General features: G+C 70.1%; 46 protein-coding genes and 1 tRNA gene. 29 read left to right on the top strand and 18 right to left on the bottom strand.

The features are described 5' to 3' along the window. Nucleotides 1–126 precede the first annotated feature (126 nt). The 5 genes from ABZ444_RS42090 (at nucleotide 127) to ABZ444_RS42110 (ending at nucleotide 2,453) form a co-directional block, all read left to right on the top strand. Nucleotides 127–393, top strand: coding sequence for a hypothetical protein (locus ABZ444_RS42090; protein ID WP_357966093.1), 267 nt, complete (start codon nucleotides 127–129; stop codon nucleotides 391–393). 80 nt (nucleotides 394–473) lie between these two features. After that, nucleotides 474–752 (top strand): hypothetical protein, encoded by a 279-nt coding sequence (locus tag ABZ444_RS42095; RefSeq protein ID WP_358009589.1) that lies wholly within the window; start codon nucleotides 474–476, stop codon nucleotides 750–752. Between the two features lie 108 nt (nucleotides 753–860). Continuing rightward, a complete protein-coding gene (locus ABZ444_RS42100) occupies nucleotides 861–1,223 on the top strand; it encodes a nuclear transport factor 2 family protein (protein WP_358009591.1) in 363 nt (120 codons plus the stop codon). Between the two features lie 439 nt (nucleotides 1,224–1,662). Then, nucleotides 1,663–2,082 (top strand): hypothetical protein, encoded by a 420-nt coding sequence (locus ABZ444_RS42105; RefSeq protein WP_358009593.1) that lies wholly within the window; start codon nucleotides 1,663–1,665, stop codon nucleotides 2,080–2,082. Nucleotides 2,083–2,099: 17 nt separating this feature from the next. After that, nucleotides 2,100–2,453 carry a YbaB/EbfC family nucleoid-associated protein gene (locus ABZ444_RS42110; protein ID WP_358009595.1) on the top strand — a complete coding sequence of 118 codons (354 nt, stop codon included), beginning with the start codon at nucleotides 2,100–2,102 and terminating at the stop codon, nucleotides 2,451–2,453. 15 nt (nucleotides 2,454–2,468) lie between these two features. On the opposite strand, the gene ABZ444_RS42115 is transcribed toward ABZ444_RS42110, so the two are convergent. Next, nucleotides 2,469–3,377, bottom strand: coding sequence for a hypothetical protein (locus tag ABZ444_RS42115; RefSeq protein WP_358009597.1), 909 nt, complete (start codon nucleotides 3,375–3,377; stop codon nucleotides 2,469–2,471). A gap of 610 nt (nucleotides 3,378–3,987) precedes the next feature. Here ABZ444_RS42115 and ABZ444_RS42120 point away from each other — a divergent pair. After that, complete coding sequence (locus ABZ444_RS42120) at nucleotides 3,988–5,133, top strand: ring-hydroxylating oxygenase subunit alpha (RefSeq protein WP_358009599.1); 1,146 nt, start codon at nucleotides 3,988–3,990, stop codon at nucleotides 5,131–5,133. Between the two features lie 235 nt (nucleotides 5,134–5,368). On the opposite strand, the gene ABZ444_RS42125 is transcribed toward ABZ444_RS42120, so the two are convergent. Continuing rightward, nucleotides 5,369–5,539: a hypothetical protein gene (locus ABZ444_RS42125; protein ID WP_358009601.1), complete on the bottom strand. Its 171-nt coding sequence runs from the start codon at nucleotides 5,537–5,539 to the stop codon at nucleotides 5,369–5,371. 27 nt (nucleotides 5,540–5,566) lie between these two features. Here ABZ444_RS42125 and ABZ444_RS42130 point away from each other — a divergent pair, with 27 nt between their 5' ends. Both ABZ444_RS42130 and ABZ444_RS42135 read left to right on the top strand, forming a co-directional pair. After that, on the top strand, nucleotides 5,567–5,689 hold the full coding sequence (locus tag ABZ444_RS42130) for a hypothetical protein (protein ID WP_358009603.1): 123 nt from the start codon (nucleotides 5,567–5,569) through the stop codon (nucleotides 5,687–5,689). Beyond that, the gene (locus ABZ444_RS42135; RefSeq protein ID WP_358009605.1) at nucleotides 5,686–6,630 is read left to right on the top strand and encodes a hypothetical protein; all 945 of its coding nucleotides are present in this window, start codon (nucleotides 5,686–5,688) and stop codon (nucleotides 6,628–6,630) included. The genes ABZ444_RS42130 and ABZ444_RS42135 overlap by 4 nt, the downstream gene beginning before the upstream one ends. Here the strand turns inward: ABZ444_RS42135 and ABZ444_RS42140 are convergent. The 3 genes from ABZ444_RS42140 to ABZ444_RS42150 form a co-directional block, all read right to left on the bottom strand. Continuing rightward, the gene (locus ABZ444_RS42140) at nucleotides 6,584–7,204 is read right to left on the bottom strand and encodes a TMEM175 family protein (protein WP_358009607.1); all 621 of its coding nucleotides are present in this window, start codon (nucleotides 7,202–7,204) and stop codon (nucleotides 6,584–6,586) included. The genes ABZ444_RS42135 and ABZ444_RS42140 overlap by 47 nt on opposite strands. 446 nt (nucleotides 7,205–7,650) lie before the next feature. Beyond that, nucleotides 7,651–7,724 (bottom strand) — tRNA-Pro (locus ABZ444_RS42145). Between the two features lie 64 nt (nucleotides 7,725–7,788). Then, nucleotides 7,789–8,652: a metallophosphoesterase gene (locus ABZ444_RS42150; protein WP_358009685.1), complete on the bottom strand. Its 864-nt coding sequence runs from the start codon at nucleotides 8,650–8,652 to the stop codon at nucleotides 7,789–7,791. An 89-nt stretch (nucleotides 8,653–8,741) separates the two neighbouring features. Here ABZ444_RS42150 and ABZ444_RS42155 point away from each other — a divergent pair, with 89 nt between their 5' ends. Further along, the gene (locus ABZ444_RS42155; RefSeq protein WP_358009609.1) at nucleotides 8,742–9,197 is read left to right on the top strand and encodes a GatB/YqeY domain-containing protein; all 456 of its coding nucleotides are present in this window, start codon (nucleotides 8,742–8,744) and stop codon (nucleotides 9,195–9,197) included. Between the two features lie 297 nt (nucleotides 9,198–9,494). Here ABZ444_RS42155 and ABZ444_RS42160 read toward each other — a convergent pair whose 3' ends face one another. Then, nucleotides 9,495–11,813 carry a transglycosylase domain-containing protein gene (locus tag ABZ444_RS42160; protein WP_358009611.1) on the bottom strand — a complete coding sequence of 773 codons (2,319 nt, stop codon included), beginning with the start codon at nucleotides 11,811–11,813 and terminating at the stop codon, nucleotides 9,495–9,497. A gap of 244 nt (nucleotides 11,814–12,057) precedes the next feature. Here ABZ444_RS42160 and ABZ444_RS42165 point away from each other — a divergent pair, with 244 nt between their 5' ends. After that, entirely contained in the window at nucleotides 12,058–12,354 is a 297-nt protein-coding gene (locus ABZ444_RS42165; protein WP_090771382.1) for a WhiB family transcriptional regulator, read from the top strand. 53 nt (nucleotides 12,355–12,407) lie between these two features. Here the strand turns inward: ABZ444_RS42165 and ABZ444_RS42170 are convergent, their stop codons facing one another. After that, a complete protein-coding gene (locus ABZ444_RS42170) occupies nucleotides 12,408–13,535 on the bottom strand; it encodes an ArsA family ATPase (RefSeq protein WP_358009613.1) in 1,128 nt (375 codons plus the stop codon). Beyond that, nucleotides 13,532–14,536 carry an ArsA-related P-loop ATPase gene (locus ABZ444_RS42175; RefSeq protein WP_358009615.1) on the bottom strand — a complete coding sequence of 335 codons (1,005 nt, stop codon included), beginning with the start codon at nucleotides 14,534–14,536 and terminating at the stop codon, nucleotides 13,532–13,534. Before ABZ444_RS42175 ends, ABZ444_RS42170 begins: the two co-directional genes overlap by 4 nt. Nucleotides 14,537–14,667: 131 nt before the next feature. On the opposite strand from ABZ444_RS42175, the gene ABZ444_RS42180 reads away from it, so the two are divergent. Genes ABZ444_RS42180 through ABZ444_RS42195 form a run of 4 tightly spaced genes read left to right on the top strand, consistent with a single transcriptional unit; the run spans nucleotide 14,668 to nucleotide 16,931 of the window. Beyond that, on the top strand, nucleotides 14,668–14,823 hold the full coding sequence (locus ABZ444_RS42180) for a hypothetical protein (protein WP_352321370.1): 156 nt from the start codon (nucleotides 14,668–14,670) through the stop codon (nucleotides 14,821–14,823). After that, nucleotides 14,820–15,278, top strand: coding sequence for a RidA family protein (locus ABZ444_RS42185; RefSeq protein ID WP_358009617.1), 459 nt, complete (start codon nucleotides 14,820–14,822; stop codon nucleotides 15,276–15,278). The genes ABZ444_RS42180 and ABZ444_RS42185 overlap by 4 nt, the downstream gene beginning before the upstream one ends. A 49-nt stretch (nucleotides 15,279–15,327) precedes the next feature. Next, complete coding sequence (locus ABZ444_RS42190) at nucleotides 15,328–16,146, top strand: NUDIX hydrolase (protein ID WP_358009619.1); 819 nt, start codon at nucleotides 15,328–15,330, stop codon at nucleotides 16,144–16,146. Beyond that, nucleotides 16,143–16,931, top strand: coding sequence for an MBL fold metallo-hydrolase (locus tag ABZ444_RS42195; protein ID WP_357966135.1), 789 nt, complete (start codon nucleotides 16,143–16,145; stop codon nucleotides 16,929–16,931). The genes ABZ444_RS42190 and ABZ444_RS42195 overlap by 4 nt, the downstream gene beginning before the upstream one ends. Here ABZ444_RS42195 and ABZ444_RS42200 read toward each other — a convergent pair. Beyond that, nucleotides 16,913–17,593, bottom strand: coding sequence for a Crp/Fnr family transcriptional regulator (locus ABZ444_RS42200; RefSeq protein ID WP_358009621.1), 681 nt, complete (start codon nucleotides 17,591–17,593; stop codon nucleotides 16,913–16,915). The two genes, ABZ444_RS42195 and ABZ444_RS42200, sit on opposite strands and share 19 nt — an antisense overlap. Before the next feature lie 133 nt (nucleotides 17,594–17,726). Next, nucleotides 17,727–18,158: a hypothetical protein gene (locus ABZ444_RS42205; protein ID WP_358009623.1), complete on the bottom strand. Its 432-nt coding sequence runs from the start codon at nucleotides 18,156–18,158 to the stop codon at nucleotides 17,727–17,729. A gap of 76 nt (nucleotides 18,159–18,234) precedes the next feature. Between ABZ444_RS42205 and nth the strand changes: the two genes are divergently transcribed. Next, nucleotides 18,235–18,957: an endonuclease III gene (gene nth, locus ABZ444_RS42210; protein ID WP_358009625.1), complete on the top strand. Its 723-nt coding sequence runs from the start codon at nucleotides 18,235–18,237 to the stop codon at nucleotides 18,955–18,957. Nucleotides 18,958–19,006: 49 nt separating this feature from the next. Beyond that, nucleotides 19,007–19,672: a CoA pyrophosphatase gene (locus ABZ444_RS42215; RefSeq protein ID WP_358009627.1), complete on the top strand. Its 666-nt coding sequence runs from the start codon at nucleotides 19,007–19,009 to the stop codon at nucleotides 19,670–19,672. A 20-nt stretch (nucleotides 19,673–19,692) separates the two neighbouring features. Here the strand turns inward: ABZ444_RS42215 and ABZ444_RS42220 are convergent, their stop codons facing one another. After that, on the bottom strand, nucleotides 19,693–20,205 hold the full coding sequence (locus ABZ444_RS42220; protein WP_358009629.1) for a HEAT repeat domain-containing protein: 513 nt from the start codon (nucleotides 20,203–20,205) through the stop codon (nucleotides 19,693–19,695). Nucleotides 20,206–20,287: 82 nt separating this feature from the next. Here ABZ444_RS42220 and ABZ444_RS42225 point away from each other — a divergent pair, with 82 nt between their 5' ends. Beyond that, nucleotides 20,288–21,478 carry a MarP family serine protease gene (locus ABZ444_RS42225; protein WP_357966149.1) on the top strand — a complete coding sequence of 397 codons (1,191 nt, stop codon included), beginning with the start codon at nucleotides 20,288–20,290 and terminating at the stop codon, nucleotides 21,476–21,478. On the opposite strand, the gene ABZ444_RS42230 is transcribed toward ABZ444_RS42225, so the two are convergent. From ABZ444_RS42230 to acs, 4 genes are all read right to left on the bottom strand, one after another. Further along, nucleotides 21,475–21,918 carry a DUF309 domain-containing protein gene (locus ABZ444_RS42230; RefSeq protein ID WP_358009631.1) on the bottom strand — a complete coding sequence of 148 codons (444 nt, stop codon included), beginning with the start codon at nucleotides 21,916–21,918 and terminating at the stop codon, nucleotides 21,475–21,477. The genes ABZ444_RS42225 and ABZ444_RS42230 overlap by 4 nt on opposite strands. Nucleotides 21,919–21,934: 16 nt before the next feature. Next, a complete protein-coding gene (locus ABZ444_RS42235) occupies nucleotides 21,935–22,852 on the bottom strand; it encodes an alpha/beta hydrolase (protein ID WP_358009633.1) in 918 nt (305 codons plus the stop codon). Then, a complete protein-coding gene (locus tag ABZ444_RS42240; RefSeq protein ID WP_357692590.1) occupies nucleotides 22,842–23,282 on the bottom strand; it encodes a phage holin family protein in 441 nt (146 codons plus the stop codon). Before ABZ444_RS42240 ends, ABZ444_RS42235 begins: the two co-directional genes overlap by 11 nt. Before the next feature lie 186 nt (nucleotides 23,283–23,468). Next, the gene (gene acs, locus ABZ444_RS42245) at nucleotides 23,469–25,442 is read right to left on the bottom strand and encodes an acetate--CoA ligase (protein ID WP_358009635.1); all 1,974 of its coding nucleotides are present in this window, start codon (nucleotides 25,440–25,442) and stop codon (nucleotides 23,469–23,471) included. A gap of 428 nt (nucleotides 25,443–25,870) precedes the next feature. On the opposite strand from acs, the gene ABZ444_RS42250 reads away from it, so the two are divergent. The 8 genes from ABZ444_RS42250 to ABZ444_RS42285 all read left to right on the top strand — a co-directional run bounded on the left by ABZ444_RS42250 (nucleotide 25,871) and on the right by ABZ444_RS42285 (nucleotide 32,773). After that, nucleotides 25,871–26,650 (top strand): oxidoreductase, encoded by a 780-nt coding sequence (locus ABZ444_RS42250; protein ID WP_358009637.1) that lies wholly within the window; start codon nucleotides 25,871–25,873, stop codon nucleotides 26,648–26,650. A gap of 735 nt (nucleotides 26,651–27,385) precedes the next feature. Then, complete coding sequence (gene ssd, locus ABZ444_RS42255) at nucleotides 27,386–28,426, top strand: septum site-determining protein Ssd (RefSeq protein WP_358009639.1); 1,041 nt, start codon at nucleotides 27,386–27,388, stop codon at nucleotides 28,424–28,426. Next, nucleotides 28,423–29,586, top strand: a complete 1,164-nt coding sequence (locus tag ABZ444_RS42260; protein ID WP_358009641.1) for a TadA family conjugal transfer-associated ATPase — start codon at nucleotides 28,423–28,425, stop codon at nucleotides 29,584–29,586. Before ssd ends, ABZ444_RS42260 begins: the two co-directional genes overlap by 4 nt. A gap of 13 nt (nucleotides 29,587–29,599) precedes the next feature. After that, a complete protein-coding gene (locus ABZ444_RS42265; RefSeq protein WP_358009643.1) occupies nucleotides 29,600–30,313 on the top strand; it encodes a type II secretion system F family protein in 714 nt (237 codons plus the stop codon). 172 nt (nucleotides 30,314–30,485) lie between these two features. Next, nucleotides 30,486–31,274 carry a type II secretion system F family protein gene (locus tag ABZ444_RS42270; RefSeq protein ID WP_358009645.1) on the top strand — a complete coding sequence of 263 codons (789 nt, stop codon included), beginning with the start codon at nucleotides 30,486–30,488 and terminating at the stop codon, nucleotides 31,272–31,274. Nucleotides 31,275–31,434: 160 nt separating this feature from the next. Beyond that, on the top strand, nucleotides 31,435–31,803 hold the full coding sequence (locus ABZ444_RS42275; RefSeq protein WP_358009687.1) for a DUF4244 domain-containing protein: 369 nt from the start codon (nucleotides 31,435–31,437) through the stop codon (nucleotides 31,801–31,803). Next, nucleotides 31,800–32,180 (top strand): TadE family type IV pilus minor pilin, encoded by a 381-nt coding sequence (locus ABZ444_RS42280; protein WP_358009647.1) that lies wholly within the window; start codon nucleotides 31,800–31,802, stop codon nucleotides 32,178–32,180. The genes ABZ444_RS42275 and ABZ444_RS42280 overlap by 4 nt, the downstream gene beginning before the upstream one ends. Nucleotides 32,181–32,410: 230 nt before the next feature. Beyond that, entirely contained in the window at nucleotides 32,411–32,773 is a 363-nt protein-coding gene (locus tag ABZ444_RS42285; RefSeq protein WP_358009649.1) for an Rv3654c family TadE-like protein, read from the top strand. Between the two features lie 276 nt (nucleotides 32,774–33,049). On the opposite strand, the gene ABZ444_RS42290 is transcribed toward ABZ444_RS42285, so the two are convergent. Together ABZ444_RS42290 and ABZ444_RS42295 are read right to left on the bottom strand one after the other, a co-directional pair. Then, complete coding sequence (locus ABZ444_RS42290) at nucleotides 33,050–33,913, bottom strand: NAD(P)H-binding protein (RefSeq protein ID WP_358009651.1); 864 nt, start codon at nucleotides 33,911–33,913, stop codon at nucleotides 33,050–33,052. Then, nucleotides 33,900–34,268 carry a VOC family protein gene (locus tag ABZ444_RS42295; protein ID WP_358009652.1) on the bottom strand — a complete coding sequence of 123 codons (369 nt, stop codon included), beginning with the start codon at nucleotides 34,266–34,268 and terminating at the stop codon, nucleotides 33,900–33,902. Before ABZ444_RS42295 ends, ABZ444_RS42290 begins: the two co-directional genes overlap by 14 nt. Nucleotides 34,269–34,331: 63 nt before the next feature. Between ABZ444_RS42295 and ABZ444_RS42300 the strand changes: the two genes are divergently transcribed. Continuing rightward, complete coding sequence (locus ABZ444_RS42300) at nucleotides 34,332–34,790, top strand: MarR family transcriptional regulator (protein WP_358009654.1); 459 nt, start codon at nucleotides 34,332–34,334, stop codon at nucleotides 34,788–34,790. Between the two features lie 992 nt (nucleotides 34,791–35,782). Next, nucleotides 35,783–37,885 (top strand): hypothetical protein, encoded by a 2,103-nt coding sequence (locus ABZ444_RS42305; RefSeq protein ID WP_358009656.1) that lies wholly within the window; start codon nucleotides 35,783–35,785, stop codon nucleotides 37,883–37,885. Here the strand turns inward: ABZ444_RS42305 and ABZ444_RS42310 are convergent. Next, nucleotides 37,882–40,293 carry a DEAD/DEAH box helicase gene (locus tag ABZ444_RS42310; RefSeq protein ID WP_358009689.1) on the bottom strand — a complete coding sequence of 804 codons (2,412 nt, stop codon included), beginning with the start codon at nucleotides 40,291–40,293 and terminating at the stop codon, nucleotides 37,882–37,884. The two genes, ABZ444_RS42305 and ABZ444_RS42310, sit on opposite strands and share 4 nt — an antisense overlap. A gap of 220 nt (nucleotides 40,294–40,513) precedes the next feature. On the opposite strand from ABZ444_RS42310, the gene ABZ444_RS42315 reads away from it, so the two are divergent. Then, a complete protein-coding gene (locus tag ABZ444_RS42315; RefSeq protein WP_043629845.1) occupies nucleotides 40,514–40,864 on the top strand; it encodes an STAS domain-containing protein in 351 nt (116 codons plus the stop codon). A 1-nt stretch (nucleotide 40,865) separates the two neighbouring features. Next, the gene (locus ABZ444_RS42320; protein WP_358009658.1) at nucleotides 40,866–41,291 is read left to right on the top strand and encodes an ATP-binding protein; all 426 of its coding nucleotides are present in this window, start codon (nucleotides 40,866–40,868) and stop codon (nucleotides 41,289–41,291) included. The last annotated feature ends 1,478 nt before the right edge of the window (nucleotides 41,292–42,769 follow it).

The raw sequence follows: 42,769 nt of genomic DNA on the forward strand, positions 1-42,769 counted from the left end.
ATCTGGCACAACGATCACACCGGACAGCCGATCAAGAGATCACTCACCCGCTACGACCACTGATCACCCCGACCCCTTGGACTCAACCATCTAGGCGGCCTTCGGGGGGCTTCCTACCGTGGAGCCGTGACCCTCATCCGGCGTACGGCCGTCGCCGCGGCGGCCGCGCTCATCTGCTCGCTGCTGCCCGCGCAGGCCGCCCGCGCCGACGGCTCCTACACCTGCTTCCTCGGCTGGATCGACCACGGCACGATCTCCGGCCAGGACTGCGAGGGCGTCGGCTACGTGAACGTCAACGTCACGATCACGGCCGGCCCCGACCCCGGCACGTACCTGTGCCGCACGGCCTTCTCCTGGAACGGCTCCCTGTCGGGCGAGGGCTGCACGGGCTGAGCCGGCCCCTGTTCCTTGCCTGCCGGTGAGGACCCCGGTCCGGCCGTTCCCTTCGCTTCGTTCAGGGCAGGGGGGTGCTCATGACCCAAGACCCCTTCGAACCTCCCGGAACCGGGCTCCTCACCTCCTGGATCGCGCTCCTCGACAACGCCCGCCACGAGAACCGGGTCATCTCGGTACGCCTGCTGAGCGGAGACTCCTTCACCGGCCACGTCACCCGCCGGGGCGACTCCGTCGTCACCGTCGAGTCCTCGGACCGGGCCTCCGGCGGCGCCCAGGAGCACAACCTCGCCATCAGCGCCATCGTGTCGATCACCTTCGAATCGCCGGCCGGTCCCACCGGGGCCTCGCCCGCCTGAGCAGCCGCCGGAACGCCGGACCCGCCGGACGGGCCGGCCTGTCGCACGGGAACGCGTCGTCCCGTATCGTCCCCACCAGCGACCCCGTCCACGTGAGGAATGATCAACATGTCCCACGATGTGGTACGACGCGTTTTCCGGACGGTCGACTCGTTCGACCCCGACAAGTTCGCCGAGCTGCTGGCCGAGGACGCCACCCTGGTGTTCGGCAACGCCGAGCCCATGGTGGGACGCGACGCCGTCGCCGCCGGCCTGCGGACGTTCTACTCGACCATCGGCGGCCTGCGGCACCGGATCGTCCGGGACTGGCAGGTGGGGGCCGACACGATCGCCGAGACCGAGGTGACGTACCGGCGGCTCGACGGCGAGGACGCCGCGGTGGTGGCCGTGTCGATCTGGCACACCCGCGACGACGGCCTGATCTCGAACTACCGCATCTTCGCCGATCTCGCCCCCGTCTACGAGTCGTAACCCCTGCCCTGTATTCCTGTCGGTATTGTGGACAACTCTGTGCGCCCGCCGGCGGCCACGTACCGACAGGAGAACCGCCATGCCCACCTACGAGCCGCCCACCCCCACCCCGACCGGTACCCCCGCCCCGAGCCCCACATCCCCGACCCCCAGCGAGCCCCCGACCCCCAGCCCCACGACCCCGTACCCCACCCCCACCCCGACCTCCACGGCAACAACCCCGACCCCCACCGGGACCCCCACCGGGACCCCCACCGGGACCCCCACCGGGACCCCCACCGGGACCCCCACCGGGACCCCGACCGGGACGCCAACCTCCACCGGGGCCCCGACCCCGACCGGGACGCAAACCGGGACACCCACCCCAACCGGGACGCCAACCCCGACCTGGAGCCCGACCCCGACCACCACCCCCAGTGGGACGGCGAGCCCTTCGGCGGTGGCTTCCGCCCCGAGCGCCGCCCCCTCGGCCGCCGCCCCGACCACGGCCGCCCCCCAGGGCTCCGGGATGCCGACCACCGAGGTGCACGACACCACCTTCACCAACGCCGCCGGCGCCTTCCTCGCCGAGCGCACCGAATTCGCGACCGACACCCGCCGCATCCTCGACGCCCTGGCCGCACTGGGCGACTTCGCCGGCACGGACGAGACCGCGAACACCTTCAAGAAGGACTATTCGACGGCCCTGAAGAAGGCCGAGACCTACGTCGACGCCCTGCGCGACGTCTATCCGGCGGTGGCCGACCGCCTGGCCGACATGAGGACCAGCTTCGACGTCGCCAACTGGGCCACCATCGAATCCCTGCCCAAAGTGTCCGACCCGCCCAAGCTCTCCCCCAAGGACGGACAGCTCATCTGACACCCCTGGAGCCCCCGATGACCACCCCCGAAGACCCCACCCCCTACCTCGACGACGAGATGCGTCACCTCCTCGGCCAGTTCCAGGCCGACATCCGCCCGCTGGAGGAGTTGCAGCAGAGCCTCGACGCCGTCCGCGGCCGTGGTGAGGCCGCCGACGGCCGGGTGACGGCCGAGGTGCTGCCGACCGGCGCGCTCGGCGGCCTGCGCATCGATCCGCGCGCCATGCGACTGGGCGCGGACGCCCTGGCCGAGGCCGTCCTGGCCGCCGCGAACGCCGCCGGCGAGGACCTCGCCGCCCAGATGTCCGGCCTGATGACGACCGGTCTGACCCCTTTCGCCGACGAGGTCCGTCGCTTCACCCGGGACTGACGACGTGACCGGCACTCAGTACCGGCGCCACCGCCTGAACTGGTCCTGGCCCGCGGCGACGCCCAGCTTGGCGAGCATCTGCTGCCAGGTCGGCAGCAGGCTGACCGGGTCGTCCACGACGTCGCCCGGCCGGTTGAGGGCGTTGGCGGTGGTGCTGAAGATGGTGGACCCGGTCAGGAACACGACCGCGTTCCGCGCCGCCGGGTTCTTCGGCAGCACGTTCGCGGCCTTGCCGAAGTTGGCGGGGTCCACGTGGTAGAAGACCATGGCCGCCGCGAAGTTCTTCAGCATGTAGTCGCCGCGGTCCCCCCAGGAGCCGGTGTCCTCGCCCCTCGCCAGCTTGAGCCCGTCGACGACCGCCTGGTCGAGAACGGTGTAGGCCAGGCTGCCCCCGACGGCGTAGATGAACCGCTTGCCCACGGCGTGCTCGAACATCTTGAGCAACAGCCGCGCCTGCGACCTGCGTATCGCCCAGTTGATCATCACCTGGACCTTCTTGTCGATCGCCGGCCAGCAGAAGAACATCAGCAGTTCCAGCCACTGGATCATGGCCATCGTCCGCAACGTGTGCTGGGTGCGTTCCAGCAGTTCGGCGTAGTCCTCGACCGCGTCCGCCAGTCCCCGGACGTAAGCGGAGACCCGCGGCGGATAGGGCGTGATCTTCTGGTTGAAAAACGTCCGGAACGCGTCAATGCCCGCACCGGAGCTCGGCGGCCGCCAGACCCGGGCCGCCACCTCCTCCACGTCGTCAAGGCTGGCGTCCACGCGTCCCGCCAGTTGCCGCAACAACTCCGCGGCCGCCCGCGCCTTCGCCGGATCGCCGTCGGGATAGGCCACGCTCAACATCTGCAGAACCACACCGCCCACCCCGACGGCGGAGAACATGAACCCCGACATCGGCAGCGCCCGGGAAGACGGACTCATTCGACAACCCCTTCTGCTGAAATCAACAATTGGTCGTCGGATCATCCCATCAATATGCTTGATAACGCCAGTCCCGGATTTCCACCGCCGTTCAGCTGCCGGTCCGATCGAGTTTCCGTCAGGTCCGATTACGAGCTCCAGATGCAGCTCAGAGGGCTTGGCCGGTAGCCATCATCAGTTGAGCTGAAGGATTCCTCGACCGGGTGGACCGGGCCATTGCGCACCCGTCGCAGTTCGGCACGCTCGCGCTGAAGTTCCGCGCGTCGGCCGGCGCGATAATCGTCAAGACCGGTGCGGAGGCGACGGTCTGATCGGCGCCCTGCCCATATTGCCGGAGCGAAAGCGAACCGTCATCGACCGCATTCGCGTCGGCTGTCCGCAGGAACATTCACAGGACGTGCAGGAGGTCGTCAGCCGGAAAATCGACGACCCGGCGGCCCGCGACGAGCTCTACGGGATGATCTCCTCCCTGCTCGCCGAGTCCGGCGCTTTCCTGCTCATTCTCGGCGTCACCGGCCCTCCGACATGGCGGCGCAGGCATGGAAGCGGGCCGGCGATCCGTACACAATGGATCATCAGCCCTCAATGCGGCTCATGCCTCGGAGGTACGGTGACCCCCGCCTCGAACCCCGCATTCGATCACATCTCCGCCGGATACCACCCCGATCCCGCACTGTCGATGTCCCTGCACGCCGACGCCTATACCGACCCGAAATGGCACGACATCGACCAGCAGGCGATCTTCGCCCGTACCTGGCAGTGGCTGTGTCACGTGGAACGCCTGCGGGCGCCGGGCAGCTACGTGACGGGGACGGTGGCCGGCCTGCCGATCGTCGCCGTACGGGACGAGTCCGGCATCCTGCGCGCCTTCTACAACGTGTGCAAGCACCGCGCGCACGAACTCCTGACCGGTTCCGGCGTCCGGCGCAGCATCGTGTGCCCGTACCACGCCTGGAACTTCGACCTGACCGGCCACCTGCGACGAGCGCGCAACATCGGCGGCATGCCCGGCTTCGACCCCGCCACGGTGTGCCTCGACCGGATCCAGGTCGCCGAGTTCGCCGGCATGGTCTACGTCAACCTGGCCCCCGACGCGCCTCCTCTGGCTGAGCAGGCCGGGAACCTGGAGGCGGAGATCGTGGCACGGGCGCCCGACGTGGCCGGGCTGACCCTGGCCCGCCGGCTCACCTACGACATCGCCTCCGACTGGAAGAACGTCGTCGACAACTTCCTGGAGTGTTACCACTGCCACGTGGCGCACAAGGACTTCGTGTCCCTGGTGGACATGAGCACGTACAAGGTCACCACGTACGGCATCTACTCCAGCCACATGGCCCAGGCGGGCAAGTCGGAGAACTCCGCCTATGACGTGTCGGGCGCGACGGTCACCGAGCACGCCGTCTGGTGGCTCTGGCCCAACACGTGCCTGCTCCGCTACCCCGGCCGGGGGAACTTCATGGTCCTGCAGATCGTCCCCGACGGCCCCGGACGCACCCGCGAGACCTGGGACTTCTACCTGGAGACCGCCGAGCCCGAGGCGGCCGAGCTGGACAGCATCCGCTACATCGACGAGGTGCTCCAGGTGGAGGACATCGCCCTGGTGGAGAGCGTCCAGCGCGGCATGCGCACGCCCGCGTTCACCCAGGGCAAGATCGTGTACGACCCCGGCGGCTCAGGTCTGTCGGAGCACGCCGTCCACCATTTCCACGGCCTGGTCCTGGACGCCTACCGCCACCATCTCGAACAACGGTCATAGGACTCACAGCCCGACCTCACAGCCCGACAAGAAGGCCGCTTCCCGGATCCGGAGGCGGCCTTCTCCGTATTCGTCTGTCAGGCCCGCACCCATCCGGACACCTGCTTGATGTGACATACCCCTACGGAAGGGACGACCACGTGGGCCCACCGGACCCCCGGCAACGCTTCGAGGAGCTCTACACCGAGCACTACGCGACCGTCTCCGGCTATGTGCGGCGGCGCAGCGACGACCCTCACGACGTCGCCGACGTCATCGCCGACGTCATCGCCGAGACGTTCACGACCACGTGGCGGCAGCTCGGCGAGGTGCCCACCGGCGACCGCACCCGGCTCTGGCTGTGCGCGGTGGCCCGGCGAACGCCGGCCAACCACCGCCGCGGCGAGTCCCGCAGGGCGGCCCTCACCACGCGCCTGCGTACCGAACTCGCGGAATGGACCGACCCCGCGTCCGGCACCGCGCCAGGAAGCGCCTGGCGGCCGAGCTCGCCGCCGAAGACCCCGATCTTGCCCGGTACGGCTCGCGGGCCGTCCGCCTCGCCAAGGAGACCTCATGAACGACGAAGTCGACGACATCGTCAGGAGTCGCGCCTCGCCCGCCGGGCCGGGTCTGACCGACGGAGCCCAGGAGACCATGTACAAGATCATGGAGGCGGAGCCGGCCCCGGCCCTGCCCGCGCGCAGGAGGCGGCGCACCCTGCTCGCGCTGCCTGCCGCGCTGGGCGCCCTCGCGGCGTCGCTGGCCGTCGTCCTCACCCTCGGGCCCGCCTCGGCCTCGGCCCTCGACGTCAAGGACGAGGGCGGCTACTTCGTCATCGAGGTCAAGGACATGTTCGCCAAGCCGGATGTGTACCAGCAGCAGCTGCGCGACGCCGGGCTCGACATCAGGCTGCGGCTGTTGCCCTCCACGCCCAGCAACGTCGGCTCGGTCGCCCCGAGCACGGTGGAACCGGACGGGATCGAGGTGGTCGACCGGCAGGAAGGCTGCGAGTCGGCGGGCGGCTGCCCGATCAGCATCAAGGTCCGCCGGGACTTCAAGGGTTCGGCCGAGGTCGCCCTCGGCCGGGAGGCGCGTCCCGGTGAGAAGTACGAGATCATCACCGGCTTCGACGCGCTGGGTGAACTCCGGCCTGCCGGCCACGCGAAAGAGCACGACGACCAGGACAGGCCCGTTCGAGGTCCTTCGCGGGAACGCGGGGACGGAGGAGCGCAGAAACTTCTTCCTCGACCTGGCCACCGGCAAGACCTGGTACGTCAAGAACAGGCGTCCGGCCGGCTACCAACCCGCGAACCAGTAGAACGAACGGGACATCCCGCCGGGCTCCCCTGCGCAGCGGCAACCACCGAACTCGCCGCCCCCATCCACGCAGTGAGCCGCTCAACAAACAAGCAAGGCCGCTTCCGAGAATCGGAAGCGGCCTTCTACCTGCGGCGATACTGTCCGTGGGGTGCTACGCAGCCTGTCGCCTGGGGCGCATGTCGAACATGTAGAAGATGAGCAGCAACACGTAGAACACGAGCGCGCCAATCGCGCTGAGCGCGCCGATGACGGTCGCGACGAGATAGAGCACCGGCCCCATGCCCCAGCGAAATCGCAATGAGCGCGCCTCGGCCGGAGTGATGTGCCCGCCGAGGTGACGGTGCCCTGACGAGGCATACCACCACACGGCGTTGTAGAAGACGCCGCCGATCACCAGCACGATTCCATAGAAGACGGCGGCCATCTGGGTGCCGTGGTCGGCGTGCAGCGCCTCGGCCAGCACATGCGTGGGAAACGGCAAGAAGGCGACATCCATCAGGAGGAGCACGTTGAGGGCCAGCAGCAGGCCGTCAGTCCTCTGGATGAAGTGGAACATCCGATGGTGGTTCATCCAGATCATCCCCACCAGCAGGAACGTCACCATGTAGGCGAGGTAGGACGGCCACAGGCCGATCAGGGCGCCCCCGAGGTCCTCTTCCCAGCCTTCGGGCAGCCGGATCTCAAGCACCAGCAGGGTGATTGCGATGGCGAAAACGCCGTCGCTGAACGCCTCCAGGCGCCCGGTGCTCATCACGGAAGGGTCATCACTCACGCCGCGTATCGTAGCGAGGGGACCAAGTCGCCCGATGACGGGCAGTTCGGCTGCTAGGCGGGACTCGGTGCACCGTAGCGTCTCAGTGGCACGGCGAGGCTGAACCTCGTAAGCACACCGAAGAACCTCACCCCAACCTCTGTAGTGCTCGGATTTGGCCATCCCGTGCGGCGACCGGGTAGGAGGTGACACCAAGACCCGCAAGCCCCACCGTTCGTCTCCATCACGAGTGACCAGGGCGTACCCATCGAGACCATCGCCGATCTCATGAGGCACGGCGGCACCAGCTCAAGCCGCTGATCACCAAGGGCGCCCACACCATGAACACGATCTTCGGCGACAGGCCGACGGGTGGAGTCCGAGTGAGACGGCTCCCACCGACTTCCGGAAACGGAAAAGGGCCCGACCCGCTGAGCGGATCAGACCCTCTACCTGGTCAAACTGTGTCGGGGTGGCGGGATTTGAACCCACGACCTCTTCGTCCCGAACGAAGCGCGCTGCCAAGCTGCGCTACACCCCGGTGCACGCCCGTCTTGCGCGTGCTTGAGAAAGTCTAGCGGACTTCGCGGGTACTCGTGACCGCCTCAGCGTCGCGGAACCAGCGTGAGCAACGTCGCCTCCGGGAAACACGCGAAACGGGCCGGTGCGTACGGCGAGGTGCCGAGGCCGGCGGACACGTGCAGCCAGGAGTTCTCGTGCCGGCTCAGGCCCTTCACGCGGGCACGGTCGATGCCGCAGTTGGTTACCAGGGCGCCGTAGAACGGGATGCAGAGCTGGCCGCCGTGGGTGTGGCCGGCGAGCAGGAGCTGGTAGCCGTCTTCGGCGAAGCGGGTCATGTTGCGGGGCTCGGGGGAGTGCATGACCCCGAGGCGGAGGTCGGCGTCGGCCGGGGCCGGGCCGGCGACCAGGTCGTAGCGGTCGCGGGAGATGTGCGAGTCGTGGATGCCCGCCACCGCGACGTCGAGGTCGCCGATCTTGACGCGGGCGGTGGTGTTGTTCATGTCCAGCCAGCCCTCGGCGGCCATGCCGGCGCCCAGTTCCTCCCACGGGAGGTTGGGGATGTGCTGGCGGCGGTCGTTCTTCGAGGTACGCCAGAGGTAGCGGGCCGGGTTCTTCGGCTGGGGGGCGTAGAGGTCGTTGGACCCGTAGACGAACAGGCCGGGACGGGACAGCAGGGGCTCCAGGGCGTGCAGGAGCGCGGGGACCGCTTCGGGGTGGGCGATCGAGTCGCCGGTGTTGACCACCAGGTCGGGCTCCAGGGCGCCCAGGGAGCGCACCCAGTTGATGAGCATCGTGCGCCTGGGGGTCAGGTGCAGGTCGGACAGGTGCAGCACGCGTACGGGACGCCGCCCGCGCTCCAGCACCGGCACGTCGAAGCGGCGCAGGCGGAACCAGTTGCGCTCCACGACGGAGGCGTAGCCCAGCCCGGCCAGGCCGAGACCGATCATGGACAGGGGCACTGCGACGGCTTTCCTCACGTACTCATGATGCCTGACAACGGGCACGAGCCGTCCCGGCAGACGGCAAGATGGACCGCATGAGCGCAATGAAGGACAAGCTGAAGGCCGATCTCACGGCCTCGATGAAGAGCCGGGACGAAGTCCGTCTCCGGACGATTCGCATGGCTCTGGCGGCCGTGAACGTCGAGGAGGTGGCGGGCAAGGCGGCCAGGGAGCTCAGCGATGACGAGGTCATCAAGGTGCTGACAAAGGAGGCCAAGAAGCGGCGCGAGGCCGCCGAGGCGTTCCAGAACGCCGGACGCACCGAGCAGGCCCAGGCCGAGCTGGACGAGCAGGCGGTGCTGGAGGAGTACCTGCCGGCGCAGCTCTCCGACGAGGAGCTGACCCAGATCGTCGACGCGGCCGTGGCCGAGACCGGCGCGTCGGGGCCGCAGGCCATGGGGCAGGTCATGAAGGTGGTCAACCCCAAGGTCGCGGGCAGGGCCGAAGGCGGCCGCGTCGCCGCCGCCGTACGCGCCCGCCTCACCGCCTGACCTCCCGACACCGCCCACCCGCCGATCGCCACACTCGTGCCGCCTTCGAGCGGGAGGCCCCTCACTCGGGACGCCCGGCGGTGACGGTCCTGCATGGCGGCGGTGGTCCGGCCGAGCGGTGGTGCCGGTTCACGGGGCGGCGGCGGTGACGGGACCACGGTGTTCGGCTGAAGGGCGTTGTGGGAGGTGGGCAGGGACGGCCGGCTGAGAGGGCCGTCCCTGGGAAGCCTCTGGGGCGTTGTACGAGGGGCTGGGCGCCATAGAAGGGCAATGTGCCCAAAGGCCGCCCAGTGCCCCTCAGCGGCGGGTTCGGGCCGCCGGGGCGGTGAGCCCGGTGTTGGCCTGGCCGCCCAGCCCGTCGCCCAGCCCGCCGCCGAACCCGTTGCCCGGCCGCTGCCAGTCGCCCGGCCCACGCCCGTCCCCGCCGCCGTCGCCACGGTCGTTGTGGTCGCCGAAGAAGTTCTCGAACGGGTCGCCGTCCCCGGGCCCCTCGTCGCCCCCGCGCTTCTTCTTCTTGGGCTTCGGCGCGCACTTGTCGGAGCAGCCGCCGAACCGCGAGTGGTCCACCGGCGTGAACTCCGCCGGCTCCACCCCCTTGAGCGCCTGCATCATCGCCTGCTTCCAGATGGGCCCGGAGATCGAAGCGCCGTACACGTACGGGAAGTACTGCCCCCCGATCGTGACCCCGATCAGCTTGTGGGTGGAGGCGCCGCGCGGGTCGCCGAGGCTCACGGCCGAGGACAGGTTCGGGGTGTAACCGGCGAACCAGGCGGACATGTAGTCGTCGGTCGTTCCGGTCTTGCCGGCCGCGTCCCGACCGATGCCGCCCACGCCGCTCATCGTGCCCTTGGTGAACACGCCCGAGAGGATGCCGCTGACCGCGTCGGCGACCTCCTCCTCCATGACCTGCGAGCACTTGGGCTTGTACTGCTTGGCGGCGCCGTTCCTGTCCTTGATCTCGGTGATGGCCAGCGGCTGGCAGTACTGGCCGCGCGAGGCGAACACGGCGTAGGAGTTGGCGATCGTCACGGGGTCGACCTCGTTGACGCCCAGCGTGAACGTCTCGACCTCACGCAGCTTGCCGCCGTCGGCCCGCTTGACGCCGAGGCGCTTGGCGAGCTTGACGACCTTGCAGAGCCCGACCTCCTGCTCCAGCTTGAGGAAGAACGTGTTCACCGAGCCCCACGTGCCGGTCTGCAGGGTCTTGAAACCGCCGCCGCCCTCGCTGGAGTTGTGCGCGGTGTGCGAGGGGTCGCCGACGTTGTCGCCCTTGCAGTCCTTGAACGAGTTGTAGCCGCTCGCGGTGAACCCGGCCGGCGCGGGGAAGCCGTCGCCGTACTTCAGGCCCTCCTCCAGGGCGGTGGCCAGCGTGTACGCCTTGGCCGTCGACCCCTGCTGCAGGCCGCGCCCGCCGCCGTGCGCGGCGTCGGCGACGACGTTGTAGCTCATCTCGTTCTTCTTCTTGCTGCCGCCGAACTTGCGCGAGGCCGCCATCGCCTTGATCTCGCCGGTGCCGGGCACGACCATGGCCTGCGCGGCCACGGGCTTGTCCTTGGGGCTGACGTACTTCTTGATGGCCTTCTCGGCGGCCTTCTGCATCTTGGGGTCGAGCGTGGTCTTGATCGTCATGCCGCCGCGCTGGAGCAGCTTCCTGCGCTCGTCCTGGTTCTTGCCGAAGTCGTCGTTGTTGAGGATCTCGTACTGGACGTAGAGGCAGAAGTACGGGAACTTGCTGGCCTCGCAGCCGCCGGGGAACTTGACGTCCTTGTAGCCGAGCTTCTCGGCTTTGGCCGCGTCGGCCTCCGCCCGGGTGATCTTGTGAATGTCGGCCATCCGGTCGAGCACGGTGTTGCGGCGCAGCATCAGCCGTTCGCGCGACTCGGGGCCGACGTTGGGGTCGGTGCGGGCCGGGTTCTGGACGGCGCCGGCCAGCGTGGCGGCCTCCGACAGGTCGAGCTCGGAGGCGGGCTTGTCGAAGAAACGCCTGGCCGCGGCCTGGATGCCGTGCGCGCCCGCGCCGAAGTAGGCGATGTTGAGGTACTTCTCCAGGATCTGCTGCTTGCTGTACTTGCGCTCGATCGCCATGGCGTACCGCAGCTCCTGGAGCTTGCGGGACATCGTCGGGGCGATGGCCGCCTGCTGCTCCTCCGGCGTCTCGGCCTTGTTGACCAGCACCTGCTTGACGTACTGCTGGGTGATCGAGGAGCCGCCCTGCATGACGCCGCCGCCGGTGAGGTTCTTCACCAGGGCGCGGGCGGTGCCCTCGACGTCGATCGGGCCGTGCTCGAAGAAGCGGAAGTCCTCGATCGCGATCAGCGCGGTCTGCATGATGGGCGCGACCTTGTCGAGGGTCACGGACTGCCGGTTCTCGTAGTAGAACTGGGCGATCTGCTTGCCGTTGGCGTCGACCAGCTTCGTGCGTTCCGGCAGTGGGGGTTCGTCGAGTTCCCTGGGCTTGAGTTCGAGTCCGTCCATGGCGGTCTTGGCCGACACGCCCGCCCCGCCGACCGCCGGCAGCGCCACCGCCGCCGCCAGCACACCCGCCGCCGTCCCGGCGATGATCAGACGCAGGACGCTGAGGAGCGGGTGGGAGCGGTCTTTGCCCTTCGCTTGCACGCTCCCAAGGGTACGTCGAAACACTGTCCTTATCGGTAACACGACACCATTTCGCCTTGACTGGGAGGGGTGACTAGTCATTCCCGGTCAACAGTCCGGCGAGAAATTGGTCCTCTGGGGTCTGTCGGCCCGAACGTGAAGTTGCGTACGTTCATCCTCTGCGGCAACTGAATACGGAGGCTCGGCGCCCGCGCCCGTCGGCCCCAAATGACGACTGACCACCTAAGGGGAGTGGGGTCGAAAAATGTGGATCACGGATTGGACCTCCCGTGCCGCCTGTAAGGGTGCGGACCCGGACGCGCTGTTCGTCCAGGGCGCCGCACAGAACAGGGCGAAGCTGATCTGTCGAGGATGCCCGGTCCGTACCGAATGCCTCGCCGATGCGCTGGACAACCGCATCGAGTTCGGGGTGTGGGGCGGTATGACCGAACGCGAACGCCGTGCGCTGCTCAGGCGCCGGCCCGACGTGGACTCGTGGCGCGACCTGCTCGAGTCCGCGAAGGAAGAGTACGAACGGACCAATGAGCTGATCGCGGGCTGATCGGGCCCGCGGCGGGAAAGCACGGCCGGCGCCGCCCGTCGGCCGTGCTTTCTCTACGCGCTCGCCAACAGGTTCCCGATCTGCCGCAAGCCGGCTAGGTCGTGGACATCTCCGGACATCGCACGTACCTGTGCCACGGGCACCGTGGGATGAGCCGAGACGAAATGCTCCTGCTCGCGGCTCTCGCGAGTGGCGAGTTGCATCCGGCCGGTGTGCAGCCGCAGCACAGCGGCCGTCAACTCGTGTTCGCCCCTGGACTCCAGGTCCTCGGCCGCGGCGGCGCTGCGTGCCGCCGAGAGTGCCGAGCCGGGCGACACGTGCACCCGGTTCACCACGAGCCCGGCGAGGGGCATGCGCTCCTCGGCGAGCCGTTCCACGAAGTAGGACGCCTCCCTCATCGCGTCGCGCTCCGGCGCGGCCACCACGAGGAAGGCCGTGCCCGGCGCCTGCAACAGCTTGTACGTCATCTCGGCCCGCTGCCTGAACCCGCCGAACACGGCGTCCAGCGCGGACACGAACGTCTGCAGGTCCTTGATCACCTGCGCGCCGAGCAGCTTGGTCATCGCTCCGGCCATCAACCCGAACCCGGCGTTGAGCAGCCGGAACGCGCTGCGCCCGCCCACCTTGGCCGGGGCGGTGAGCAGCCGGATGAACCGTCCGTCGAGGAAGCGGCCGAGCCGCTCGGGCGCGTCGAGGAAGTCCAGCGCCGACCGCGAGGGCGGCGTGTCCACGATGATCAGGTCCCACTCGTCGGAGCGGCGGAGCTGGCCGAGCTTCTCCATCGCCATGTACTCCTGCGTGCCCGAGAAGCTGGAGGACAGCGACTGGTAGAAGGGGTTCGACAGGATCTGGCGGGCCCGTTCGGGGTCGGCGTGCGCCTCGATGATCTCGTCGAACGTGCGCTTCATGTCGAGCATCATGGCGAAGAGCTGGCCGCCGCCCTCGGGCGAGCTGACCAGGCGCGGGGTGTTGTCCAGCTCGGTCAGGCCCATCGACTGGGCCAGGCGGCGCGCCGGGTCGACGGTCAGCACGACCGCGCACCGGCCGCGTTCGGCGGCGCGCAGGCCGAGGGCCGCGGCGGTCGTGGTCTTGCCGACGCCGCCGGAGCCGCAGCAGACGATGATCCGGGTGCCCTTGTCGTCGAGGATCGCGTCGACGTCCAGGGGGATGGGCTTCTTCACACGGCTCCCCGGTGGGTGCGGAGGACTTCGGCCAGCTCGTACAGGCCGGCCAGGTCGACGCCGTCGGCCAGCAGCGGCAGCTCGACGCGCGGCAGGCCGGCCTCGGCCAGCGACTCGCGCTCGGCGTGCTCCAGCTCGGTGCGGCGGGCATGCTCGACGACCTCCTCGGCGAGCGCCTCGGCCATCGCGGCGGCGTCGGAGGTGTCGGCGAGACCGGCCGCCTTGAGCCCGAGCGCCAGCTCGCCCACGTCGAACCGGCCCTTGACAGCCATGTCAAGAGCGGCCTGTGGAAGCAGTGATTCACGGACCATGTTGATGAAAACGCAACCTGGGGGAAGCCCGGCCGAGCGCAATTCGGCGACCCCGTCGAGGGTCTCCTGCACCGGCATCTCCTCCAGGAGGGTGACGAAGTGCACCATCGTCTCCCTGGACTTCACGACGCCGTTCACGAGTTCGGAGTGGTTCTTGATCGGGCCGACCTTGGCCAGGCCGGCGACCTCCTGGGTGACGTTCAGGAAGCGCGTGATGCGGCCGGTGGGCGGCGCGTCGAGGACGACGGCGTCGTAGACCCTGCGGCCGTTCTTGCCCCGCCTGCGCACGGCCTCGGTCGTCTTGCCGGTGACCAGGACGTCGCGGAACCCGGGGGCCACGGTGGTGGCGAAGTCGACGATGCCCATCTTGGTCAGCGCGCGCCCGGCCCTGCGCATGCCGTAGAACATCTCCATGTATTCGAGCATGGCCTCTTCGGGATCGATGGCCAGCGCGTACACGTCGCCGCCGGAGGGCGCGACGGCGATCTTGCGCTCCTCGTAGGGCAGCGGCGGCAGGTCGAAGATCTGGGCGATGCCCTGCCTGCCCTCCACCTCGACGAGCAGCACCTTGCGCCCGCCCGCGGCCAGTGCGAGGGCGAGGGCGGCGGCGACGGTCGTCTTGCCGGTGCCGCCCTTGCCGGTGACGACGTGCAGCCGCACGTCGCCCCAATCCGTGTCCGGAGAGTCCACGTTTCGAGGCTACCGAACGGTTACTTGTCGAAACCCGACGGCCACCGTTTGATTGCTCACATTGTGGTCACCGCCCCCCGTATGGGTGGGGTGACAGGCCGGGAAGCGGCTTTCCATGAGATCGTCATGCCATGAAGAAATGGGAGTACCTCACCGCTCCGGTGCTGATCCACAACACGAAGATGATCCTCGACAACTTCGGGTCCGACGGCTGGGAGCTCGTCCAGATCGTCCAGGGCGCCTCGCCCGAGCAGCTCGTCGCCTACTTCAAGCGGGAGAAGGCGTGACCCCCGAGGAGCGGATCGCCGAGCTCGGGCACGAGCTGCCCCAGCCCGTGACGCCGCTGGCCGCGTACGTGCCGACCGCCCGTACCGGCGACCTCGTCTACACCTCCGGCCAGGTGCCCATGCTGGAGGGCAAGCTGCACCAGACCGGCAAGCTCGGCATCGACCTCGGCGTCGACGAGGGCAAGGCGCAGGCGCGCATCTGCGTGCTCAACGCGCTGGCCGCGCTGAAGGCCGAGCTGGGCGAGCTGTCCCGGGTGCGCCGGATCGTCAAGGTCGTGGTCTTCGTGGCCAGCGCGCCGAGCTTCACCGAGCAGCCCCAGGTGGCCAACGGCGCCAGCGACTTCCTGGCCGAGGTGTTCGGCGAGGCGGGCAAGCACGCCCGCAGCGCCGTGGGCGTGGCCGCGCTGCCGCTGGACGCCCCCGTGGAAGTGGAGCTGATCGCGGAGGTCTCCTGACCACCAGGATGTGTCACCATGACCGAGTGATGTTCTAGTAGGAGGTCAGGTGGCCGGTCTTCCCCTTCCCGACGAGCTCGCCGCGCGAGCCAGAGAGATCATCGCCGGGCGGCTCGCCCCCGTCCCGGCGCGCGACGCCGCCACGGTGGTGATCCTGCGCGGCTCGGGCCCGCGCGGTGGGCCCGAGGTCTACCTGCTCCGGCGGAAGTCCACGATGGCCTTCGCGGCGGGCGCCTACGTCTTCCCCGGCGGCTCCGTCGATCCACGCGACACCGACCAGGCGGTGGCCTGGGCCGGGCCGTCCCCCAAGGAGTGGGGCGAGGTCTTCCACGCCAGTGAGAACGTCGCGCGCGGGCTGGTGTGCGCGGCCGTGCGGGAGACGTTCGAGGAGTCCGGGGTGCTGCTGGCGGGGCCGGGGCCGGACAGTGTGGTCGAGGACACCACGGGCGACGACTGGGAGGCCGACCGGCTGGCGCTGATCGACCGGAGCCTGGCCTTCGCCGACTTCCTGGCCAAGCGGGGCCTGGTGCTCCGGTCCGACCTGCTCAAGCCGTGGGCCCACTGGATCACGCCGGAGATCGAGCAACGCAGGTTCGACACCCGGTTCTTCGTGGCGGTGCTGCCCGAGGGCCAGCGCACGCGCGACGTCGGGGGCGAGGCCGACCACGTGGTGTGGCGGCGGCCGGCCGAGGCGATCGAGCTGTGGCGCGCGGGTGAGATCTTCCTGATGCCGCCCACCTCCCACACGCTCGCCGAGCTGGCCGGGCACGACAGCGTGGCGTCCGTGCTGGCCGAGGAGCGGCGGATCACCGCGATCCTGCCGGCGGCCGTGGAGGTCGAGGGGGAGATGAGGTTGATGACGCCGTGAGCGGCCTGCACATCCCGCTCGGCACGCCCGACGGCTCCCGTACCGAGCACGCCGAGAACCTGCTGGCGCCCAACCCGTCCGCCATGACGCTCGACGGCACCAACACCTGGGTCATCGGCACCCGCGACGCGGTCGTGGTCGATCCCGGGCCCGACGACGAGGCGCACCTGCTGCGCGTACGCGACCATCTGGGCGAGCGGCGGGTCACCCAGATCCTGCTCACGCACGGCCACGCCGACCACAGCGGCGGCGCCAAACGCTTCGCCGAGCTGGTCGACGCCCCCGTACGCGCGCTCGACCCGCGCCACCGGCTCGGCGACGAAGGGCTCGGCGACGGCGACGTGATCACGGTCGACGGCCTGGAGCTGCACGTCTACGCCACGCCCGGCCACTCGTTCGACTCGCTGTGCTTCTGGCTGCCCCAGGACAGGGCCATGCTGACCGGCGACACCGTCCTCGGCCGGGGCACCACGATCATCGCCCAGGACGGCGGCCTGGGCGACTACCTGCGCAGCCTCGACCGGCTGCGGGCGGCGGCCGAGGGCCTGGGGGCGCGGGCGCTGCTGCCCGGCCACGGCCCGGTGCTGCCCGACCCGATCGCGGCCCTCGACGGCTACATCGCCCACCGGCGGCAGCGGCTCGACCAGATCAGGGCGGCGCAGGCGCGGGGCGCGCGCACGCCGCAGGAGGTCGTCGAGATCGTGTACGCCGACGTCGACAGGTCGCTCTGGCCCGCGGCGGAGGTCTCCGTGCGGGCCCAGCTCGACTACCTGGAGCGGTTGTAGAGCCGGTCCATGTCGAGGATGACCACGGCCTTGGCCTCGATGCGCAGCCAGCCGCGCTGGGCGAAGTCGGCCAGGGCCTTGTTCACCGTCTCGCGCGAGGCCCCGACGAGCTGGGCCAGCTCCTCCTGGGTGAGGTCGTGGTGCACGCGCGTGCCGTCGTCGGTCTTGGTGCCGAACCGCTCGGCCAGGTCGAGGAGCTGCTTGGCGACCCGGCCGGGCACGTCGGTGAAGACCAGGTCGGCCAGCACGTCGTTGGTGCGGCGCAGCCGCTGGGCCAGCGCGCGCAGCAGGTGCAGCGCCACCTCGGGGCGGCCGGTCAGCCACGGGCGCAGGTCGTCGTGGCCCAGCCCGGCCAGGCGCACGTCGGTCAGCGCCGTCGCCGTGGCGGTGCGCGGACGCGGGTCGAACAGCGACAGCTCGCCGAACATCTCGCTCGGGCCGAGCACGCTCAGCAGGTTCTCGCGGCCGTCGGGCGAGGTGCGGGAAAGCTTGATCTTGCCTTCGAGCACGACGTAGAGCCGGTCGCCGGTCTCGTTCTCGTGGAAGAGGGTCTGTCCCTTGGACAGCTGGACCTCGGTGATGCTCGTCCGCAGCGCCGCGGCGCTCTCGCGGTCGAGCGCGGCGAACAGGGGGGCCTTGCCCAGCACATCTTCGGTGTTCACTCTGCCTCCTCTGCTGCCATTGTGACTCACCCCACTCCGGGCGGCACACACAGGCTATGGGAATGCCCGGTTTGGCCCGGGATTGCCCTGATGTGTCGCGCACTGAAGTGTATGAACAAATCGGGTGACCTGCTTACTTCCGCAGGAGGTCGTCCACGGAGGCGACCGCCGTCGCCATCGTGTGGCCCAGCAGGACGCGTACGACATGGGCCGCCGAAGGACGGCCGACCGGCTCCGGACGGCGACAGCGCTCGACGACGCCGCGCAGCGGCTGCGGCAGCGCACCGGACCCGCTCGCGAACGTCACCAGCTCGGCCCAGTCCCGCACGTCGGCGGCCGGGCCGCCGCGGCCGGGCGAACCCTGCTGCACGCCCACCAGCACCTGGCCGCGCGTGCCGAGCGCGACGTTGTCCGGGGTGAGCCGCAGGCCGGTCACGCCGTGGGCGTGCATCCTGGCCATGGCCGCCGCGCTGCCCAGCGCCAGCCGGTGCAGCGCCGCGCCGCGCAACGGTCCGCCCGCGCGGACGAACTCGGTCAGTGACTCGCCCTTGTGCCGATCGCCCATGGTCGCCGCCCTCCAAGCCGCCAGGTTGTACGCGAACGCGGCGTAGAAGGTTCAACCGTTCCCATAGTCTTGCGGCATGGCCACGAACGCGGCGGGGCGCAAGCCGGAGACCCAGCTCGCCCTGGTACGCCGGGCGCGCAGGATGAACCGCGTCCTCGCCGAGACCTACCCCGACGCCCACTGTGAGCTCGACTTCCGCAACCCGCTGGAGCTCCTGGTCGCCACCATCCTGTCGGCCCAGTGCACCGACAAGCGGGTGAACATGGTGACCCCCACCCTGTTCGCCAAATACCCCACCGTCGAGGACTACGCCGCCGCCGACCGCGCCGAGATGGAAGACATCATCCGCTCGACCGGCTTCTTCCGCGCGAAGACCAACAGCATCATCGGCATGGCCCAGGCCGTGTGCGAGCGTTACCGCGGCGAGGTGCCCGGCCGGCTCAAAGACCTGGTCACCCTGCCCGGCGTGGGCCGCAAGACCGCCAACGTGGTGCTCGGCAACGCGTTCGGCGTGCCGGGGCTGACCGTCGACACGCACTTCCAGCGGCTCGTGCGCCGCTTCGGCTGGACCGCGGAGACCGACCCCGTCAAGATCGAGCACATCGTGGCCGAGCTGCTGCCCCGGCGCGAGTGGACGATCTTCTCCCACCGGGTGATCTGGCACGGCCGCCGCATCTGCCACGCCCGCCGCCCGGCCTGCGGCGTGTGCCCGCTGGCGAACCTGTGCCCCTCCTTCGGCACCGGGCCCACCGGCGAGGCGGAGGCCGAGAAGCTGGTCAGGCCCGGTCCCTTCTCCTGATCCGCGAGCAGCGGGAAGTGATCGAGGCCGTGCCGTGTTGGAGGTTGGCGTGACAGAAGTGCCCGACTGGCTCGAACGGCTGGCGGCGCAGGCCGCGCGCATCACGGTCCCCCGTTACCTGCGGCCCCCGGCCGACGGCGGGCGCCTGGCCGCGGTGCTGATGTTGTTCGGCGAGGGCCCGCTCGGCCCCGACGTGCTGCTCATCCAGCGCAGCTCACGCGGGCGCAGGCACGCGGGCCAGCCGGCCTTCCCCGGCGGCGGCGTCGATCCCGACGACGGCGGCCCGGTCGGCGCGGCCCTGCGCGAGGCGGAGGAGGAGACCGGCGTCGATCCGCGCGGCGTCCACGTCCTCGGCACGATGCCCGAGCTCTACCTCGACCACAGCGACAACCGGGTCACCCCGGTGTTCGGCTGGTGGCACACGCCGTCCGCCGTGCACGCGGCCTCGCCCGACGAGGTGGAGTCCGTGGAGCGGGTGCCGATCGCCGAGCTGGTCGATCCGGGCAACCGGGTCATGTTGCGGCATCCCAGCGGGCTCGCCGGGCCGGCCTTCCACGTGCGGGGCATGCTGGTGTGGGGGTTCACCGCGATGGTGCTCGACTCCGTGCTGCGCGAGGGCGGCCTCGAACGTCCCTGGGACCAGGCGCGGCTTGAGGACCTGCCGGCCGAGGTCGTGCGGCTGGGCCTGCGCGAGCGGACCACTCCGGCGCCCTGACGCAGGACGCCGGGCCGGGGTCACTCCGGGGCCCTGAGCGAGACGCCCAGCGAGGCCCAGTCGGCCACGTCGGCGTCGTCGTCGGCGGCGAGGGTGCGCAGCATCTCCAGACCGGCCCGGTCGGGCGGGTCGCCGAGCACGTGCTGCAGCGCGTACGCCGCCCCGTACCGCACCCTGGCGTCGTCGTGACAGGCCAGGTCGATCACCGAAGGCAGCGAGCGGGGGTCGGCCAGGTGGCCGAAGGCGATCAGCACGGAGTACAGGACCATGGCGTCGTCCTCGCTGGCGGCCAGGTAGCGCAGCACCGGCAGCGTACGGTCCACGAAGGGCCGCAACATGCCCATGATGTCCACCCCGAGCAGGCGCTCGGCCACGTTGTCCGCAGCGCACAGGCGGCGTGCCTCGATGAACGACTCCAGGTCGGCCCGCTGGCGCAGCTGGCAGATCACGTGCCAGCGCAGCGGGCCGTCCGGATCGGTGTCGCTGAGAGCTGCCTGGATGAGATCGCGCACTGTTCCCTCGGCCGGCGGCATACCGCTCAAGATAGCCAGGTGGGTGACGCCGTCCTGGCGGAAGACGTGCACACTTGACCGTATCGCTGGTTACCTTTGAAGCGTGCGCGGTGATCTGCTTGACCTCATATTGATCGGCCTCGTGATCGCCTTCGGCGTATCCGGCTACCGACAGGGCTTCATCATCGGCGCGATGAGCTTCGTGGGGTTCGTGGGCGGCGCCGTGCTCGGCATCTTCATCGCTCCGCCGATCGCCAAGGCCGTCGTCGACGGCGACACCCCGCAGGCGCTGCTCGCGATCGTGATCGTCTTCCTGGCCGCCACGATCGGCCAGTTCGCCTCCTCCACGGTCGGCGCGGTCGTGCGCAGCCACGTGACCTGGGAGCCGGCCAAGATGGCCGACGCGGTGGGCGGCACGTTCGCCAGCGCGCTGTCCGTGCTGGTGATCGCCTGGCTGATCGGGTCGCTGATCGTCTCGACGACGTTCACCCCGCTGGTCGACCAGGTCAAGAACTCCGCGCTGCTGACCACCGTCGACGACGCGATCCCGCAGGCCGCGCGCAACTGGCAGCAGCCGTTCAAGAAGTTCGTCGACAGGTCGGAGTTCCCGCCCGTCTTCGACGCGATCGGCGCCGACACGCTGATCGACGTGCCGCCGCCCGCGCAGAGCATCCTCCAGGGCGCCAAGCTGGGCCGGGCCCAGCGGGCCATCGTCAAGGTCCAGGGCAACGCCGAGAGCTGCAACAAGCACATCGAGGGCACCGGCTTCGTCTACGCCGACGGCCGGATCATGACGAACGCCCACGTCGTCGCCGGCGTCACCCGCGACCTGGAGGTCATCGACTACAAGAACGTGCGCCACCCGGCCAAGGTCGTGCGCTACAACCCCCAGCGCGACATCGCGATCCTCTACGTGCCCGGCCTCAACCTGCCGCAGCTCAGCTTCGAGGCCGACGGCAAGCGCGGCGCCAACGCGATCATCGCCGGCTTCCCCAGGGGCAAGGGCTTCACCGCCGAGCCGGCCCGCATCGGCGGCCGCCTCGACGCCGAGGGCCCCGACATCTACCACGGCAGCAACGTCCGGCGGAAGGTCTACGCGATCCGCGGAAAGGTGCTGCCGGGCAACTCCGGCGGCCCGCTGCTCACCGTCGACGGCCGCGTCTACGGCGTGATCTTCGCCGCCGCGGTCAGCGAGAAGGACACCGGTTACGTGCTGACCGCCGAGGAGGTCGCGCCCGACGCCGGCCAGGGCAGGAACGACACCTCCGCGGCCAGCACCCAGGAGTGCGACTAGCCGGGCAGCTCGCCCAGGATCAGGGCGATCGCCGCGCCGGGGTCGCTGTCTGGGGTCAGGCCGGTGGCCGCCCTGCCGACGGCGTCGTAGTCGCCGCCGTACGCCTGCGCCCTGGCCGCGCCGCGGCTGAACAGGGTGATCGCGCCGCGGCCGTTGCCGCGCTGCAGGTGCGTCAGGCCGACGCAGATCTGCGCGAGCCCCTGCCACAGCTCGCGCTCCTCCTCGGGCGCGCACTTCCAGCGGCCCTCGAAGACCTCGTGCGCGTTGAACGGCAGTCCCTCGGCCAGGAAGCGCCGCGCGTCGGCGAGCGCCTGGTCGGTGGTGGGGGCGTAGTCGTCGGGGACCCGGTCGACGCCGGGCGAGCCGTAGGGGAGGGGCCTGCCGTACGCGTCGCGTGGCCTGGCGTTGCGCGGCTTGCCCTGGGGGTCGCGGTCTCTCATCGCTCGCGGGGCTTCCTCATCGGTCGGGCTCGGGGTCGGCCAGCCAGCCGAGCAGCTCGGTGTCGAACACGTCGGGGATCTCTTCGTGGGGGAAATGGCCCGCGCCCTCGAACAGCCGCCAGCGGTAGGGGGCGGCGACGTACCGGCTGGAGCCCTGGGCGGTGCGGGGCAGCATGCACGGGTCGAGCGCGCCGTGCAGGTGCAGCGTCGGCGCCTCGATCTCGGTACGCATGACCCTCGCGTAGCGGCGGCCGTCGGGCCGGAGCTGGGAACGGCCGAACCAGCGGTGGTACTCCAGCGCCGAGTGGGCCACGGCGGGGATCCGGAACGCCTCCCGGTAGGTGCGCGCGGTCTCGGCGTCGGGCCAGCCGGGCGCCGACCAGCCCGCCAGGATCCGGCCGACCAGGGCCGCGTCGTGCCGGGTGAGCCTGCGTTCGGGCAGCAGCGGGAGCTGGTAGCCGAGCGCGTGCCGGCCGGCCCTGAACTGGCCGAGGTCGGTCACCAGCGCGTTGCGCAGCCGCAGCGGGTGCGGCGCCGAGACCACGACCAGCCGGCGCACGCACTTGGGGTCGAGCACGGCCATCGTCCAGGCCAGCAGGCCGCCCCAGTCGTGCCCGACGACGACCGCGCCGGTCTCGCCGAGCGCGCGGATCAGCCCGGTCGCGTCGGCGGCCAGGGTGGGCAGGTCGTAGCCGCGCGGCGGCTTGTCGCTGCCGCCGTAGCCGCGCAGGTCGGCGGCGACCGCTCGGAAACCGGCCTGGGCGAGGGAGGTGAGCTGGTTGCGCCAGGTCCACCAGAACTGCGGGAACCCGTGCAGCAGCAGGACCAGCGGCCCCTCGCCGGCCTCCACGACGTGGAAGCGGGTGCCACCGGCGTGCACGGCCCGGTGTGTCCACGGGCCGTCGATCTGGACGACCGTCTCGTCAGGTGCCATCACGACTCACCGGCTGGCCCTCGGGGCTGGGCACGGGAAGCGTCTGCTCCTCCGGCGTCGCGATCTCCTTGAGGCCCTTGATCGACCTGGCGGTGCGCTTCATCCCGGCCAGGCCCTTCAGCCTGCGCACGCCGACCAGCACCAGCAGGCCCGCGGCCACCAGGTAGAAGACGGTCACGATGAGGAAGGCCAGCCAGTTGGGCAGCCACTGGGCCAGCACGTACGCGATGGTGAACGAGGCCAGGATCAGGCACAGGTGCGCCATGAACGCGGCGGCGGCGAACAGGCCCGCGGCCATGCCCACTCGCTTGGCGTCGAACTTGAACTCGGCCTTGGCCAGCTCGATCTCGGAGCGGACGAGGTCGGAGATATGGCTGCTGGCCTGGGCGACCAGCGAGCCCAGGGATTCTTCCTCGGGAGTCTGCGGCATGAACGTCTCCTATCGAGGCCTGGTGGCCGTGTCAAACATCCCGTACTGACGGCTGGGCGCCACCGAACACGCCGAGGACGCTACTACTCACAGAACTACCCGATCGCCCACGATAACGCCGTCCGGTGGAGACAGCTGAGGCGCATGCCCGGTTCGGGCATGCGCCTCAGCTGACTTGCGGCCTGATCAGTCCTCGGACTTGGCCGCGGGCAGCTTCTCGGAGATGAGGTTCATCACCGTGCTGTCGGCCAGCGTGGTGACGTCGCCGATGCTGCGGTTCTCGGCCACGTCGCGCAGGAGGCGGCGCATGATCTTGCCGGAGCGGGTCTTCGGCAGCTCGGGCACGACCAGGATCTGCCGCGGCTTGGCGATCGGGCCGAGCGTCTTGGCCACGTGATCACGCAGCTCGGCGGCGATGTCGTCGTTCTCCTCGGCGCTGCCGCGCAGGATCACGAACGACACGATGGCCTGGCCGGTCACCGGGTCGGTGGCGCCGACCACGGCCGCCTCGGCGACCTTGGGGTGGCTGACCAGCGCGCTCTCCACCTCGGTGGTGGAGATGTTGTGGCCGGAGACGAGCATGACGTCGTCGACGCGGCCGAGCAGCCACAGGTCGCCGTCCTCGTCCTTCTTGGCGCCGTCGCCGGGGAAGTACATGCCCTCGAAACGCGACCAGTACGTGTCGATGTAGCGCTGGTCGTCGCCCCAGATCGTGCGGAGCATGGCGGGCCACGGCTCGCGCACCACGAGGAAGCCGCCGCCGCCGTTGGGCACACTGTTGCCCTGGTCGTCGACCACGTCGGCGCTGATGCCCGGCAGCGGCCGCATGGCCGCGCCCGGCTTGGCCGAGGTGACGCCCGGCAGCGGGCTGATCATGATCGCGCCGGTCTCCGTCTGCCACCAGGTGTCCACGACCGGGCAGCGGTCGTGGCCGATGTTCTCCCGGTACCAGACGTAGGCCTCGGGGTTGATCGGCTCGCCGACCGAGCCCAGGACGCGCAGGCTGGACATGTCGAACTTGGCGGGGATGTCGTCGCCCCACTTCATGAACGTCCGGATCGCCGTGGGGGCGGTGTAGAGGATCGTGACCTTGTACTTCTGCACGATCTCCCAGAACCGGCCGCGGTGCGGGGTGTCCGGGGTGCCCTCGTAGATGACGCTGGTCGCGCCGTTGGCGAGGGGGCCGTAGACGATGTAGGAGTGGCCGGTGACCCAGCCGATGTCGGCCGTGCACCAGTAGATGTCGGTCTCGGGCTTGAGGTCGAAGACCGCGTCGTGCGTGTAGGCGGTCTGGGTGAGGTAGCCGCCGGTCGTGTGCAGGATGCCCTTGGGCCGGCCGGTGGTGCCGCTGGTGTAGAGGATGTACAGCGGGTCCTCGGCGCCGTGGGGCTCGGCGGTGTGCTGGTCGCTCTGGCGCTCGACCAGGTCGTGCCACCACACGTCCTTCTCGCCCACCGCGACGTCCTGGCCGGTACGCCGTACGACGAGCACGTTCTCCACCTGCGGGCACTCGGCGACGGCCTCGTCCACGGTGGGCTTGAGAGCGCTCGGCTTGCCGCGGCGGTAGCCGCCGTCGGCCGTGATCACGAGCTTGGCGTCGGCGTCGTCGATGCGGCTCTTGAGCGCGCCGGCGGAGAAGCCGCCGAACACCACCGAGTGGATCGCGCCGATGCGGGCGCAGGCCAGCATCGCGATAGGCAGCTCGGGGATCATCGGCATGTAGATGGCCACCCGGTCGCCCTTGCGCACGCCGAGCTCCTGCAGGGCGTTGGCGGCCTTGCTGACCTCGGTCTTGAGGTCGTTGTAGGTGAGCGTGCGGCTGTCGCCCTCGGGCTCGCCCTCCCAGTGGTAGGCGACCTTGTCGCCGCGTCCCTCCTCGACGTGCCGGTCGACGCAGTTGTAGGCGACGTTGAGCTCGCCGCCGACGAACCACTTGGCGAACGGCGCGTTCCACTCCAGCGTCGTGTCCCACCGCCTGGCCCAGGTCAGCCGCTCGGCCGCGCGCTCCCAGAAGGCGAGACGGTCGGCGTCGGCCTCGGCGTAGGCGGCGGCGGTCACGTTCGCGGCCGCGGCCAGCTCAGCCGGTGGTGCGAACCGGCGGTTCTCCTGCAGCAGGTTGGACAGCGCCTGGGTCTCGTTGCCAGGGGTCTCCGGGGCCACTTCGTGCTCCTTCTATGGCCAGGTGGGATAGGTCGGGTCCCACTTCACCAGCTCACGGCCTCCCCACACAAGAGGTCTAGACAGGTCTGTACCGATTCGCGTGGGTGGCCGCATGATTATCAGCTCGCATGACAAACGCAATTGAACTGTTGTCATCCTGAAATCAGGAGAATATGCGGTTCGGCATGGCGGGAAAAAGCGGGGGTCGCCGTAGCGCCTAATACGGCGGCGGTCCGGTCCATGGCGGGGCTTGGTGTGGCGCCTTGTGCGGTGGTGGTGCGGGTCCATGGCGGGGCACGGTGTGACGCCTTGTGCGGCGGCTTGTGCGGCGGCGGTGTGGTCCATGGCGGGGCACGGTGTGGCGCCTTGTGCGGCGGCGGTGTGGTCCATGGCGGGGCACGGTGTACCCGCCGGTAAGGTCGGTTTTCGTGAGTGACCCATTGGCCGTCATCGCGCGGTTCCCAGGCGTGTCCGAGGCGGTTGACGAGGCGCGGCAGGCCGTCGACCGGCTCTATCGGCATCGCGTCCTGCGTCGGGCGAGCCCGGCGGTGTCCACCGAGTCGTCCCTGCGCGGCGCGCGGGCCTCGGCCGCGATCGAGGGCGCCGACGTGCCGCTGGACGCGCTGCGCCGCGACGAGGTGCACGACCCGCTGGTCCAGGGGGCGCTGCGGGCGTCCGCGGAGATGGGCCGGCTCGGCCCCACCTGGCGGAAGGCGCCGAGGCAGGTGCTGGCCCGCCTGCACACCGTCGCCGCCGCGGGGCTCGCCGACCAGCCCTCATTGGGACGTCCCCGTACGGACGACTCCGCCCCCGACCCGCTCGGGCTCGGCCCCGCGCCGGGGGCCGCGGAGACCGCGACGCGGATGGAGGCCCTGCTCAGGCTGCTGGAGGGGGCGGGCAAGGCGCCCGCGATCGTGCTGGCCGCCGTGGTGCACGCCGAGCTGGCGGTGCTGCGTCCGTTCGGTACGTGCGACGGCGTCGTGGCACGCTCCGCCGAGCGGCTGACCCTGGTCGAGTACGGGCTCGACCCGAAGTCGCTGGTCGTCGTGGAGATCGGGCATCTGGAGCTGCCGTACGCGGAGGCGCTGCGGGCGTACCTGACCGGGACTCCGGAGGGCGTCGGCCAGTGGGTACAACACTGTGCCTCGGCGGTAAGCCTGGGGGTGCGGGAGACGACCGCGATCTGCGAAGCGATGCAGCGAGGCTGACGGACGGGCTGGTCACATGGCTGACGGCGTCTCGTGTGAGACGCCGTCTGCCGGTGCATCACACCGGGTTACCAAGCGTGCACCTCAAATCCGTCGGAGCGGGTCAAGCCCGTCACGACGCGCCTCCCGCGGCTGGTCGCGCGTGGGTGCCCGGCTGATGCACCCGGACAAGTGGTCCGTAACCCCTTTCTACGTCGGATCCGCCCTGATGGGAACCCCTTGGAGCAAGACCTTTACCGAGCCGTGGAGCGGCCGGGCGGGTTCCGTTGCGGCGCCCGCGAACGCCAACCCGTTACCCACCTGTGACGATTACGGACAGTGATCGCCTTTATGTGATCGTTATCGGGTGGCGAAAAAACTTGGCGAAAATGCCAGATTACTGCTCGACGAAACTCGAGTGGATCGGGCAGCATACGGTGGTATCGCCCGAAACTGGAGCGGCTGTGTGAGGGATTGGTTTGCAAGTCTCTTGCCATGTTCCGGTGAAGTGATGAAAGCTTTCTTCTGAAACGGGACCGGCTCTACCCCCCCGGAGCCGGACCGATCAGGCGACCCCCGCTCTCCCCCCCGGCGGGGGTCGCCCTTTTTCTGCCCCAGGTCGTCCTGGGCCCACCGGTTGTCCACAGGCGCCACGTGCCCCCGCACCGGCCATCCCCAGAATCCCGTTCGCCCTCTCGCGACGTCCCTCCTCCCCAGCAGGGTTGACCTCCCACGCCCCCGCAAGAGGAGGACCCCGTGCACCGCCCCCTGGTCATCACCGAGGACCACGACCTCCTCGACGACCTGGTCCGCATCGCGGCCGCCGCCGGCGCCCAGCTCGACGTGGCCCACACCCCCGCCGGCGCGCGCCCTTACTGGAACCTCGCCCCCATGGTCGCCATCGGCCCCGACCAGGCCGACGCCGTCTCCGCCACCTCACCGCCCGCCCGCGACCAGGTGCTCCTGGTGACCCGCGCCCCCGACGACCCCGACACCTGGCGCAGATGCGTGGCGGTAGGCGCCCAGGCCGTCGTACGCCTCCCCGGCGACGAACGCCACCTCGTGGAACGCTTCGCCGACGCCATGGAGCCCGAACCCCGATCAGGCGCGGTGACCTGCGTGATCGGCGGCCACGGCGGGGCCGGCGCGAGCGTGGTCGCCGCCTGCCTTGCCCTGCGCGCCTCGGGCGACCGCCTCCGTACGCTGCTGATCGACGCCGACCCGCTGGGCGGCGGCATCGACGCGCTGCTCGGCCACGAGGAGGCGGCGGGCGCCCGCTGGGGCGACCTCGTGGCGAGGGAGGGAAGGATCAGCTCCAGCGCCCTGCAGGCGGCGCTCCCGTCGTTCGGCGACCTCGCGGTCCTGTCCTTCCACCGTGGCGCGGTGGCCGCGATCCCGCCCCAGGCCATGCGCTCGGTCCTGGAAGCGGGCCGGCGCGGCTTCGACCTGATCGTCGTCGACCTGCCGCGCCATCTCGACCCGGCCGCCGTGGAAGCCCTCACCAGGGCGACCACGACCCTGACGGTCACCACGGCAGACCTGCGCGGCATCCTGTCCACCGTCCAGGTCCTGGGCGAGCTCGGCAAACACACCTCCGACGTGCGTGCCGTCCTCCGCCCCGGCGTCCTCGACGAGGAGACGGCGGCGGCGTCCCTCGGCATCCCCGTCGCCGCCCGCCTGCCCGACCACCCGAGGCTCACCGCCACCCTCAACCGCGGCGAGCTGCCCAGGCTCGGCCCGCGCACGGTTCTCGGCAGTCTCTGCGCCGCTCTCCTCCGCGACCTGCTTCCGGCATGAGTGCCGCCGAGGAGGTCTCCCCGGAGCTCGTGGAGGCCGTACGCGTCCGCCTTGCGCGCGCCGGTGTGGAGCCGACGGCGGCCCAGGTGGCCGTGGCGCTCCGGGCCGAACGCTCGGTCTACGGAGACGCCGAGATCCTGGCGGTGGCCCGCGCCCTGTGCGCCGACCTGATCGGCGCCGGCCCGCTGGAGCCGCTCCTGGCCCGTCCCGACGTCACCGACGTCCTGGTCAACGGCCCACGCGAGGTGTGGATCGACGACGGCGCCGGCCTGCGCCGCACCTCCGTCACCTTCACCGACGACGGGGCGGTCCGCAGGCTGGCCCAGCGCCTCGCGGCCGCCGCCGGTCGCCGGCTCGACGACGCATCCCCTTACGTGGACGCGCGGCTGGCCGGCGGCGTCCGGCTGCACGCCGTCCTGCCGCCGATCGCGTCCGGTGGCACCTGCGTGTCGCTGCGCCTGCCGCCGCGCCGCACCTTCACCCTGTCCGACCTGGTGTCGGCCGGCACGATCGCCCCGGCGGCCGTCACGGTGCTGACGGCGATGGTCGACGCCCGGCTCGCCTTCCTCGTCACGGGCGGCACCGGCACGGGCAAGACCACGCTTCTGTCGGCCCTGCTGTCCCAGGCCGACCCGGCCGAACGCCTCCTGCTGGTGGAGGACTCCGCCGAGCTACGCCCTCTGCATCCCCACGTGGTCCGCCTGGAGACCCGCCCGGCCAACCTCGAAGGAGCGGGCGGGGTGGGCCTGCGCGACCTGGTGCGCCAGGCGCTGCGCATGCGTCCCGACCGTCTCGTGGTGGGCGAGGTCAGGGGAGCGGAGGTCGTCGACCTGCTCGCCGCCCTGAACACCGGCCACGAGGGCGGCTGCGGCACGCTGCACGCCAACGCCGCGGCCGACGTGCCACCCCGCCTGGAAGCCCTCGGCTGCGCGGCCGGCCTGACCAGGGAGGCCGTGCACAGCCAGCTGGCCGCGGCCCTCGACGTGGTCGTCCACCTGACCCGCACCCGCAGCGACGGCCGAAGGCGCGTAGCCGAGATCTGCCTGCTCTCCAGAACCCCGGCCGGCCTCGTCGAATCGCTCCCCGCCCTCACCTTCGCCCCGAACGGCTCCTCCCACACCGGCCCCGGCTACGAATCCCTCCTGCGCAGGACATCATGAAGGCCCCCGGACGATGACCGCCGCGCTCATCTCGGCCCTGTCCACAGCCTGTGCCGTCTGGCTGTGGACCGGCCCGGCGACGCCCGCCCTCCGCCTGCACGCGCTGCTGACCGCTCGCCACCGCCGTCTCCCATGGCAACACCTGCTCCGGGCCACCCTCAACCGCCCCGGCCCCGCCCGCCGCGCCGACTCCTGGCGCCGCGCCTCCATAGAGCTGTGCCAGTCGCTCTCGGCCGAGCTCGCCGCGGGCCGCACCCCTGGCGAAGCCCTGACCCGAGCCATCACGGCAGTCGACTTCCCCGACCCCGAAGCCCTGCGCCCCGCCCTGGCCGCCGCACGAGACGGCGGCGACGTCGCCGCGGCCCTCACGGCAGCGGCTCCGGCTCAGGGCGGCGAGGGCCTTCGCCGTCTCGCGGCCTGCTGGGACGTCAGCCTCACCGTGGGCGCCGGCATGTCCGCACTGGTCGAACGAGTCGGCGGCACGCTCCGCGCCGCCCAGACCCACCGCCAGGACGTCGCCGCCCAACTGGCCGGCCCCCGCACCACAGCCCGGATGCTCGCGGCCCTGCCGGTCCTCGGCCTGCTCATGGCGGGAGCGCTCAACATGCACCCGCTGAGCTTCCTGTTCGGCACCTTGCCCGGCCTGCTCTGCCTCATGGCCGGCGCCGCCCTCGACGCCTGCGGCCTGTGGTGGACCCACCGCATGGCCACCAAGGCCCAACCCTGACCCGCCACGCCCCCGACACCTGCAGGTCAGGACTCCCGCGAGACCTGTAGCTCAGCACTCATGCGACATCTGTCGGCCATCACTCCGGCGACTGGTCCTCTCCGGATCGTTCTCATCCCCGCCCGTCCGAGTCGTCCTCATCCCCGTTCACCCGAACCACTGGATCCGCCCGATGCTCCCCTTGCTGTCCGCCCTTTGCGCAGCCCTCGCCACCTGGTTGTGGTCAGCCCCACGCACCCCGGCAGACCGGCTCACCCGCCTCCTGCCCTCGCCCGACCCGCCGTCGAGCCCCGCCACGTCTCCCACGGACACCCCGGCCCAGCCCGACTGGCTCGACAAGCAGGACCCCCACCACCGCCGTCCGACCCGCAGAACCGTCACCACCGCCGCCATCACCGGCGTGATCACCGCCCTTCTGATCGGCGGCCTCGCAGGAATCGCGGTGGCCCTCCTGCTGACCCCGGTGACCGCCCTGATCCTGCACAGGAAGGAACCCCCGCGGTCCCGCCAGGAACGCGAGCAGATCACCGCCGATCTCCCCTTCGCCGCCGACCTGATGACCGCCTGCCTTCTCGCCGGACAACCGGTGACCGCCGCCACCGACCTGGCCGCGACCACGATCGGCGGCCCCCTCGGTCGGCGTCTGGCGTGGGTGGGCAGCCAACTCCGTCTGGGCGCCGACCCCGAGCCGACCTGGGCAACCCTGGCGAAGGACCCGGCCCTGAGCCAGCTGTCCAGAGCCATGAGCCGGGCCGCGCAGACCGGCGCCCCGCTGGCGGACGTGCTGACCCGCCTGGCCGACGACGCGAGGGACACAGCCAGAGCCGCCTCACTCGCCGCCGCCCGGACCGTGGGCGTGAAAGCGGTCGCCCCTCTGGGCCTGTGCTTCCTGCCGGCCTTCGTCCTCCTGGGCATCATCCCGGTGATCGCCGGCCTCGCCTCCACGATCGTTCTGCCGTGACCTCTGGCGGCTTTGTCCACAGCCTGAGGGCCGACCCGCGGACAATCCCCAGAACGCCATTCGGCCTGACGGCGGCTGTGCCTTCTCGGCGAACCTTGGACTCCCGCCGGACAAGACCCGGCTCCGACCACCTGGAGGCACGATGCAACGTCCCGCCACCATGCCAGGCACCCTCAGTCCCGCTCCAGCTCCTTCATCTCGGCCCGGTGTCTGCACCGAGCCGACCACCTCCGCGCTGCCACCTGCAATCGGCGCCCCCTCCAACGCCGAGGCAGAAGCCACCCACGCTTCCTCGGCCACCTCCGGTGGGCCCACCGGGCAGAGCTCACGCACCTCCCGCTGGTATCCCGGCAAGTGGATCACCTGCGCTGTCGCGAACCGAGAGCGCGGCATGTCCACAGCCGAATACGCAGTCGGCACCATCGCGGCCTGCGCCTTCGCCGCGCTCCTGTTCAAGGTGGTCAGCAGCCCGGAGGTTCAGGAGATGCTGAAGTCCCTCATAGATCGAGCGCTCAAGATGACCGGATGACCCTCCACCAGGCGCGGAACGCCACCGCCGGGCAACGGTCGGCATCGCGCGGCTCGGTGACGGCCGAGACCGCCGCCATGCTGCCCGCGCTCATGGTCGTCCTGGCAGCCGCGCTCTGGGCCATACAAGCGGTGAACGTCCAACTGGAATGTGTAGACGCAGTTCGAGCGGCAGTGCGCGCCGCAGCCCGAGGTGAGCCGCTGGACCAGGTCCGCGAGCTCGCCCGCTCGGCCACTCGCCCAGACGCACACGTAGAGATCGCCCGCGACGCAGAATTCACCCACGTAGAGATCGCAGTAGATGTACGACCAGCTTGGGGCGCTTCGCTGCCGGCCGTCCGCGTGTCGGCCTCGGCGACAGCGGCCACAGAACCGTGACGTCACGCAGGTACCTGCCGAAATGAGATCTGCCAGGAGGACATGAGCCCTCGTGTCCTCCTGGCAGTCGGGGGGCGAAATCTCCAACCCCTACGCCGTCTTCTACCCACAAGAAGAGACAACAACTCCGCGACATGGCACAGAGATCGTCAGCGTGCGAGAGGTGTAGAAGCGTCTCAAAGCTGAGCGAATCGACGACCTTTCACCGATCCATCACTCCGAGGACAAGGATGATCAAGCACAAGGAACGAGGGTCGGCGACCTTATGGGGAGTGGCCCTCATGGGGCTCCTGATGGCGATTGCCGGAGGGTTGGCCTCCGTGGGGGCGGTTCGTGTGGCTCGCCATCGGGTTGACAGCGCGGCAGATCTGAGCGCTCTGGCGGCGGCCAGGTCGGCGATCGTCGATCCCGCGGGCGCTTGCGGCAGGGCGTCCGCGCTGGCCAGAAGGAACGGTGTGCGGCTGGTGGCTTGTGAGATCGCGGGAGAGATCGCGGATGTCCGGACCTCCTTGTCGATCACCTTGCCGATCGCCGGAGCGCACACCCTGACAGGCAGGTCCCGCGCGGGGCCGGTCACGATGTCACCCGGGTAGCAGTTGGTTGCAGCAGTCGGTCGTCAGGCCACCGTCCTGGGCCTTGGGGACACAGACTGGCCGCGACACATGCGGGCCTCGGGTCGTGTCGCGCGAGTTCGGCCACCGGCTGTTCGGGCTGAGACGCGTGCCGGCACCGTGGTCCGGTCCGTGTGAAGCCTCACTGGCCGGCCGCTCCGACGTGATCCGGGCTGGCGGTGTCGGTTCAGAAGCGCTGATCGGGAGAAGGGGTGGCGCGAGCCGAGGTGGCCGACTCGCCTGCGCCGACCCCGGTGTTCACTCTGTCGTCAGCCCCTCGACAAGGCCGGTCGTCGGCCTGCCGAGGAGTCGAAAAAGATCGTCACCGACCCGGGCGAAAACCCCGGCGGCGATGGTTTCATCGAGACTTGCCAAGAAGCCGGCCAGTTCGCCGTCCATCCCCGAATTGATGAGCGCGACCTGCAACTCTTCGGGAGTGACAGGCCGGTAAGTGACCTCTCGCTCCAGCACGACCGACATCGCTTGGGCGATGTCGGCGTAGGTGAAGTTCGTGTCGCCGGAGAGGCTGTAAGTCACATTGTCGTGCCCATCTGTGGTGACGACGATGGCCAGTGCCTCGGCCAGGTCCTTCCGGCCGGCTGCGGCGACGACGGCGTCACCGGTCGCCGCGGCGAGAACGCCGGTGAAGCGGGGGCCTGCCAGCGCCTGGATGTAGTTCTCGATGTACCAGGTGTTCCGCAGGATCGTGTACGTCACGCCGGAAGCGGTAAGAGCGTCCTCCGTCGCTCTGTGGTCCGCGTTGATCTCGAACCGGTCGTCGTCGGCGCGAACTCCGCTGGTGTAGTAGACGTGTCGGGCATTCGCCTTCTTCGCCGCCTCGATGACCGACTCGTGCTGGGCAAGGCGGTTCGGGTCTCTGCCCGAGATCAACACGATGTCGGAGTGCCTGGCGACCAGCTCCGCGACGCGGGCTGAATCCGACAGGTCGACGGCGGCGGTGCTGAACCCGGCGGAGGCAAGTTCCCCGAGGCGTGCTTGGTTCCGACCGGCCGCGGTGATCGTTGCGGGGCTCGTTCCCCGGGCGACCAGCGCGTCCAGGGCGTGGCGACCGAGTGCCCCGGTAGCCCCGAAGACCAGGGTGCTCGCCTCAGGCGCGGTCATGGAGGGTGATCTGGTAGCCGTCGGGGTCGGCGAAGGTGAAGGTGCGGCCGAAGGGGCCGTCGATCGGTGCGGAGACGATGGTGTGACCGTCGGCGACGAGAGCGTCGTGGATGGCCTGGACGTCGGTGGCGTGAAGCCAGATCGCGGCACCGATGCCGGGCTGGGTAACGGATGCGAGATCGGTGCCGGGAACGACCTCGCGGAGTGCGAACGCGATCGGCTGCGTCTCGAAGACGACGGCGTGCGGGGGCCCGGCCTGTGAGCGGACGAGGCCGAGGTACTGCTCGTAGAACGCCTGCGAAGCGTCGAGGTCGCGCGCTTGCAGCGAGATGAAGTCGGGGCCGGTGACGGGCATGGTGGTGCTCCTTCTCTCCGTGTCAGTTTCCTGACACGCCTCAATGTATGTCAGAATACTGACATGAGTCAAAACGGTGCCGGCGTCGACCTGGACAAATCGCTGGGCTACCTGCTGAAAGAGGCTTCGAGTGCCCTGCGTGCGGCCATGGAGGAGGTGCTGCGGCCGCTCGGCATGAGCGTGACGCACTACTCCTGTCTGGAGTTGCTGGCTCAACGGCCGGGCTTGTCGAACTCCGAGCTGGCGCGTGGCGCGTTCGTGACCCGGCAGTCGATGAACGTGCTGCTCCAGACCCTGGAGCGAGACGGCTACGTGACCCGGCCCGCGGCGGCGCCCGTCGGAAAGGCGCTTCCCGCGCGGCTCACGCCTCGTGGCCGGCGGAGCCTGGAGAAGGCGAGCGCGGCGGTCCGGTCCGTCGAGGTCAGGATGCTGGGCGGCATGAACGAGGCCGAGCAGTCGGACGCGTTCCGGATTTTGCAGAGCATGATTCATTCGCTGCGCGATGGCGACGACGGGGCATAGCTCGTTCTTCGGCGCATGTTTCGCCGCGTCGAGACAGGGGGTGGCCGAGTGTGGAAATCCGTGCGGGTGACCTCGTAAAACTGGTCACCCTTTCTGTGGTGAGCCGATAAAGCTTCAGGTGAGCGAAATGAGTCAGAGCTTTGTGGCGCGGGCTGCTGGTCATCGGTGGTGGCGTGAGGTGCAGGGTGTGGCGGCTCGCGCGCTGGAGCTTTCCGCTCGACGGCATGCGCAGCAAGGCGCGAGGATCGCCGGGGATTGGTCGACGGTGGCTTGACGTGGAGCCCAGCGGAGCAGGCTGAAGCGCGGGTGCGGCGCAGAGCGGTGGGCGGCCGAGACAGCACATGGATAAGCGGTGGGACGCGCTGGGACGGCCCACAGGGCAGCGGTGTTCGTGTCGAGGTGAGGGGCGCCTCAGTGGCGTGCGTCTAGCGTGGGGGGCGGGCCTCCAGGGTGAAGCGCCACGGGGAGGTTCGCAGGGGCGTTCCAGCGCGACGTGGCGAGGGGGAGGCCCGAAGGGGCGTTCCGACGTGAAGTGTTGCGGGGAAGCCCGCAGGGCGTGCCGGCGTGAAGCGTTGCGGTGGAGGCTCTGCAGGAGCCTCCAGTGTGAGGCGGGGCGGGAGATCGTCGGGATTGTTCTCGCGTGAGGTTTGGCGCGAATGGCTGGGTCGAAGTTGTGTGGTGGATAGAAAGGCCGACCTTTCGGCTGGGGTTTATTGTTGGTTTTAGGCAATCCCCGTCAAACACGCGATATTTTCTGTGAGTTGCGAAGCAATGTCGCAATCGAGTCACGACTTCTTGGACGCGGTGTCCAAGAGTTCGCTACGTCACATAAGGTTCCGCTTACCCTCGGTTCATGCCATCTACGGCGCGCTTCCAGAACGTCGCCAACAGGACGAATTCGGGAGCGGTCGGTGACCGCATCGGCCGGGCGGACTGCACTTCCGGTCGTCGCGTGCACGCCCCCTGGACGGTCATGCGGCGCGAGGCTCTCTGTGGAGGGAATCGTCGTGACGGTGGTTGGCAGAGTGGTGGCCGCTGTGGCGGTCGTGGCGGGTTCGATCGTCCTTGGCGGGTCGGCGCAGGCGGCTGTGGTGACGCGGCAGGCCGAAGTCTCCGGGCAGATCACGTCGCCTTCCGACGGTCAGGTGGTCACGGGGTCGTCCGTGACGGTTTCCGCTCAGACCGGGCTGATGCAGCTCAAGATGGGTCTGTACGTCGAAGGTCCCTCCACGCCGAGCCGGAGGATCGCCGGAGGCGGAGCGAACCAGACGATCTCCGGTACGTTCGACGCCCGCAGCGCGCCCAACGGCACCTTCACCGTGACGCTCAAGGGAGACATCACGGGAGCCAGGTATGCCGGCAGCACGTTCAAACTGCGGCGACCTCCCGAGCCCCCGGGAATCGTGAACGCGCGCCTGGAGGGCACCACCAAGATCGAGGTGACCTGGAGCAAGGGCTCGGAGCCGGATCTCCAGTCCTACGAAGTCGCCACAAGTCAGTCCGGCGTCGTGGGCCGGCTGTCCGCGGACAACGCGTGTTCGGGCTCCGCGTGCAAGGCCGTGCTCGCGGTGCCCGCCAAGGCGGCGGGGCGGCGGGTGGGCATCACGGTCAAGGCGTTCCGCGGCGACGGGGACGGTGGTTCGGTCGGGTCCGGCAAATCGGGTGCCGCGTACGTCGCGGTTCCCGCGCCGGCCGCGTCCCAGCCCAAGAAGCAGACGACCAGGCAACAGACGAACAAGCAGCAGACCCCGAAGACGGACGGCAGGACGCGGGTCGATCCGCTGCCGACCCTCCCGGCCAAGAAGCACGTCAAGCCCACGACCGTACCCACCCGCAAGACGACGACCCGCAGGCGCACCTCCGCCCTGCCCGCGATGCCGGAAACCGACGACAAGGGCAACCACCCGACCCCGACCGCGGCCGCCACGGGCCGCCAGCAAGCGTCCGGGACGAACAAGAGCGCGGACGACGAAACCGAAGCGGCTGCGATCCAGGCGGGCGGCGTCCGGGCGCAGTCGGACGAGTCGCCGATGGGGAACATCGGGCAGTACGGGATGTATGTGACAGGCGGTCTGCTGCTTCTGCTGCTCGCGGCGCACGCCGGGGCATGGGCTCGGAGGCGCGCGCTGGCCGCCGGCGCTGGGAGTGGTGGGAGCGTCGCGGCTTCGGCCGGCCGTGCAGCCACATCAGCAGGAAGCGGGGCGGTTCAGCACAACACCGACGAGGTTCCGCGAGCCAGGACAGCGTCCCGACGTCCTGCCGTGGTGCTCGCCGTCGCCAGGACGCGCATGCCGGAACCTCCCCAGGCGCGCCCCCTGCCCCCGCTGCCCGACCCTGCGATCGGGCAAGGGCCCGGCGAACAGGCGAACGAGGCGGAGCGGCAGGCGCGTGAGACGTCCCAACGTGCTCCCGGAAGGGCTGCCACCACGCCCGATCCGCTTCTCGGACGCGAGGATCGAAGGGCGGCGGAGGCTCAGGAGGCGTCGCATGTGTCGGGCATGAGGGCGGCGGAGGCTCAGGGGACGTCGCGTGTGGAGGGTGTGAGAGCGGCAGAGGCTCGGGAGGCGTCGCGTGTGCAAGGGAAGGCGGCGGACGCTTCGGTGAGGGCGCAGATGCCGGGGGAGGCTCAGGGGGCGTACAACGCTCGGGGGTGGCGGGAGGCGGAGCCCAGGGTGGCTCAGATGCCGGGTGGGACGTCGGGGCAGGCGCCGCCGGTCGCTCTGCCGATCCATCTGAGCGTGCAGGACTTACGCGCGGCCCAGGAATCACGGGAGTCAGCCCGTCATGCGGCTCGGCGGGAAGCGGGCCGGGAAGCAGCGGGGGAGACAGGGCGGGATGCGCGTCAGGAGCCGCCGCGCACCGCATTGCCCGGTACGGCTGTCACGGACGTTCCCGAGCCCGACGCCGGCCCCGCCGTCCCACCTGCCACCCCTCTGGAGCAGCGTTGGGACGACTACCTGCCCCCGTCGCCCAGATGCATGGAGGACAGCGGCTTCTGGGAGCGTCCGCTGCCGGGTGCCGGCGACTTCTGGGCCTCCGACGACGACGAAGAGCGGGCGTATGCGGGGCGCCGGCCGGAGAAGGGCGACAGTTAGGACGGGCGGCCGGGGGTGAGGAGGATGTCCAGGAGCTGGAGCGCGCCGCGTTTGTGCAGGGGCTCGTTGCCGTTGCCGCACTTCGGGGACTGGATGCAGGACGGGCAGCCGCGCTCGCACTCGCAGGACGCGATCGCCTCACGCGTGGCCGTCAGCCAGTCGGTGGCCCGCGCGTAGCCGCGTTCGGCGAAGCCCGCGCCGCCTTCGTGGCCGTCGTACACGAAGACGGTGAGCAGGCCGGTGTCGGCGTGCAGTTCGGTGGAGACGCCGCCGATGTCCCATCTGTCGCAGGTGGCGAACAGGGGGAGCAGGCCGATCGAGGCGTGCTCGGCGGCGTGTGCGGCGCCGCCGAGGTCGATGTCCGCCGCCGCGAGCGGCGCTACCGCCGTGGCGGGCAGGGTCCACCAGACCGCGCGGGTGCGGAGGGTGCGGGGCGGCAGGTCGAGGGGTTCGTCGCCGAGCATCTCGCCTGACTGGAGGCGTCTTTTCAGGTACGAGACCACCTGCCTGGTCACCTCCACCTCGCCGAAGTGCAGCGTTCCCGGGCCGAGGGGGCGGGAGCGCTGGGCGGCGAGGATGGAGATGTCGGTGATGTCGCGGGCGAACGTGGAGTAGTCGGGATTGGCGGCCTCGACCAGGGCGACTCCGGCGTCCAGGTCGAGGGTCTCCACGAGGAAGGTCTCGCCCTGGTGGATGTAGACCGCGCCGGTGTGGACCGTGGTGTGGGCGGACGGCTCGTCCACGCTGCCGAGCAGGCGGCCGGTCGACGACTCGACCACCTGGATCGGGGCGCCTCCGCCGCCTCTGATGTCGGCGAGGTCGGTGGCGCGTTCGCGGCGGGTCCAGAACCAGCCCGCGGGACGGCGTCTCAGGAGGTTCCGGGCGACCAGGTCTTCCAGGACGTCGGGGGTGGTGGTGCCGAAGACGGGCAGGTCGTCGTCCGTCAGCGGGATCTCGGCGGCGGCGGCGCACAGGTGGGGGCCCAGGACGTACGGGTTGTCCGGGTCCAGGACGATCGCCTCCACCGGCCGGCCGAAGAGGGCCTGCGGATGGTGGACGAGGTAGGTGTCCAGGGGGTCGTCCCTGGCGATGAGCACGGCGAGTGCGTCCTGGCCGTCGCGTCCCGCCCGGCCGGCCTGCTGCCAGAGGGAGGCGCGGGTGCCGGGCCAGCCGGCGATCAGTACGGCGTCCAGGCCCGAGACGTCCACGCCGAGTTCGAGGGCGTTCGTGGTGGCCAGGCCCATGAGGGTGCCGGCGCGCAGGGCCTTCTCCAGGAGGCGGCGGTCCTCGGCGAGGTAGCCGGCGCGGTAGGCGGCGACCTTGTCGGGGAGGGCGGCCAGGTCTTGGGCGTCGTCGGGGATGGCCCAGGTGAGCGGGCTCGGGGGAGTGGAGTGGCGCGGGTCCCGGATCTCTCCGCCTGTCACGTTGGCTTCGGGGCCCGTGGCGTCGGGGGCGTCGTGCGGAGCCCAGGGGGCGGTGACGGAGAAGGCGACGTCGGCGAGTTTGGCGCGGGCGGACAGGGCGACCGTCTCCGCGCCGCGCCGCGAACGTACGAACGCGAGCGTCCGTACGTTCGCCAGGACCAGGTCCGCGAGGAGGTCAGCGGTCTCCGCGGTGGCCGTGCGGCGCACGGGAGCCCCTCCCTCGCCCCGCAGATCCGTCAGGGGCGGTTCCCAGAGGGCGATGGTCGTGGAACCCTTCGGCGAGGCGTCCGTGGTCACCTCGTCCATCTCAAGCCCCGTCAGCCTCATGGCGAACACGCCGGGCTCACTCGCCGTGGCCGAGGCGAGCACGAAGGTGGGGCGTGAGCCGTACCGGGCGCAGACCCGGCGCAGGCGGCGCAGGATCTGGGCCACGTGCGAGCCGAAGACGCCGCGGTATCCATGGCACTCGTCCACGACCACCATGCGCAGGCGGCGGAAGAACGACGACCACTGCGCGTGGCGAGGCAGGACGCCGCGGTGGAGCATGTCCGGATTGGTCAGGACGTAGTTGGCGTGCTGACGGACCCACGTACGTTCCTCGAAGGGGGTGTCGCCGTCGAAGCAGGCGGCGCGCACCTGCGTGATGCGCAGTTCGCGCAGGCCGCGGAGCTGGTCGGCGGCCAGGGCCTTGGTGGGCGTCAGGTACAGGACGGTGCCGCCGTCGAGGCAGGAGGCGACCGCCGGCGTGAGGTACGCCAGGGACTTGCCCGAGGCCGTTCCCGTACTGATGATCACGTTTCGGCCACGGAAAGCCAGGTCGGCGGCTTCGTGCTGGTGGGGCCAGAGTCCTGTGACTCCACGGTTCGCCAAGCGCGTAACCAGGACTTCCGGAGCCCAGTCCGGCCAACGGGCTTGACCCGCCTGACGTGCTGGAACATGCTCCACATGGGTGACACGCTCATGACGTGCGGGAACTCCGAGCAGGTGGGCGAGGAGTGGACCTGCCTGTTGTGGGGAGGATGCCGAGGAAGTCACTGTTTCCAGTCTTGCATCGATGGGCAAAGTCGCCGGGAATCGTGATTTCGTATAGACACAAGCCAGACGCGTGGTTGAATGCCGCGCGTCAGGGTCGGACAGTCTGGGGCCACGCTCCAGATTGCCAGGCCCGCAAGAGTACTTTCGCAGGCGAGGCGCTGGAGGATCTGTGGATCTGAAGTTGGATCACCGCACCGAAGACCGACTCACCATCGTGGAGGTCGAGGGTGAGATCGATGTCTACACGGCGCCGAGATTGCGTGAGCTCCTCATCGACCTGGTGAACAAGGGCAACTTCCACCTTCTGGTGAACATGGAGAAGGTCGACTTCCTCGACTCCACGGGGCTGGGAGTGCTCGTCGGAGGGCTCAAGAGGGTCCGGGCGCACGACGGCTCGCTTGAGCTGGTGTGCACCCAGGAGCGCATCCTCAAGATCTTCCGCATCACCGGTCTGACCAAGGTCTTCGGGATTTACGCTTCCGTCGACGAGGCCAAGGAAGCTCACGGCAAAGACAAGTAGCATGGCTACCGTCGAGCTGACGTTCAGCGCTCTCCCCGCGCATGTGCGGACCGCCCGGCTGGTGGCCACGGCGATCGCCCGTCGTACCGGCGTGGAGGAATCGCTGCTGGACGAAGTCAGGCTCGCCGTGGGTGAGGCATGCTCCCGGGCGGTCGAGGCGCATCGACTTCACTGCCCGGGCGAGCCCATCCGCATCGAGCTACGTGACGACTCCGGGCGTTTCGAGGTCACGGTCAGCGATCTGGCCCCCAGTGACGAGATCAAACAGGAGCAGCCGCTCGATCTGGGCATGCTCTCTGACTCGTTCATGTCAGGCTTCGGCATCGCCGTCATCACGGGTCTGGCCGATGACGTCGAGGTCTTCCCCAGCCCCAAGGGGACGAACATCCGGATGAGCTGGCCCGCCTCCAACGGGGTGGGTTCCTGACCTGACGGCGTTGGATCGGTCCCTTGTCTTCCAAGGGCCGTGTTCGAGCTGGTCGGGTGTGGTTGAGGGGCGATAGACGGGGATGAGGGGATGTCCGGTTGTGGCATGCCTTCCTCCCTGTCGAGTCGCACCACGTTTCCGCATGTCCTGACGAGGGTGGTGGGTGCCTCGTTCTGTCGGCATGCCCGGACGGCTTGCGCCGCTCTGCGAGAAGGTGCAGCGTGCGCGCGCCCGCCGGAGGCTCGGCCAAGAGGCTCGGCCAGGCTCGGTGCAGGGCTCGTCGAAGTTCGGCGCAGGGGTCCGGTGTGGCCCAGCGTGGCCCTGCTGCAGGGCTCTGGGCGATCCGGTGCGGGATCCGGCATGGCGTCGAACCAGTGCGAGGGCCGCGCGCCTCTGTGTCGCACGCCTCTACACCGCAGGCCTACGGAGCTTCAGCTTCAGAGCAGGCCAGAGCCCGCCTTCGCATGTTCAACCGCTGTGCCGTGCGGGGAGACGCCGGATTCCGATCGGGCAGTTGCTCAGGGTGACGGACTGCTGGCCAGCTGGGCAGGCTCTGCATGGCGCGGGGCAGTGACTGGGGTCGAAGGTCCAAGGCGGCGAAGGCCGAAGGTCAGTGCGACGAGAGCCTGAGCTGGGGTCTGAAAGCTCAGTACGCTCCGAAGGCTCCGCCTGGCAAGGGGCACGACTGAGAGCAGGAACGCCGGGGCGGCGAAGCAGGGCCTCGGCTGCCTGGCATGTTCTGGCGGAGTGATACGACTGCGCCATGGGGATCTTGCTCGCCGCAGTGATGTCTGTGGAAGGCGACGGGAGTTTTCCACAGGCTGTGGATGGGCGGGGGATAGTCGGCCGGGTCGTCAGATGGGCTCGCGCCGGCCGGTACGGGCATGGGGTTGAGGCGAGTGGCTGGCGGCGACCGGAGGAAGGCGTGGCGGCTGCACATGGGGCTGTCAGGACCGACCTTCAGGGGGCCGCGCGGGAGCCTCAGGCCGAGAGGGAGGCGTCGGGTTTGGTTGTTGAGCTGGCGCAGTTTCTCGGCCGCTGTAAAGGCTTTTGAGGCGGTGTAGGGCCTTTGAGGCGGTATAGGGCCTTTGAGGCCGATGCGAGAGCTCTGGCCGTCGTGGAGGTGGCCTGGAGAGGCGGGACAGTGTCGGCCACGGGCCCGAGCAGCGCCCGACCGAGAGGTCGGGGACGGCGCACGGCACTGGGAGACACTGGGCGGCCGTGTCACTGGGCCGCATCTGCCGGCCGTGTCACCGGGCCGCGAGCCGACGGGCCGCGTCTGCCCGGCCGTGCGCTGGATCGCGTCGGGCGGGCCGTGTCCGGCAGGCCAGCTCTGCCTGGCCCGCCGTGCCGCGTCCGCCGTGCCGCGTCCGCCGTGCCGTGTCCGCCGTGCCGTGTCCGCCGTGCCGTGTCCGCCGTGCCGTGTCCGCCGTGCCGTGTCCGCCGTGCCGTGTCCGCCGTGCCGTGTCCGCCGTGCC

Source organism: Nonomuraea sp. NPDC005730 (genome assembly GCF_040630865.1).
GTDB lineage: Bacteria > Actinomycetota > Actinomycetes > Streptosporangiales > Streptosporangiaceae > Nonomuraea.

Bases quoted from the DNA above. Each gene is read 5' to 3' on its own strand.
- ABZ444_RS42095 (WP_358009589.1), top strand. From the start codon at position 474: ATGACCCAAGACCCCTTCGAACCTCCCGGAACCGGGCTCCTCACCTCC.
- ABZ444_RS42100 (WP_358009591.1), top strand. From the start codon at position 861: ATGTCCCACGATGTGGTACGACGCGTTTTCCGGACGGTCGACTCGTTC.
- ABZ444_RS42110 (WP_358009595.1), top strand. From the start codon at position 2,100: ATGACCACCCCCGAAGACCCCACCCCCTACCTCGACGACGAGATGCGT.
- ABZ444_RS42115 (WP_358009597.1), bottom strand. From the start codon at position 3,377: ATGAGTCCGTCTTCCCGGGCGCTGCCGATGTCGGGGTTCATGTTCTCC.
- ABZ444_RS42130 (WP_358009603.1), top strand. From the start codon at position 5,567: ATGGACCGACCCCGCGTCCGGCACCGCGCCAGGAAGCGCCTGGCGGCC.
- ABZ444_RS42135 (WP_358009605.1), top strand. From the start codon at position 5,686: ATGAACGACGAAGTCGACGACATCGTCAGGAGTCGCGCCTCGCCCGCC.
- ABZ444_RS42150 (WP_358009685.1), bottom strand. From the start codon at position 8,652: ATGATCGGTCTCGGCCTGGCCGGGCTGGGCTACGCCTCCGTCGTGGAG.
- ABZ444_RS42155 (WP_358009609.1), top strand. From the start codon at position 8,742: ATGAGCGCAATGAAGGACAAGCTGAAGGCCGATCTCACGGCCTCGATG.
- ABZ444_RS42165 (WP_090771382.1), top strand. From the start codon at position 12,058: ATGTGGATCACGGATTGGACCTCCCGTGCCGCCTGTAAGGGTGCGGAC.
- ABZ444_RS42180 (WP_352321370.1), top strand. From the start codon at position 14,668: ATGAAGAAATGGGAGTACCTCACCGCTCCGGTGCTGATCCACAACACG.
- ABZ444_RS42205 (WP_358009623.1), bottom strand. From the start codon at position 18,158: ATGGGCGATCGGCACAAGGGCGAGTCACTGACCGAGTTCGTCCGCGCG.
- nth (WP_358009625.1), top strand. From the start codon at position 18,235: ATGGCCACGAACGCGGCGGGGCGCAAGCCGGAGACCCAGCTCGCCCTG.
- ABZ444_RS42220 (WP_358009629.1), bottom strand. From the start codon at position 20,205: ATGCCGCCGGCCGAGGGAACAGTGCGCGATCTCATCCAGGCAGCTCTC.
- ABZ444_RS42230 (WP_358009631.1), bottom strand. From the start codon at position 21,918: ATGAGAGACCGCGACCCCCAGGGCAAGCCGCGCAACGCCAGGCCACGC.
- ABZ444_RS42235 (WP_358009633.1), bottom strand. From the start codon at position 22,852: ATGGCACCTGACGAGACGGTCGTCCAGATCGACGGCCCGTGGACACAC.
- ABZ444_RS42240 (WP_357692590.1), bottom strand. From the start codon at position 23,282: ATGCCGCAGACTCCCGAGGAAGAATCCCTGGGCTCGCTGGTCGCCCAG.
- ABZ444_RS42260 (WP_358009641.1), top strand. From the start codon at position 28,423: ATGAGTGCCGCCGAGGAGGTCTCCCCGGAGCTCGTGGAGGCCGTACGC.
- ABZ444_RS42265 (WP_358009643.1), top strand. From the start codon at position 29,600: ATGACCGCCGCGCTCATCTCGGCCCTGTCCACAGCCTGTGCCGTCTGG.
- ABZ444_RS42270 (WP_358009645.1), top strand. From the start codon at position 30,486: ATGCTCCCCTTGCTGTCCGCCCTTTGCGCAGCCCTCGCCACCTGGTTG.
- ABZ444_RS42275 (WP_358009687.1), top strand. From the start codon at position 31,435: ATGCCAGGCACCCTCAGTCCCGCTCCAGCTCCTTCATCTCGGCCCGGT.
- ABZ444_RS42280 (WP_358009647.1), top strand. From the start codon at position 31,800: ATGACCCTCCACCAGGCGCGGAACGCCACCGCCGGGCAACGGTCGGCA.
- ABZ444_RS42285 (WP_358009649.1), top strand. From the start codon at position 32,411: ATGATCAAGCACAAGGAACGAGGGTCGGCGACCTTATGGGGAGTGGCC.
- ABZ444_RS42290 (WP_358009651.1), bottom strand. From the start codon at position 33,913: ATGACCGCGCCTGAGGCGAGCACCCTGGTCTTCGGGGCTACCGGGGCA.
- ABZ444_RS42295 (WP_358009652.1), bottom strand. From the start codon at position 34,268: ATGCCCGTCACCGGCCCCGACTTCATCTCGCTGCAAGCGCGCGACCTC.
- ABZ444_RS42300 (WP_358009654.1), top strand. From the start codon at position 34,332: ATGAGTCAAAACGGTGCCGGCGTCGACCTGGACAAATCGCTGGGCTAC.
- ABZ444_RS42320 (WP_358009658.1), top strand. From the start codon at position 40,866: ATGGCTACCGTCGAGCTGACGTTCAGCGCTCTCCCCGCGCATGTGCGG.